Source organism: Bifidobacterium sp. LH_416 (assembly GCF_056357055.1).
The window spans coordinates 115,343-173,013 of sequence record NZ_JBKEVJ010000005.1 but is presented as its reverse complement, the minus strand read 5'-3'; the positions used below and the strand labels follow the sequence as shown (position 1 = coordinate 173,013).

General features: G+C 56.9%; 48 protein-coding genes, 2 tRNA genes and 2 pseudogenes (2 of these 52 running past the window's edge). 25 read left to right on the top strand and 27 right to left on the bottom strand.

The window, feature by feature from the left end; all coding sequences use genetic code 11:
* Both AC1AY0_RS10305 and AC1AY0_RS10300 read left to right on the top strand, forming a co-directional pair.
* Positions 1-5,937, top strand: the 3' portion of a protein-coding gene (locus tag AC1AY0_RS10305) for a Spy0128 family protein (protein ID WP_476526363.1). 2,754 nt of this gene lie to the left of the window's left edge; the window shows 5,937 of its 8,691 coding nt (coding positions 2,755-8,691); the start codon falls outside the window, past its left edge; it ends in the stop codon at positions 5,935-5,937.
* A gap of 122 nt (positions 5,938-6,059) precedes the next feature.
* Positions 6,060-6,926, top strand: a complete 867-nt coding sequence (locus AC1AY0_RS10300; RefSeq protein WP_476524004.1) for an aldo/keto reductase — start codon at positions 6,060-6,062, stop codon at positions 6,924-6,926.
* Positions 6,927-6,971: 45 nt separating this feature from the next.
* Here the strand turns inward: AC1AY0_RS10300 and rimM are convergent, their stop codons facing one another.
* From rimM to ffh, 5 genes are all read right to left on the bottom strand, one after another.
* Positions 6,972-7,586: a ribosome maturation factor RimM gene (gene rimM / locus AC1AY0_RS10295; RefSeq protein ID WP_476524003.1), complete on the bottom strand. Its 615-nt coding sequence runs from the start codon at positions 7,584-7,586 to the stop codon at positions 6,972-6,974.
* Positions 7,587-7,601: 15 nt separating this feature from the next.
* The gene (locus AC1AY0_RS10290; RefSeq protein ID WP_007051427.1) at positions 7,602-7,835 is read right to left on the bottom strand and encodes an RNA-binding protein; all 234 of its coding nucleotides are present in this window, start codon (positions 7,833-7,835) and stop codon (positions 7,602-7,604) included.
* An 18-nt stretch (positions 7,836-7,853) separates the two neighbouring features.
* A complete protein-coding gene (gene rpsP / locus AC1AY0_RS10285; RefSeq protein WP_476503800.1) occupies positions 7,854-8,318 on the bottom strand; it encodes a 30S ribosomal protein S16 in 465 nt (154 codons plus the stop codon).
* Between the two features lie 167 nt (positions 8,319-8,485).
* Positions 8,486-9,532 (bottom strand): endonuclease/exonuclease/phosphatase family protein, encoded by a 1,047-nt coding sequence (locus AC1AY0_RS10280; protein ID WP_476503799.1) that lies wholly within the window; start codon positions 9,530-9,532, stop codon positions 8,486-8,488.
* Between the two features lie 62 nt (positions 9,533-9,594).
* The gene (gene ffh / locus AC1AY0_RS10275; RefSeq protein WP_476524001.1) at positions 9,595-11,262 is read right to left on the bottom strand and encodes a signal recognition particle protein; all 1,668 of its coding nucleotides are present in this window, start codon (positions 11,260-11,262) and stop codon (positions 9,595-9,597) included.
* Between the two features lie 298 nt (positions 11,263-11,560).
* On the opposite strand from ffh, the gene AC1AY0_RS10270 reads away from it, so the two are divergent.
* Entirely contained in the window at positions 11,561-12,469 is a 909-nt protein-coding gene (locus AC1AY0_RS10270; protein WP_476523999.1) for a cation efflux transmembrane domain-containing protein, read from the top strand.
* 210 nt (positions 12,470-12,679) lie between these two features.
* Here AC1AY0_RS10270 and cysS read toward each other — a convergent pair whose 3' ends face one another.
* Positions 12,680-14,329 carry a cysteine--tRNA ligase gene (gene cysS, locus AC1AY0_RS10265; protein ID WP_476523997.1) on the bottom strand — a complete coding sequence of 550 codons (1,650 nt, stop codon included), beginning with the start codon at positions 14,327-14,329 and terminating at the stop codon, positions 12,680-12,682.
* A 102-nt stretch (positions 14,330-14,431) separates the two neighbouring features.
* Between cysS and AC1AY0_RS10260 the strand changes: the two genes are divergently transcribed.
* The 3 genes and pseudogenes from AC1AY0_RS10260 to AC1AY0_RS10250 all read left to right on the top strand — a co-directional run.
* Positions 14,432-15,160, top strand: coding sequence for a type 1 glutamine amidotransferase (locus AC1AY0_RS10260; RefSeq protein WP_476523996.1), 729 nt, complete (start codon positions 14,432-14,434; stop codon positions 15,158-15,160).
* Between the two features lie 170 nt (positions 15,161-15,330).
* Positions 15,331-17,266: pseudogene (locus tag AC1AY0_RS10255) on the top strand (ABC-F family ATP-binding cassette domain-containing protein); the annotation flags it as partial.
* An 89-nt stretch (positions 17,267-17,355) separates the two neighbouring features.
* Positions 17,356-17,586 (top strand): annotated as a pseudogene (locus AC1AY0_RS10250) (ABC transporter C-terminal domain-containing protein); the annotation flags it as partial.
* Position 17,587: 1 nt separating this feature from the next.
* On the opposite strand, the gene AC1AY0_RS10245 reads toward AC1AY0_RS10250, so the two are convergent.
* The gene (locus AC1AY0_RS10245) at positions 17,588-18,799 is read right to left on the bottom strand and encodes an ROK family protein (protein ID WP_476523995.1); all 1,212 of its coding nucleotides are present in this window, start codon (positions 18,797-18,799) and stop codon (positions 17,588-17,590) included.
* A 201-nt stretch (positions 18,800-19,000) separates the two neighbouring features.
* On the opposite strand from AC1AY0_RS10245, the gene AC1AY0_RS10240 reads away from it, so the two are divergent.
* On the top strand, positions 19,001-19,678 hold the full coding sequence (locus tag AC1AY0_RS10240; RefSeq protein WP_476523994.1) for a nucleoside/nucleotide kinase family protein: 678 nt from the start codon (positions 19,001-19,003) through the stop codon (positions 19,676-19,678).
* Positions 19,679-19,805: 127 nt separating this feature from the next.
* Here AC1AY0_RS10240 and AC1AY0_RS10235 read toward each other — a convergent pair whose 3' ends face one another.
* The 9 genes from AC1AY0_RS10235 to coaD form a co-directional block, all read right to left on the bottom strand.
* The gene (locus tag AC1AY0_RS10235) at positions 19,806-20,237 is read right to left on the bottom strand and encodes a PIN domain-containing protein (protein ID WP_476523992.1); all 432 of its coding nucleotides are present in this window, start codon (positions 20,235-20,237) and stop codon (positions 19,806-19,808) included.
* Positions 20,238-20,239: 2 nt separating this feature from the next.
* The gene (locus AC1AY0_RS10230) at positions 20,240-20,518 is read right to left on the bottom strand and encodes a FitA-like ribbon-helix-helix domain-containing protein (protein ID WP_476523991.1); all 279 of its coding nucleotides are present in this window, start codon (positions 20,516-20,518) and stop codon (positions 20,240-20,242) included.
* A 163-nt stretch (positions 20,519-20,681) separates the two neighbouring features.
* On the bottom strand, positions 20,682-21,236 hold the full coding sequence (ilvN, locus tag AC1AY0_RS10225; RefSeq protein WP_033891554.1) for an acetolactate synthase small subunit: 555 nt from the start codon (positions 21,234-21,236) through the stop codon (positions 20,682-20,684).
* Positions 21,237-21,252: 16 nt separating this feature from the next.
* Positions 21,253-23,214: an acetolactate synthase large subunit gene (locus AC1AY0_RS10220; protein WP_476523989.1), complete on the bottom strand. Its 1,962-nt coding sequence runs from the start codon at positions 23,212-23,214 to the stop codon at positions 21,253-21,255.
* A 161-nt stretch (positions 23,215-23,375) separates the two neighbouring features.
* Positions 23,376-24,149 carry a ribonuclease III gene (gene rnc / locus AC1AY0_RS10215; protein WP_476523987.1) on the bottom strand — a complete coding sequence of 258 codons (774 nt, stop codon included), beginning with the start codon at positions 24,147-24,149 and terminating at the stop codon, positions 23,376-23,378.
* Positions 24,150-24,259: 110 nt separating this feature from the next.
* Complete coding sequence (rpmF, locus tag AC1AY0_RS10210; protein WP_101625453.1) at positions 24,260-24,454, bottom strand: 50S ribosomal protein L32; 195 nt, start codon at positions 24,452-24,454, stop codon at positions 24,260-24,262.
* Between the two features lie 102 nt (positions 24,455-24,556).
* On the bottom strand, positions 24,557-25,183 hold the full coding sequence (locus AC1AY0_RS10205; protein WP_476523985.1) for a YceD family protein: 627 nt from the start codon (positions 25,181-25,183) through the stop codon (positions 24,557-24,559).
* Between the two features lie 45 nt (positions 25,184-25,228).
* The gene (locus tag AC1AY0_RS10200) at positions 25,229-26,125 is read right to left on the bottom strand and encodes a DivIVA domain-containing protein (RefSeq protein ID WP_476523984.1); all 897 of its coding nucleotides are present in this window, start codon (positions 26,123-26,125) and stop codon (positions 25,229-25,231) included.
* Positions 26,126-26,130: 5 nt separating this feature from the next.
* Positions 26,131-26,631 carry a pantetheine-phosphate adenylyltransferase gene (gene coaD, locus AC1AY0_RS10195; protein WP_476523983.1) on the bottom strand — a complete coding sequence of 167 codons (501 nt, stop codon included), beginning with the start codon at positions 26,629-26,631 and terminating at the stop codon, positions 26,131-26,133.
* Between the two features lie 94 nt (positions 26,632-26,725).
* On the opposite strand from coaD, the gene AC1AY0_RS10190 reads away from it, so the two are divergent.
* On the top strand, positions 26,726-27,004 hold the full coding sequence (locus AC1AY0_RS10190; protein ID WP_476523982.1) for a DUF3039 domain-containing protein: 279 nt from the start codon (positions 26,726-26,728) through the stop codon (positions 27,002-27,004).
* Positions 27,005-27,201: 197 nt separating this feature from the next.
* Here AC1AY0_RS10190 and AC1AY0_RS10185 read toward each other — a convergent pair whose 3' ends face one another.
* Positions 27,202-28,212: an aldo/keto reductase gene (locus AC1AY0_RS10185; RefSeq protein ID WP_476523980.1), complete on the bottom strand. Its 1,011-nt coding sequence runs from the start codon at positions 28,210-28,212 to the stop codon at positions 27,202-27,204.
* Positions 28,213-28,379: 167 nt separating this feature from the next.
* On the opposite strand from AC1AY0_RS10185, the gene AC1AY0_RS10180 reads away from it, so the two are divergent.
* Positions 28,380-28,808, top strand: a complete 429-nt coding sequence (locus AC1AY0_RS10180; RefSeq protein WP_476523979.1) for a MerR family transcriptional regulator — start codon at positions 28,380-28,382, stop codon at positions 28,806-28,808.
* 6 nt (positions 28,809-28,814) lie between these two features.
* On the opposite strand, the gene AC1AY0_RS10175 is transcribed toward AC1AY0_RS10180, so the two are convergent.
* A complete protein-coding gene (locus tag AC1AY0_RS10175) occupies positions 28,815-30,143 on the bottom strand; it encodes a nicotinate phosphoribosyltransferase (RefSeq protein ID WP_476523977.1) in 1,329 nt (442 codons plus the stop codon).
* Between the two features lie 219 nt (positions 30,144-30,362).
* Between AC1AY0_RS10175 and AC1AY0_RS10170 the strand changes: the two genes are divergently transcribed.
* The 3 genes from AC1AY0_RS10170 (at position 30,363) to AC1AY0_RS10160 (ending at position 32,608) form a co-directional block, all read left to right on the top strand.
* Positions 30,363-30,989: a Pr6Pr family membrane protein gene (locus tag AC1AY0_RS10170; protein WP_476523976.1), complete on the top strand. Its 627-nt coding sequence runs from the start codon at positions 30,363-30,365 to the stop codon at positions 30,987-30,989.
* A 47-nt stretch (positions 30,990-31,036) separates the two neighbouring features.
* Positions 31,037-31,801 carry a ribonuclease PH gene (gene rph, locus AC1AY0_RS10165; protein WP_476523975.1) on the top strand — a complete coding sequence of 255 codons (765 nt, stop codon included), beginning with the start codon at positions 31,037-31,039 and terminating at the stop codon, positions 31,799-31,801.
* A gap of 75 nt (positions 31,802-31,876) precedes the next feature.
* Positions 31,877-32,608, top strand: a complete 732-nt coding sequence (locus AC1AY0_RS10160) for a non-canonical purine NTP pyrophosphatase (protein ID WP_476523973.1) — start codon at positions 31,877-31,879, stop codon at positions 32,606-32,608.
* Positions 32,609-32,696: 88 nt separating this feature from the next.
* Here the strand turns inward: AC1AY0_RS10160 and AC1AY0_RS10155 are convergent, their stop codons facing one another.
* From AC1AY0_RS10155 to AC1AY0_RS10145, 3 genes are all read right to left on the bottom strand, one after another.
* Positions 32,697-33,698: an AEC family transporter gene (locus AC1AY0_RS10155; RefSeq protein ID WP_476523972.1), complete on the bottom strand. Its 1,002-nt coding sequence runs from the start codon at positions 33,696-33,698 to the stop codon at positions 32,697-32,699.
* 465 nt (positions 33,699-34,163) lie between these two features.
* A tRNA-Leu gene (locus AC1AY0_RS10150) sits at positions 34,164-34,244 on the bottom strand.
* A gap of 94 nt (positions 34,245-34,338) precedes the next feature.
* A tRNA-Thr gene (locus AC1AY0_RS10145) sits at positions 34,339-34,411 on the bottom strand.
* A gap of 378 nt (positions 34,412-34,789) precedes the next feature.
* On the opposite strand from AC1AY0_RS10145, the gene pgi reads away from it, so the two are divergent.
* The 4 genes from pgi (at position 34,790) to AC1AY0_RS10125 (ending at position 38,799) form a co-directional block, all read left to right on the top strand.
* Positions 34,790-36,490 carry a glucose-6-phosphate isomerase gene (gene pgi, locus AC1AY0_RS10140; protein WP_476523970.1) on the top strand — a complete coding sequence of 567 codons (1,701 nt, stop codon included), beginning with the start codon at positions 34,790-34,792 and terminating at the stop codon, positions 36,488-36,490.
* A 198-nt stretch (positions 36,491-36,688) separates the two neighbouring features.
* Positions 36,689-37,597: a DUF362 domain-containing protein gene (locus AC1AY0_RS10135; protein WP_207553084.1), complete on the top strand. Its 909-nt coding sequence runs from the start codon at positions 36,689-36,691 to the stop codon at positions 37,595-37,597.
* Positions 37,598-37,709: 112 nt separating this feature from the next.
* Positions 37,710-38,291 carry an ECF transporter S component gene (locus AC1AY0_RS10130; protein WP_101626049.1) on the top strand — a complete coding sequence of 194 codons (582 nt, stop codon included), beginning with the start codon at positions 37,710-37,712 and terminating at the stop codon, positions 38,289-38,291.
* A 79-nt stretch (positions 38,292-38,370) separates the two neighbouring features.
* Positions 38,371-38,799 carry a DUF1893 domain-containing protein gene (locus AC1AY0_RS10125; protein WP_101626050.1) on the top strand — a complete coding sequence of 143 codons (429 nt, stop codon included), beginning with the start codon at positions 38,371-38,373 and terminating at the stop codon, positions 38,797-38,799.
* Between the two features lie 142 nt (positions 38,800-38,941).
* On the opposite strand, the gene AC1AY0_RS10120 is transcribed toward AC1AY0_RS10125, so the two are convergent.
* Both AC1AY0_RS10120 and AC1AY0_RS10115 read right to left on the bottom strand, forming a co-directional pair.
* Positions 38,942-40,504 (bottom strand): alpha-N-arabinofuranosidase, encoded by a 1,563-nt coding sequence (locus AC1AY0_RS10120; protein WP_101626051.1) that lies wholly within the window; start codon positions 40,502-40,504, stop codon positions 38,942-38,944.
* 48 nt (positions 40,505-40,552) lie between these two features.
* Positions 40,553-41,812, bottom strand: coding sequence for an MFS transporter (locus AC1AY0_RS10115; RefSeq protein ID WP_476523969.1), 1,260 nt, complete (start codon positions 41,810-41,812; stop codon positions 40,553-40,555).
* Between the two features lie 311 nt (positions 41,813-42,123).
* Between AC1AY0_RS10115 and AC1AY0_RS10110 the strand changes: the two genes are divergently transcribed.
* From AC1AY0_RS10110 to araA, 8 genes are all read left to right on the top strand, one after another.
* Positions 42,124-43,137, top strand: coding sequence for a LacI family DNA-binding transcriptional regulator (locus AC1AY0_RS10110; RefSeq protein ID WP_476523968.1), 1,014 nt, complete (start codon positions 42,124-42,126; stop codon positions 43,135-43,137).
* Between the two features lie 205 nt (positions 43,138-43,342).
* A complete protein-coding gene (rplS, locus tag AC1AY0_RS10105; RefSeq protein ID WP_476523966.1) occupies positions 43,343-43,708 on the top strand; it encodes a 50S ribosomal protein L19 in 366 nt (121 codons plus the stop codon).
* A gap of 183 nt (positions 43,709-43,891) precedes the next feature.
* On the top strand, positions 43,892-44,788 hold the full coding sequence (lepB, locus tag AC1AY0_RS10100) for a signal peptidase I (RefSeq protein WP_476523964.1): 897 nt from the start codon (positions 43,892-43,894) through the stop codon (positions 44,786-44,788).
* 88 nt (positions 44,789-44,876) lie between these two features.
* Entirely contained in the window at positions 44,877-45,641 is a 765-nt protein-coding gene (locus AC1AY0_RS10095) for a ribonuclease HII (protein WP_476523963.1), read from the top strand.
* Positions 45,642-45,832: 191 nt separating this feature from the next.
* Complete coding sequence (locus AC1AY0_RS10090) at positions 45,833-46,948, top strand: LacI family DNA-binding transcriptional regulator (RefSeq protein ID WP_476523962.1); 1,116 nt, start codon at positions 45,833-45,835, stop codon at positions 46,946-46,948.
* Positions 46,949-47,121: 173 nt separating this feature from the next.
* Positions 47,122-48,768 carry a xylulokinase gene (locus tag AC1AY0_RS10085; protein WP_476523960.1) on the top strand — a complete coding sequence of 549 codons (1,647 nt, stop codon included), beginning with the start codon at positions 47,122-47,124 and terminating at the stop codon, positions 48,766-48,768.
* A 231-nt stretch (positions 48,769-48,999) separates the two neighbouring features.
* Positions 49,000-49,692 (top strand): L-ribulose-5-phosphate 4-epimerase, encoded by a 693-nt coding sequence (locus AC1AY0_RS10080; protein WP_101626057.1) that lies wholly within the window; start codon positions 49,000-49,002, stop codon positions 49,690-49,692.
* A 319-nt stretch (positions 49,693-50,011) separates the two neighbouring features.
* Positions 50,012-51,529 carry an L-arabinose isomerase gene (araA, locus tag AC1AY0_RS10075; RefSeq protein ID WP_101626058.1) on the top strand — a complete coding sequence of 506 codons (1,518 nt, stop codon included), beginning with the start codon at positions 50,012-50,014 and terminating at the stop codon, positions 51,527-51,529.
* A gap of 642 nt (positions 51,530-52,171) precedes the next feature.
* Here araA and AC1AY0_RS10070 read toward each other — a convergent pair.
* The 3 genes from AC1AY0_RS10070 to AC1AY0_RS10060 all read right to left on the bottom strand — a co-directional run bounded on the left by AC1AY0_RS10070 (position 52,172) and on the right by AC1AY0_RS10060 (position 55,219).
* The gene (locus AC1AY0_RS10070; RefSeq protein WP_423220498.1) at positions 52,172-52,957 is read right to left on the bottom strand and encodes a gamma-glutamyl-gamma-aminobutyrate hydrolase family protein; all 786 of its coding nucleotides are present in this window, start codon (positions 52,955-52,957) and stop codon (positions 52,172-52,174) included.
* 136 nt (positions 52,958-53,093) lie between these two features.
* Complete coding sequence (locus AC1AY0_RS10065; protein ID WP_476523958.1) at positions 53,094-54,506, bottom strand: hypothetical protein; 1,413 nt, start codon at positions 54,504-54,506, stop codon at positions 53,094-53,096.
* A gap of 2 nt (positions 54,507-54,508) precedes the next feature.
* A complete protein-coding gene (locus AC1AY0_RS10060; protein ID WP_165781949.1) occupies positions 54,509-55,219 on the bottom strand; it encodes a response regulator transcription factor in 711 nt (236 codons plus the stop codon).
* Positions 55,220-55,358: 139 nt separating this feature from the next.
* On the opposite strand from AC1AY0_RS10060, the gene AC1AY0_RS10055 reads away from it, so the two are divergent.
* Entirely contained in the window at positions 55,359-56,159 is an 801-nt protein-coding gene (locus tag AC1AY0_RS10055) for a hypothetical protein (protein WP_476526360.1), read from the top strand.
* A 105-nt stretch (positions 56,160-56,264) separates the two neighbouring features.
* Here AC1AY0_RS10055 and AC1AY0_RS10050 read toward each other — a convergent pair whose 3' ends face one another.
* Positions 56,265-57,671: the 3' portion of an AMP-dependent synthetase/ligase gene (locus tag AC1AY0_RS10050; RefSeq protein WP_101626062.1), read on the bottom strand. Its footprint extends 417 nt past the window's final position; the window shows 1,407 of its 1,824 coding nt (coding positions 418-1,824); its start codon lies beyond the right edge, outside the window; its stop codon occupies positions 56,265-56,267.

The window sequence follows — 57,671 nt, the reverse complement described above, 5'->3', positions numbered from 1 at the left end:
CGCACCGCCAACGTAACCTTCACCGTAGTGCAGAACGCGGCTGGCAATCTTGAAATCAAGAATGATCAAGCCGATGTTTCCGGCATTACTGAAAACCACGGTAACTGGACGTTCGAGAACACATACAAACCCACCGAAATCACGGTAAGCAACGCCATCAAGGTGAAGAAAACCCTTGAGGGCCGCCAGTGGAGGGACGGCGATTCGTTCGAATTCCGCCTGCAACCGGCAACGCCCACTGAAGATGCTCCGCTTCCTTCTGACGCGGCTGATGGGTACGCCAAACTTACCGTGACTGATGCTAATGAGCATGCGTTCGGCAAGATCACGTACACCAAGGCCGGCGAATACCATTACTCGGTATTCGAGCACACACCAACTGATGGCAGCAAGCAGGCATTGCCTGGCGTGGATTATTCCAACGCGCTATACAACGTGACTGTCACCATCAAGGATGACGGCAAGGGCAAGCTCACCAACGGTGGCGTGACCATGACCAAGGCGCAGAATGATGACGGTTCTGATGCCGGCGATGCTGCGGTCGTCAATAATGTTGCTGCAGTAACCAACACCTTCCAGGCTGAGGAAGCCAACCTTGGTTTGCTCGTTGCTAAGACGTACACGGATAAGACTGGTACGAATCCGCTGACTGATGGCAAGTTCTCCTTCACGCTCACTGCGCAGAATGGTGCTCCGCTGCCTGAGAACACAGTTGGTGATTCCGTAGTCGCCAACGTTACCAAGGCTGGTGTGGCTTCCTTCCCGGAAATCAAGTTCACCAGTGCGCGTGATGATGGTAAGACCTACACGTACACGCTCAAGGAGAACGTACCGGATGGTGCTGTGGTCAGCGCCGATGGTACAACGGCCACGCTCAATGGCATGACCTATGATCTCACCACCTACATGGTGCAAGTTCCAGTGGCTATGACCACCGATCAGGATGGCAAGCAAGTACTGGGATACTCGGTCAAGGTGCTTGATGCGAACGGCAATGAGGTTGACGCGTCCAAGCTGAGAAGTGGACGCCCGGTGTTCTCCAACACCTACAACCTTGCCCCAGTAGACGTGAACATCGCCGGTCAGAAGACACTAACCGGGCGAGACATGGACGCGAACGAGCAGTTCCTGTTCCGCTTGGCTGCCGCTGAAGACGATACTGCTGCAGCCAAGGCCGCACGTGCTGGTCTTAAGGATGATTCCATCATCTTTGGTGAAAACAAGTCCGCCGACAAGATGGAAACCACTGTTACTGGTGCGAAGGCTGATCAGCCTGCCGCATTTGACTTCAATGGTATCCACTTCACTAAGCCGGGAACCTTCAAGTTCGCGGTCACCGAGGTCGGCGAGGTCAAGAACGGCACCACCAAAGATGATCATGTGGGATATGTGACCGTCGAGGTGAAGGATAACGGTGATGGCACGCTTGCTGCGACCGCCACCTATGACAATTCCGCAGCCAAGACTAATTCAGACAAGGCTGCTACGGATAAATCCACCTTCACCAACACCTACGCTCCGACCGGCTACGCATTCTTCCTGCTGCACAAGAAGCTCACGGCCGCTGATGGCGTTGCCGCACCGAAGCTCACTGCTGGCGCGTTCAGCTTCGGACTGTATCAAGGTGATGGCACCACTGGCGCAAAGATTCAGACCAAGAAGAATGCTGCGCCTACTGTGGGCGAAACCGCAGGACATGTCACCTTCGACCGTATTACCTACACTCCTGCTGCACTCGCACAGGCTGTGGCAGACAAGTATGCCACATACAATGCGGCTACCAAGACTTGGCATCTGACCTACACAGTTGCCGAACTCGGCGACGATGGCCAGCCAGTCACTGCGGGATATGCGAAGGATGGCATCACTTACGATGCCACTACGCGCAAGATCGAAGTGACCGTAACCGATACCGGCACGGGCACTTTGCAGACTAGTTACACGGTCAGCGATGGCGACCCGAACACTTCTGACGACGCCAATTCCGATGAAGCCGCGTTCGCCAATGTGTATACGCCAGCTTCTGCAACGGCAAACCTGTATGCGCAGAAAGTGCTCGACGGCCGTGAATGGAATACTGATGGTTCAGATAGCTTCGATTTCAAGCTTGAAGCGGTCAGCGGCAAGCTCACTGCCAACAAGGCGGATGTAGCTAAGGCTGATATTCCAATGCCGGAAGGTTCGGCTAACGGTGAACTCACCAAGACCGTAATCAACGGTGATGAGTTCAGCTTTGGTGACATCACCTACACCAAGGCTGGCACCTACGTATATAACATCAGTGAAGTCACGCCTGAGAATCCGCTTCCCGGCGTCTCGTACTCCACTGATTTGTATCGTGCTACGGTCACGGTGAAGGATAACGGCAAGGGACAGCTGAATTCCGAAGTAGCTATGGAACTGGTTTCCAAGGCCGACCCCAACGCCAAGGAGAGCAAGTCTGTTGTGGCCCAGACCCAGAACGGCGATCCGCTGGCTCAAATCACCAACACTTACGCCAAGCTCTCCCAAAACTGGAGCCTTAAGGTTTACAAGAACTATGCCGATAACAGCGGTGAAAACCCGCTGACTGCCGGCAAGTTTCAGTTCAAGCTCACTCCAGTTGATGGTGCTCCACTGCACGTGCTGACTGCCGACGGTTCCGTAAAGGACGCTACGAGCCTGACTGCCGAAACCGCTGCCAACGCAGAAGGCGCATTCAAGGACGTGCAATTCACAGATGCCGATCTCGCTGAAAACGGTGCTGCCAAGACCTACACCTACGAGGTCTCTGAAGTGAAGGGTAGCGAGCCTGGCATGACCTACGACACCACTGTGTACACGGTTGATGTCACGGTTGCTGTGGATGCGGACGGATATCTCACTGTCACCCCGGTGATAACAGATAAGGATGGCCAGCCGGTCGATGCGTCCAAGCTCAACGCCGGCCGCCCGGTGTTCGCCAACACCTACACGCCAGCCGCAACTGAGGCACAGATCAAGGCCCACAAGACCTTGGACGGCGCCACGCTGAAGGCCAACCAGTTCTCGTTCAACCTGTACGAGGGGCAGAAGTTTGGCGCTACCACCGACCAGCCGCTCCAAACCAAGGCCAATGATGAGAATGGCGACGTAACCTTCGACAAGATTACGTACAGCAAGACCGGCACCTACACCTACTCCATCAACGAAGTGATTCCTGATGATGCTGTGGATGATATGAAGAACGGCATCACATACGATCACACATGGCAGTACGTGCAGGTTGTGGTTGCGCTCGATAAATCCACTGGCAAGCTCAACGCCACGGTTAAGGATTTGAACACTGATTCCGATACCGCACAGTTCACCAACACCTACAGTGCCAATGGTGCTGTCAGTCTGAAGGCTAAGAAGGAATTCAAGAATTCGGATGGTTCTGCTCGTACGATTCCAACGAATACCTTCAAGTTCCAGCTGCATGAAGGTGCAACGGTCAACGGTAAGGTTCTCCAAACCAAGACTGCTGCTGCGGATGGTTCAGTGAACTTTGACTCCATCGCTTACAAGCTGTCTGACTTGGGCGGTGCAAAGTCGAAGACCTTCACCTATACCGTGAACGAAGTCGTACCGGCTGCAAAGGATAGGCTCCCAGGCGTTACCTACAGCACTGATGCCTACACCTACACAGTGACGGTTACCAACAACGGCACCGGTAAGCTCACCACCTCCACCAAGGTAGGCGACAAGACCGGCGTTACCCCGACCTTTACCAACACCTACGATGCAGTCGGCCAGACTGCCATCGCCGGTATCAAGAAGGTCACGGGTGATGACGGTAGTAATCAGACCGCAAACTTTGCGAACGCGTTCACGTTCACGCTTACCGGCAAAGATAGTGCTCCACTGCACATCAGCGATACTGCCGGCGAACTTCAGAACAAGAGCGAACTGACCGCTACGAACACCGCTGATGGCACAGTATCGTTCGGCAGCCTCCACTATACGTTGGCTGATTTGAAGGATGCTGCTGTTGGCGCTCACGGTACCCGCTCCAAGACCTTTACGTACGAGGTTACGGAAAGCGGCACTGCAGACGGCGTTACCAATGATGCCGCCGCTACCAAGAGCTTCACAGTCACTGTGGCAGACAACGGTACCGGAGTGCTCAGCGTAACCACCGAGCCTGCTGATGCAGCACAGTTGTTCTCCTTCGACAACACCTATGCTGCTTCCGCCGAGCTCACGCTCAACGGCACCAAGAAGCTCACGGGTCGTGCGCTGACCGAGAACGACAAGTTCACGTTCAACGTCTACGAGGGCACGAACACCACTGGTACGCCGGTTGCTACCGGAACCAATGATGCCAGCGGCAAGATTGTTTTCGATCAGCCGCTCCGTTACACGCTCGCCAACCTCGGCAACCACACGTACACCGTGGTGGAATCCGAGGATGGTCTGCCGGGCGGTGTGAGTGCCGTGACTCGAACCAGCACGTTCACCGTGAACGTGGAAGACAAGGACCACAATGGCAAGCTCACGCTCACCACGAACGGTCTTGATAGCAATACTGGCCTCACCTTTGAGAACAACTACACCACTACGGACTCCACTCCAATTGAGTTCAAGGGCGTGAAGTTGCTTGATGATGGTGACTACAGCACTACGCTCGGTCAGCTCAAGGGCAAGTTCACCTTCATGCTCACCGGTGTGGACGCTGAGGATTCCGCCAAGGCCGCTCCGCTGCCTAGCAAGACGGAAGCAACCAATGATGAAGCCGGCAATGTGAACTTCGGCAAGGTGACCTACACGTTCGCTGACCTGAACGATCAAACCGAACGTAAGTTCACCTACACCGTTACCGAATCCGGCAAGGTTGCTGGCGTTACCAATGATGCCAACCTCACTCGCACCTTCACCGTAACCATTAAGGACAATGGTGATGGCACGATGAGTGCCACCACCGACCCAGCCTCCGGCGCGCTGTTCGACTTCACGAACACCTACTCGGCAGGCAAGGTAACGGATGCCTTCACCTTTGCGAAGACGCTCGACGGTCGTGCACTCAACGATGGCGAGTTCACCTTCACCCTCACCGGTGGTACTGATTCCGATGGTGTTGCGGTTCCGATGCCAGAAGGCACGAAGGACGGTGTGGCTACCGCCACGAATGATGCGGACAGCAAGATCGCATTTGGCGACATCACCTACAGCAAGCCTGGCATGTACGCCTACACAGTGCGTGAAGGCGCTGGCAAACTGGGTGGTGTAACTTATGACGATACCGTCTACACAGTCACCGTCACTGTGGTGGATAACCATGATGGCACGATGACTGCTACGCATCAGATAGTGCGCACGGCCCCAACCGTGGGCGACGCGGACGGGAACGCGGCAACCGAGCAATACGTCTCCACTCCGGTGGAAGACAAGGATGCGGTATTCGCCAACTCCTATGCTCCAGCGCCTACGGAATTCACGTTCACTGCCACCAAGACGCTCAAGGGACGTGATTTGAAGGACGGCGAATTCACCTTCGAATTGCGCGATGCCAGCGGCAAGACGCTTCAGCAGGTGAAGAATGCAGCCAACGGCAAGATTTCCTTCGCGCCAATCACGTTCGAGAAGGCAGGAGAGTATCAGTACACGATTAGTGAAGTTGCCGGCAATGCACAAGGCATCGCATACGACAGCACTGTGTACACCGCCAAGATCACCGTGGTCGATAATCTCGATGGCACGATGACCGCTACGGCTGCATACTCGTCCGGCGTGCTGGGCCTCAACCATGAGGCTCCCGCCTTCGAGAACACGTACACGCCGCCGCTGTCTGACACTGGTTCCAACACGGCCAGCATCGCAGCCCTTGCACTGATCATGCTGGGAGGCGGGCTGATGCTCGTCGCCATCCGCCGCAAGCGTGAATCCGAAGCCGTGCTTGTCGCAGCTTCCGCCGCCCGCGGCAAGCATCGCAAGTAGCGCTGAATAACACGCGGTTTATATGACTGTGCCTCTTAACTCGATTGTGAGTTAAGAGGCACAGTCATATAAACCGCCTATAGTCGTGTAATAGAACCTGTACATACAGCAAAGGAGCCATCATGGCACTGTTCCGCAATCTTGGTCCGTTCTCCACTACTGCTATTGGCCATGGCGAAATGCCGTTGACCATTGAAAACAATCGTGGCCATGATGTTGGCATCGAAACCCTGCACGCGTCTCTGGATGCCGGATGCCGACATATCGACACAGCATGGGCGTATTACACGCCAGGTGAGGAAGAACAGACCGGTGAAAAGCTGGTGCGTGAAGCATTGGCTACGTGGAAGGGCCCGCGCAACGAAGTCACGGTGGCAACGAAGATTGGTCTGCGCCGCGTCTGGGGCGAGGACGGTCAGCCGTTGTGGCCGCGCGATGGTAAGCCGGAACATCTGATTGAATACGGCAAGCAGTCCGCAATGGCTCTTGGCGTGGACACGATTGATTTGTTGTATTTGCACCGTCACGATCCGGAAGTGCCATACAACGAGTCCATTGAAGCATTGAAACAGCTCGTGGACGAGGGCGTTGCCCGCGTGGCTGGCGTGTCCAATGCATCCATTGAGCAGATTGATATTGCGCGTTCGATTCTGGGCGACAAGCTGGTGGCTGTGCAGAACCAGTATTCTCCGGTTCATTTGGAGACCCAGGACACGTTGGATTACTGCGCGAAGCTCGGTCTTGCATTCGTGTGCTGGAGCCCGCTTGGAGGTTATCGCCACCCGTACGATGAGTCCAAGTTCGATTCGTTCCGCGAGGTTGCCGCCGCACACGGCGTGAGCTACCAGCAGGTGGTACTGGCATGGGAGCTGGCCAAGGGTAATCACATGTTCGTGATTCCAGGTGCGCACCGCCCGGAGACTATTCTGGATTCCCTGAAAGCCGACCAGCTCGAGCTCAGCCCCGAAGAGCTGGCCAAGCTCGGCTGAGCTCAGATACAAAGAGGCTGGAGCGACGCTCCAGCCTCTTAATAATCACAGCCCGGGAATTAGGCCGCCGGGCGGGTCAAGGGTGAGGTATTGCTCGTCCAAGTCAATGTCGGGCACAATCTGTTCGACGAAGGGGACGAGCGCAGTCTTTTCGACGACATCCTCGCCCTTGGAATTCTGGCCGGTCACTACGGGCTCAGTCAAGCGAATCTTTAACAGGGATTGAGCGGGGGAGTCAACCACATCGACTACCTTGCCGACTACCTGACCCTCGGGAAGGCCCAAGCCATTATCTGCGGCCATGCGAGCCTCAAGCCCAATAAGATCTTTCGGATACCATTCGTCGGCTTCCAACATCTCATCTGGGTCGTCAGCCTCACCGTACAATTCCACGCCGTTCAATGCTTCAGCGGCAGTACGGTCATCGGTACCTTCGAATTTAATAATCCAACGATCCTTGAACGTGCGGGAATTCTCCACCACATATTCGGTTTCGCCATCCTGCTCATAGAGCACGGAACCTGGCTCAAACCGCCATTCCGGATCATCGGTGTACAGGCGAACGGTAACTTCACCCTTCAAACCTTGTGCTTTACCAATACGAGCGACCCTCAGCAACTCAAGCTGCTGAGGGTCGTCGTGCATGTCTTGCTGTGCCATGCTGTGAAATATTCCTTATCGACGGACGTCCATGATATCGACGCGCACCTTGTGATCAGACAGAGCCTGAATCACCGTGCGAATCGCATTGGCGGTGCGGCCTCCACGGCCAATCACGCGGCCAATGTCCTCTGGATTCACGCGCACGCGAAGCAGTTCGCCGCGCGCATTTTCATGGGACTTGACAGAAACATCGTCCGGAAAATCAACGATGTTCTTGATGAGGTGTTCCACAGCCTGTGCAAGCATTGCTTAGCCTTTCTCGAATCAGGCTTCAGCCGGAGCTTCTTCAGCAGCGGCGTCCTCGGCCGGGGCCTCTTCAGCGGCGGCAGCGGCTTCAGCCTCGGCCTTAGCCTTGGCTTCAGCTTCGGACTTAGCAGCCTTCAGCTTCTGAGCTTCGTTCTCAACAGCCTCAACGCGAGCAGCAGCATCCGGGCCAGCTTCAACGGTCTTCAGGGTGCCTTCAGCACCTTCGAGGCCCTTGAACTTCTGCCAGTCACCGGTGATGTTCAGCAGCTTGAACACCGGCTCGGACGGCTGAGCGCCAACGCCGAGCCAGTACTGAGCACGATCAGACTTGATCTCGATAGTGGAGGGCTGAGTGTTCGGGTTGTAGGTACCGATCTCCTCGATAACCTTGCCGTCGCGCTTCTTGCGGGAATCAACGACCACCACGCGGTAGAAGGCGTAGAACTTCTTGCCCATTCGCTTCAGACGAATCTTGGTTGCCAAAATGGCTCTCCTTGTAAATGCTAGGTTTGTGGTTTCTCGGTGTGCTGTGTGGGGCACGGCTCGCCGGAACCCACGTGTCCTCGCGGCTCGGGGTGTAGAGGGCGCCACGCGCGCGCGAATAACTGGCTTATTATAGCGCCAAGCCCCGGACGTGAAACACGCGTGAGTTACCGCAGGGTGAGTGTTGCGGTGAGTGCCAGATGATCGGTATCGGCAATTTCGAACGCGCTCACTCCAGATGGCTTAAGACCGGGCGTGAACAGCACGTGGTCCAGTTCGATGCGTGGCCATTTCAGCCAGCGCGGGAATGTGAGATTCGGGCCGGCCGCTTGAGTCAAGCTCGCATCCTTGAAACCGGACTTCAGCAGTGTGCGGAAGCTTGGATGATCGGTGCTGGAGTTGAGGTCGCCCATCACTACAGCAATATTGTGGTCGCCGATAGCTTCTGCCTTGGCAATGGCTCCTAATCCAAGAATGCCGGCAGACCAATCGGCACAGCCGCGCATCGGAGACTTCGGATGCGCCGAACAGAAGGTGATGGTGCGCGAGGAATCATCGGTAGGTTCAGACTCAGCAGAATCATCGGCAATCTTCAGTGTGATTGCCGGCACATCTGCGGCAGGAATAGTGACTACATTCGGCACTGCAACAGCCGGCTCATAGCGGGAGAACAGCACATTGTAGCCACCATTGTCAGTATCTTTGGCTTCGCCGGACTGACGGTAGGGGAGCAGTTCCTCGATTCCTGCAGCATCCAAGCGAGCGATAAGCTTATCGGAGACTTCCTGCAATGCGAGCACCGCAATGTTGCGCTCACGTACCGCAGTAATAATCGCATCAGCATTAGCGCGCCCATAGCGGCAGTTCAATGTCATTACCGCAAACTGCGAAGGCAATGTTTCACGGGCTGTTTCATGGTCAGCAATAGTTGTTTCACGTGATGTTTCACGCTTTTTTCCACGGGCAACACCCGTACCCCAATAACTAATGCGCTGAGAACTGGTCATACAAGCAGCAACAATAAGTAGACACATCGCGCCCCAATTGTGCTGCCATGCCGCTATACCAGCCAAAACAATCAATGGAACCCACAGAAATGGCGTCAGCGCAATCATATACGGCATCGGCATGCGAGCCTCAAGACCTGCCGGCAAAGCAGACAATCCCAGCCAAATCCACGCAATAATAACTGCTACGTAGAACAGCGTTGTCATACAAACTCCTCAAAAAAATAAATCGGCTCTCCCTAGAGAGGAGAGCCGGGAAATCAGCACAATCAGCGACCGAACAGACCGCCGATGCCACCACCGAGGTTCGGCGGCAGTTCCATGCCATCGCTTTCAGCATTGTTCATCATCTGCTCAAGACCTGCGGGCAAAGCCGGATTCTGCGGTTTCTTAGCGAACGCGGAACCACCGGTGGAGCCAGAACCAGAGGACTTGCCGGCCAACTTATCGCGCAATGCTTTCTCCTCAGCCTCGCGCTTCATCGGATTGCCGGACTTACCGCCCTTCTTCTTGTTCTTGCCTTTGCCCTTCTTCTTGCTGCCGCCCATAGCCGGGCCGCCGAAGCCAGGAATGCCGCCGCCCATGCCAGAACGGTTAGCCATACGCTTCATCATCTTCGAGGCCTGCTCGAAACGCTGCAGCAATGCGTTCACCTGGGAGACGGTTACACCGGAACCGTAAGCGATACGAGCACGGCGAGAACCGTTGATAATCGACGGATCGCGGCGTTCAGCCGGAGTCATCGAGCGAATAATAGCCTCAGTACGATCGATTTCCTTCTCGTCGAACTGCTCCAGCTCCTTGCGATGCTGAGCCATGCCCGGAATCATGCCGAGCAGAGACTTCATCGAACCGAGCTTACGCACCTGCTGCAGCTGAGCAAGGAAATCATCCAAGCCGAAGGAGCCCTCGGAAATCTTCTCGGCAGCCTTGCGAGCCTCTTCCTCATCGAACTGCTTCTGAGCCTGCTCGATGAGGGTCATGATATCGCCCATATCGAGGATGCGAGAAGCCATACGGTCCGGGTGGAAGACCTCGAAGTCCTTCAGGTTTTCGCCAGTGGAAGCGAACAGAATCGGCTTGCCGGTCACACTGGCCACGGACAGGGCAGCACCACCGCGGGCGTCGCCATCGAGCTTCGACAGCACCACGCCGGTGAAGTCAACGCCCTCATCAAACGCCTTAGCGGTTTTAACCGCATCCTGACCGATCATCGCATCGATAACGAACAGGATTTCGTTGGGCTGAACGGCATCGCGGATATCGCGAGCCTGCTTCATCAGCTCCTCGTCCACACCCAAACGACCTGCGGTATCGATAATCACCGTGTCATAGAGCTTCTGCTTGGCGAAAGCGATGGAATCGCGGGCCACCTTCACCGGATCGCCAGTGGTAAGGCCCGGAGCTGCCACGGCCTCGCCGCCATCGGACTGCACGCCCTTTTCAGGAGCGTACACCGGCACGCCAGCGCGCTCGCCAACTACCTGCAGCTGCGTCACAGCGTTCGGACGCTGCAAATCAGCGGCCACCAACAGTGGCGTATGGCCGGAATCCTTGAGCCAGTAGCCGAGCTTGCCGGCTAGCGTGGTCTTACCAGCACCCTGAAGACCGGCGAGCATAATAATCGTCGGCGGATTCTTGGCGAAGTTCAGCGGGCGGTCCACACCCTGGCCGAGCACATCGGTGAGCTCTTCGTTAACGATCTTCACCACCTGCTGGGCCGGGTTCAGAGCCTCAGAGACCTCAGTACCCAGCGCGCGTTCGCGCACCTTGCCGGTGAAGGAACGGACCACGTCGAGCGCCACGTCGGCGTCGAGCAGTGCACGGCGGATTTCGCGGATGGTGCCGTCAATATCCGCTTCGGAAAGTTTGCCCTTGCTCTTCAGATGCTTGAACGCATTCGAGAGCCTGTCAGTTAAAGATGAAAAAGCTGCCATAATGGGCAACAGTCTAGCCGTCACGCGGGAAATTATGCCGGTGCGTTGTTGGGGTCGGCATCGTTCGCTGACGGCGTGGGCTCAATCGAAGCCGTTCGCTACAATAGTGAGGGCAATAATCCTGTGATTTTTGGAATGCTTACGCTGTTTTGAATATCCCTGGACACCACCTATACGCAGACTGCCGTGCGCCCTCGCGAATCGAGTTGATGGCTAACTCACTACTAGTGAGCTAGCCATTCGACCAGTGAAGTAGCGGGCCAACGCAGACATGCCGTGCAATACGGAAGGACCACCGATGCCCCAACATAAAACCATCGAACGTAAAGCCTTGATTGTTGGCATTGTCGTCAACATTATTCAGGTTGCAGCCGGTATGGCCGTGTTCTTTATGACCGGCTTAAAGGCTATGTTCCTTGATTTCTCCTTCACCGCCATATCCGTACTTTCTGGACTGGTGGCGGTCTACCTCTCCACGCGCACTGTGCGCACCACTGAACGGTTCCCCAACGGACTGTTCGCGCTTGAACCCATCTATGCGATCTGCAAAGCCATTTTCACCATGTCCTTGCTGGTGTATTCGCTGATTGACGTTTGCCAAGTGGCGTATGACTACTTTGTGCTTGGTGACGGCGAACGCATCGTCACCGGACCAGTGGTGATTTACGAAGTACTGACCGTACTGGTGTGCTTTGGACTGTATGTGTATTATCGCCGCGAAAATCGGGCTATCCGTAATGCCAGCACCATGCTCACCGCCGAATGCAAAAGCACGCTGGTTGATGGTGCAATGTCCTTCGGCATTGGCGCAGTGGCAGTATTCCTGATGATTCTGCCGGCGAATGGTCCGTTGGACTTCCTGCATTACACCGGTGACTTCTTCATCACCGTGGCACTGGTGGCGCTTACCATCAAGGAACCGTTCAGCGTGCTGAAGGAAGCATTCGTAGAGCTGGTCGGTGGCATCCACGATGACGATGAAACCAACGCATTTGTGGAATCCACGGCCCAGCATCATTTGCCGAACAATACCGAATATGAGCAGACGCTGATTTTCAAAACCGGCATGAACTACACGGTCGATGTGTATCTGGCCGGTACGGGAGAGACCATTGATGTGGCCAATCTGGTGGAATGCAAGCGCTCGCTTGAGGCAGCGCTGAAAAAGCGCCTGCACATCGTGGATGTGGATTTTGTATTTGATTAAAGCTGATGGTTGAAGGTAGTGGTGTGCCACGCGGGTGCAAAATCGGTGATTTTGCTCTGGCGTGGCACACCACTATCGGGAAAACCCTCTATACATGCCCCAAAATGTGCCACGCTAGCGCGGAAATGACTGAAATGTGCTGGCGTGGCACAATCTCCTGCCACGCCAGCACAATATTGCCGATTTTGCGCCAGCGTGGCACTGACAGTATTACTTCAGACTCCAAGTGGAGCCCTGCGGACCATCTTCGATGGCGATGCCGGCAGCGCCCAGAGCGTCGCGAATCGCATCAGCCTTGGCGAAGTCACGAGCCTTGCGAGCCTCCTGACGAGCCTGAAGCTGCTCGGTAATCAAAGCTTCAAGAGCCGCATGCTCAGGCGATTCGCCAGCGCCGGTGCCTGCACCGCCGGCAGCTCCATCAGACAGCCACGGTTCAGCCAGCGGGTCAAGACCCAACGTGTCCAGCATGGCGCGCACGGCGAGCAGCGTTTCGCGAACCTCAGCCTTGGCGGCTTCGGAATCCACTCGGTCGGCCAGCTTGGAAAGCAGCGTATTGCCGGAGCGGATAGCAGTGAAGATTGCTGCAGTAGCGCCGGAAACATTGATGTCATCGTTCAATGCGGCCACAAAATCAGCAGGCAGATCATCTGCGGAAACAGCCATAACCTCATCGCGAGACGGCTGCTCGCCAAGTACCACGCCAGCGCGCTCGATGAAGTTCGATACGCGATCATATGCAGCCTGAGCTTCAATCAAAGCCTGATCAGACCACTCCAGCATCGAACGGTACTGCACGGAACCCAGCGCGTAACGCACCACCCAAGCGGAATGCTCGGCCAGCACGGAAGGCACGGACAAGCCAGTGCCCAACGACTTTGACATCTTCTCACCCTTGGCGGTAACCCAAGCGGAGTGCATCCAACGGGCTGCAGATGGGTAGCCGGCAGCGCGAGTCTGAGCCATCTCATTCTCGTGATGCGGGAAGCGCAAGTCTAGGCCGCCGCCGTGGATATCGAAACCGTCACCCAAGTACCGGTGAGACATAGCAGAGCATTCGATATGCCAGCCCGGGCGGCCAACGCCGAACGGCGTGGACCAGCGAGCATCCTCAGGGTCGGTATCCTTCGGAGCCTTCCAAAGCGCGAAATCACGCGGATCATGCTTATCAGGAGAAGCATCGGCCGGATCGACCGGGTTATACTTATCCGCGCCCGTAGCATCCACAGACGGACCCATGCGATCGGCCACAGCCGCAGCCTCATCCACCTCAGCAGTCTGCTTCTGGTGGGTCAGCTCACCGTAATGCGGCCAGGAGGCCACATCAAAGTACACATTGCCGGTGGGCTTGCCATCCGCATCCGTGACCACATAACCGTGACCATTGTCGATAATGCGCTGAATCAGGTCGATTATGTCCGACATATGACCGGTTGCGCGCGGCTCCACAGTAGGCGGCAGTACGCCAAGCGTGTTGTACGCTTCAGTAAATTCGCGCTCATAGTAGTAGGCGCGAGCCCACCAACGCTGACCTGCTGCGGCAGCCTTGTCGAGAATCTTGTCGTCAATATCGGTCACGTTGCGAACGAACGTCACCTTATAGCCAAGCTTCAAGAACCAGCGGCGAATCACATCAAATGCCACGGCCGCACGAATATGGCCAATATGCGGCGAGGATTGCACGGTGGCGCCGCACACATAAATACCCACTTCGCCAGGCTTCAGCGGCACAAAATGGCTGACCTGATGCGAGGCAGTGTCGTACAGATTCAAGCCCTCAGCAGCCTTGGCCACATGTGCGGGCGTAAGGCTGGAAGGCATAACTGAAATGTTGAAATCCTGCGGTTCTTGGCTGTTTCCCATAGCCTCCAAGCGTAGAAAACGAGCCAGACATGGGCCGCAGTTCAAACAGTCAACGCCACAGAATTAACGTAAACGGGGAATGCTCGTGCCACAATGGAGAGCATGGTCACACCACAAGTGCTCATTTTGCAACATGTGTCATGGGAACGCCCCGGGCGTATCCTGTCGAACTTGGAAGATCTTGGCATCCAAACGGTGACGATGAACATCACCAAAAAGAAGAAGCCGGACCTCCCAGATTTCAGCGAACTCGCAGGCGTGGTGATTATGGGCGGACCGATGGGGGCACTCGATTACGATCAGTACCCCGGTCTTAAAGTTGAGGCCAAGCTCGCCAAGGCTGCTGTGGCATCCGGCAAACCAATACTTGGTGTGTGCCTGGGGCATCAGATTATCGCCACGGCACTGGGGGCCCAGCTTCGCCAAGGTGACGCGCCTGAGATTGGTTTCGCACCAATCAAACGCGTGGAAAAGCACGACTATTTCTCCATGTGGGATAAGCAGTTGAATGTGCTGCATTGGCATAACGATGTGGTGGGCTTGCCGGAAGGCGGCCAGCTGCTCGCTCGTTCGGCCGGTACGAAGGTCCAGGCTTTCCGTCTTGGCTCGGCACTAGGCATGCAGTTCCATCTGGAAGTATGCGGCTCGCTGCTCGATGAATGGCTTGACGAGCCGAGCATGGTCAAGGATTTGAAGGCTGCAGGCGGTTCGAAATCCCAGCTTCGCGAGCAGTTCGCGCAATATGATCAGCTTCTGCAGCCGCTTGCCGAGCAAGTATTCTCCGGCTTCGCGGCCCGCTGCAATTCCTACGCGCAAACGCTGGATAAGTAAGTCTTAAGTAAGTCTTCGGCTGGAATGGCTGTTACACCCACCCTCGGCTCCCCTTGTCAGGGGAGCTGGCCTGCGAAGCAGGCCTGAGGGGTAGTCATACCGTAGTGTGAAGAACCACCGTAGGATTATCGAGCGGATTGAGGCCATAGCTGACGCTACATTGGTGAATCATGCCGACTTACGATATTGGACTTGAACACGTTTCGCTCTCCTTCGCTACCAAAACCATCTTCACCGATGTGACGCAGGGTGTATTTGAAGGCGATCGCATCGGCATCGTCGGCCGCAATGGCGACGGCAAATCCACACTGCTGCACCTCTTCCGCGGCACGCAAGAACCGGATTCCGGCCGCGTCACCAAGCGTGGCGGACTCACCTTCGGCATGCTTGACCAGCGTGATCCGCTGGACGATAACGCCACCATCCGCGAAGCTGCCCTCGAAGGCCACGCGGATTACGAGTGGGCGTCTGACAATACTTCCCGTGAAATCGTCGAAGCGCTGCTCGGCGGCATGAGTCTTGACGCCAAAGTCGGCTCCCTGTCCGGCGGCCAGCGTCGCCGTGCTGATTTGGCACGACTGCTGCTCAAGGATTGGGATATTCTCGCTCTCGACGAGCCCACCAACCACCTCGATGTGGTAACTATTCACTGGCTCGCCGAACATCTGAAGAACCGTTGGTCCCGCGGCCAGGGCGCGCTGCTACTCGTCACGCACGATCGTTGGTTCCTGGACGAAGTTTGCGAATCGATGTGGGAAGTTCACGACGGTATTATCGAACCATTCGAAGGCGGCTATTCCGCATACATGTTGCAGCGCGTGGAACGCGACCGCCAGGCTGATGTGCGCGAAACCAAGCGTCGTAATCTAGCTCGCAAGGAGCTCGCATGGCTGTCCCGTGGTGCCCGCGCCCGCTCCACCAAGCAGAAGTTCCATGTCAAGGCTGCGCGCGAACTGATTGCCGATGTGCCACCAATGCGTAACACGCTTGAGCTCAAGCAGATGGCCACCTCACGCCTCGGCAAGCAGGTGGTGGATCTGATCGATGTGACGCAGATCTTCGAGCACGCGCAGGGCACTGTGTCTGAAATCGACCCGGATGTGGCCGCGCTCGCCGACTCCGCATCCCGCGTGGATGTGGTCAACGCCATGTACGCCGAGCCTCAGCTCCACGGTTCCGTTGAGGTTGCAGTCACCGATATGACTGATCCGCGACTCGTGGACGCCGGCGTGCCGGAAGCTGTTGCCGCTGCTGAAGAAGCGCGCAAGAAGGCCGAAGCTGAAGGCGGTAGTAATTCGGCTCTGACTGATGATCGCGAAGTGCGCCGCATGAACACTGGTGGCGAAACCATTGGCGGTGACGTAGCCGCTGATACGGAAGCCGTGAGCACAACATCTGCCGCCCGTAAAGTGACCGTATCTGGCCGCGAAATTCTTGATGATGTGACTTGGCTGATTGGTCCGGGCGATCGTTTCGGCATTGTCGGTGCCAATGGTGCCGGTAAATCCACGCTGTTGAAGCTGATTGATGGTACGTTGACTCCGACTGCAGGCCACGTGAATATTGGCAAGACGGTAAAGTTCGCTGTGCTCTCTCAACGACTCGATGAGCTGGAGAAGCTCGGCAAGTACAAGATTAAGGAAGTACTGTCTCGCTATAAGCCAAGCTATATCGTGGACGGCAAGGAAGTGACGCCCGGCCAGCTGATGGAACGCCTTGGCTTTGAGTCAGCCCAGTTGATGACGCCGATCCGTGATCTCTCCGGTGGTCAGAAGCGCCGTATGCAGCTGCTGCTGATTCTGCTCGATGAGCCGAACGTGCTCATTATGGACGAGCCCGGTAATGATTTGGATACCGATATGCTCGCCGTAATGGAGGATTTGCTGGATACGTGGCCGGGCACGTTGATTGTGGTTTCCCACGATCGTTATCTGCTTGAACGCGTGACCGATCAGCAGTTCGCTCTACTTGGCGGCAAGGTGCGCCATCTGCCCGGTGGCGTGCAGGATTACCTCGATATGGTCGAGGATATTAAGAGCGGCAAGGGTTTGCCAGCTGAAAAGGCTGGTATTGCGGGTACGGGAAGCAGCTCGTCTAAGCGAGGTTCTTCCTCTTCCGCGCAGGTGCAGACGGCTAAGAATCCTGCTGGTGAGCCGCAGTCTTCCGCAGCTCATGAGACAGAGGATAATGGATCGCCAAAGCTGACCGGCAAGGCCTTCCATGAAGCTTCCAAGCGCGTGAACGCCATCGAACGCAAGCTGGCCAAGCTCGAAGATCAGAAGGCTGACCTTGAAGCGCAAATGGCGGCCCATGATCCCTCGGATTATGAAGGCCTCAACAAGCTCAACGAGCAGTTGAACGCCATCATCTCCGAATCCGATGACCTCGAAGCCGAGTGGCTAGACCTCTCCGAACAGCTGGGATAGTTTAGTTGCTGTTCGCGAAATCCTGCAGCAGTTCCACGGACGTCAATCCCTGCTCGATAGCTGCATAAGCTAAGCCGACAATACCGGCTTGCGCTTCATCGGAACAGGATTCAATGCGCAGCGACTTGGTAGCAAGTGGCTGCGCACGCGCCCATACGCGCTCGCGAATGCCGTTCATCAACAGTTCGCCGCAGTGCGAGAGCTCGCCGCCAACCACGATGCACGATGGGTTGAGCATATTCACGCAGGCTGAAATCACATCGCCGATTAGTCGCCCTGCCTGGCGAACAAGTTGCACAGTCTCGATATCGCCGTGCGCGGCAAGATCTACCACATCAGCCAATGCAGAAACCGGTTTGCCCTGGGCCTGCAAGGTCTGCAATACCGCCCATCCGCCTGCGGTAGCCTCCACGCAGCCGGTATTACCGCAGCGGCAGAGGCTGTTTTCGCCAATAGTGCCGAAGACATGAATATGACCAATGTCGCCTGCGGCTCCAAATGCGCCATGCATGATGGATCCAGAGGAGATAATGCCAGCGCCAAGCCCCATGCCGGCGTGCACATACAAGAGATTGGGAACCATGCGTTCGCCATCGGTTGCTAATTGATAGGCCTTGCACAGTGCGCGAGCGTTAGCGTCATTCTCGATAAAAGTCGGTACACGGTATCGATTGGCGAATAATTCACGCAAATGATGGTTTTCCCAATGCTGCATAACCGGAGCTTGAATGAGATTTCCGGTAGCTGTTTCAACGCGCGAGGTCACGGCTACCGATACGGCATATAGACGCGTTGGCTCAGCGTTTGCTGTGTTCGCCAGCATGGCGTCGGCGGTTTCGCAAATCTGCTCCAGTGCATCCTCTGGCTCATTTTCTGCACCAACATTGATGGTTTGTGCAACGACTGGTTGTCCGGAAAGACTACACAAGGCGACGGTGGTGCTTGTGGTGGCAATATCAATGGCAAGAATGTGTGCACACGATGAGTTGAAGGTGAATCCCTGAGCAGGGCGGCCGCCAGTGGCGCTGGGAATGGCAAGTGGCTGCGCGATACCAATGTCAGAGAGCTCATCAATACGCTTATTGACTGTCGGCCGTGCCCAACCGGTTGCTGCTCCGATATCACTGCGCGTCATTGGACCACGCTCCCGTAATAAGGTGAGCAGTTCGACGCTTCCTTCGTTGATGTCGATATCTGTGGCTGCCTTAGTCATACCCCTTAGCATACATCAGCATTGTATTTGACAAAATCTTTACATTTATTTCTTTAGTTTTGTATATAACTATACAAAACTATGGTAAAGTTATGTATACAAGGAAAACGAATAGCAGTGATGCAGACGTTTATTCCAGCTCGCTGAAGAGTGTGGCGGCATGATTCGGCAAGAAGTTAGGTTTCATAGAAGGAGACGACAATGATGGTCAATATCGCAAATCTTGAAGAAGCCAAGGCTCGCGTAGCGCAGCTGCTTGCAGGCAACGAACGAGTGATTCTCGGCATTGTGGGCGCTCCAGGTGCTGGCAAGTCTACGCTGGCCCAGCTGCTCGCTGAGGCTTTTGAAGATGGCAGTGCGGCAGATGTTGAACAGCCGGTAGATCATTTTGCGGCCTGGGTGCCGATGGATGGTTATCATCTGGCGGATGTGGAGCTGAAGCGACTGGGCCGTTTGCAGCGCAAGGGCGCTATTGATACATTCGACGCTCGTGGTTATCGTTCTCTACTGCAGCGCATCCACAATGGCGAAGATGGTGTGATTTACGCGCCAATGTTCGAACGTGACTTGGAGCAGCCTCTGGCCGGCGCTATTCCGGTGTTCCCTTGGACTCGACTGGTAGTGACAGAAGGCAACTACCTGCTTGACGAAGCGGATGCGTGGAAAGATGTGCATGCCGCCATGACCGAAGTCTGGTATGTCGATGTTGACGATGATCTGCGCCGCGAGCGCTTGGTCGAACGCCATATTCGATTCGGCAAGGCTCCGGAGCAAGCGCGAAAGTGGGTTATGGAAGTTGATGAGCTCAATGCGCAGCGCATCGCTGCATGCCGTGACCGCGCTGACGCCACCGTTGAGCTCCCGCCACTGGATCTCTGATTGTGGCGTGCTGTGCAGAGTGTGCGATTCGTGCCCTGCGCGGCTCTAAACTTCGCGTGCATAGTGTTTCTCTGGGAAGAGCCGGTTCATGTCACATTGTTGTGGCACGGACCGGCCCTTTCCGTGCTTATGAGGCAGCCTTCTCGTACTCCCAGGGGTTGATGAGATCCACGCCGGTTCCTTCGAAATCCTTGATGCTGCGTGTGGCCACAGTTGCGCCGTAAGAACGGGCGATTGCTGCGATCATTGCATCCTGTTCGCTGATTGGTTGCCCTATTTTTTGTCGATATGCTTTTATCTGCGCGTAGTATGTTGCGGCGATGTTGTCGAATGGCAGTATTCGTGATGATAAAGGGGTGAGTTGTTTGTCAATCAGTAGTGCGGTCGCATCCTTTCGCTTGCCTTGAGGCATGCGAGCAAGACCAAAAAGTAGTTCGCCGACTGAGATGGCGGTAATGGCAAAATCATCGTCGGTAAACTGCTCATACCAGGCTAGTACATGCTTATCGGCGGTGTCTTTCATGAGTTCGCTGAACAGATTGGTGTCTTGAACGATCATAATTACTCAAATTCAATTGGTGGTCGTTCGTTCCCTATCGTTCGTTCCGGTAAGGGAAACTCTCCCTCGGCAAGCCCTTCGATACCTTCATCTTCCATGAATTGACGAAGTGCGAGTGCAAAATTCGTCTTTTGAGCACTGCGATGCGCTACTGTCTTGGCCAGCCAGTCTTCAAGGATGGACCGCGCTTCTGCTTCCATGGATCGATTGTGTTCCTCGGCAATCTGCTTGAGTTGTTGAATCTGCTCATCAGGAATTTTACGAATAGTCAGTGTGGCCATGGTGGTCTCCTTTCCATTGTTTGCTAGCATAATGCTAGCAAACAATGCTGTCATAATGCATGCATGAGCAGTGTCTCTGCACAAGTTCGACATATACGAATACAGGGCGGGTATACGTACTTCTACGCATACCCGCCCTGTAATTGAAGGCTTAAAGCTGAGCTCAGCGACCGGTCACTTCGGAGCCAATCACCTTTTCGCTCAGTGCGCGCGGACCGCGCGTTACGGCCACAGCACCGGAGCGAACCAGCTCGATAACACCGTAATGCTCAAGCAGACCAAGCAATGCATCGATCTTGCCTTCAGCACCGGTAGCCTCGATAGTCAGCGACTCCGGGTTCACATCCACCACGCGTACACGGAACAGACGAACGATTTCCAACACATCAGAACGGTTGGACTGGTTTGCTGCCACCTTGATAAGCACCAGTTCGCGCTCCACGGTGGAGTTCGGGTCGAGCTCCACAATCTTGAGCACGTGCAGCAGCTTGTTAAGCTGCTTGATGATTTGCTCCAGCGGCACAGCTTCCACATCAGCGGTTACCGTCACGCGGGAGATGTCCGGACGCTCGGTGGGGGAGACGGACAGGGAATTGATGTTGAACGCGCGGCGGGCGAACAAGCCAGCGATGCGGGCCAGCACACCCGGGCGGTTCTCCACCAGCACGGACAGGGTATGACGCTCAGAACCGGGCTGGGATGCAGGATAAATAGCCATCGTAAATCTTCTCCCCTCAGTGCTCGTTCACAGCGGAATCAGCAGAGTCAGCAGAGTCATCGGAATCGGCAGCACCGGTTCCCGGAGCCGGCGTGCCACCAATCAGCGGCTTAATGCCAGGCATATACGTCACCTCATCATTCGAAGCACCAGCGGCAACCATCGGCCAGACCATAGCATCCTTCCACACGCGGAAGTCAATCAGCACCGGACGGTCGTTGATTTCGTTGGCCTTCTTGATGGCGGCAATAGCCTCATCCTTAGTAAAGGCACGGATACCCACGCAGCCGTACGCTTCAGCCAGCTTGATGAAGTCCGGAACTTCAATCGGCGCCTCACCAGAGGTCAGCTGAGCCTCACCGTCGGTACCGTGTGCCTCGCCATCCTTCAGGTTGGTCTGAGAATAGTGGTGATCGTAGAACAGGGTCTGCCATTGGCGAACCATGCCATACACGGAGTTGTTCAAAATAGCGATCTTCACCGGAGCGTGATCCAGGAAAGCGGCGGCCAGTTCTTCGGAAGTCATCTGGAAAGAACCATCGCCATCAATCAGCCACACCGGCTTCTTGCCGTCGAATTCGCGAGCGGAACCCACGGAAGCGCCGATTGCTGCCGGCAGACCATAGCCCATCGTGCCCAGACCGCCGGAAGAGATCCAGGAGTGCTGGTTTTCAAAATCGATGAACTGAGAAGCCCACATCTGGTGCTGGCCCACGCCGGTCACCCAAATCGTAGACGGATCAGCCAGCTCGGAAAGCTGCTTGATCACCCACTGCGGAGCCAAGGAGCCATCGGTCGGCTCATCCCAAGTCATCGGGTACTTTTCGCGCCAGCCATCAATAGCATCCCACCATGGCTTCAGATTCGGCTTGCCTTGGATGGCCTGCGTACGTTCGATTTCCGGAATCAAATCATCCAGAACCGTAGCCACATCGCCCACAATCGGCACATCCGGCTGACGGTTCTTACCGATCTCAGCCGGATCAATATCGATATGAATCACGCGAGCGGTCGGGGCGAATGCCTCAAGCTTGCCGGTCACACGATCATCGAAACGGGCACCGATGGCCACGAGCAGATCAGCGCGCTGCACAGCGCCAGTGGCTGCAATCGTGCCATGCATACCGAGCATACCGAGGTTCTTCGGATCGGTATCCGGAATAATGCCGCGGGCAGGCAGGGTGGTTACCACAGGAGCGCCAGTCACATCAGCCAAAGCCTTAACCTGAGCGCCAGCGTTGGAGCGAGCTGCGCCGCCGCCCACATACAGCACCGGGCGGTACGACTTGGAGAACAGTTTCGCAGCGTCGGACAGCACACGGCCGTGCGCCTTGGTAGTGGGGTTGTAGCCGGGCAGAATCATGCGCTGCGGCCAGGAATAGTACATCTCGCCGGTTTGGGCGGTCTTGGTCAAATCCACCACCACAGGGCCGGGGCGGCCGGTGCTGGCGATGTGATACGCCTCGGAAAGCACGCGCGGAATATCCTGTGCGCGGGTCACCAGGAAGGAATGCTTGGACACCGGGTAGGTGATGCCAACAATATCGGCCTCCTGGAAGGCGTCGGTGCCGATGGCCTGCACGCCCACCTGGCCGGTGATCACCACCATCGGCACGGAATCCATGTTGGCGTCCGCAATGGCAGTGACCACATTGGTGGCACCTGGGCCGGACGTCACGATGCACACGCCCACCTTGCCGGTGGCCAGCGCGTAGCCCTCAGCGGCATGGCCGGCTGCCTGCTCATGACGCATCAGCACGAAACGGAACTTCGTGCTGCCTTCCTTGATCTGGTGATACACCGGCAGAATCGCGCCACCCGGAATACCGAAGACGTCCTCAACGCCCAGGTCTTCCAGTGAACGAACCAGCGCTTCGGCGCCAGTCATCTTCTCGCCGTCGATAATGGTCTGCTTGTCCGTGGCCGCAGTGGTTTTGGGCACACCGCTGAAAGCCTGCAAAGGCGTGGGTAAAGCCATGATTCCTCTCACCTCATAAAGTACCGCGTCGACCCATCCAGCTGTGGGGTAAAGCTAGGGGCGCGCCCGTATGATTCAGCCGATGGGCTGGGCTTGTGGCTCAGCATGCGGCTTACCGCTCATGTTGTGGTATCAGTCTATTCGTTAAACCGACAGAGAGCCTACTTAGTCCGCTTCTTGAGAGTGTTATGCTGCTGATCCAGCGTCTTCCAGCCGGCTTCCGCAGCCGCTAGCTGAGCCTTGCGCTTGCTGGAACCCTTGCCGATACCGATAATCTGGGCATCGTCTCCCAAGGTGACCTTGGCGGTGAAGATCTGCGCGTACTCCGGCCCGGAAACCTCCATGTGGTACACCGGCTCGGGCTTGCCAAGCTCGTGAGCCTTAACGGTCAGCGAGGTTTTCCAATCCAGTGCCGGGCCTTCAGTAGCCACTTCGGCGAGCGTATCGTCGATAAGGCGATGCACTACCTTGCGGGCCTCATCAATGCCGTGCTCCAGGAACGTGGCGCCAATCAGCGATTCCACAATGTCGCACAGAATAGAGTTCTTCTGTGCGCCGCCCTGCTCGGCCTCACCATGGCCCAACAGAATGTAGGGACCAACCTTGAGCTTGGTTTTGGCAATAGCACTCAACGCATCCTCGGACACAGCCTTGGCGCGCATCTTAGCCAGTTGGCCCTCGGTCATATCCGGGTGGATCTTGAACAGGGTTTCGGTAGAAACCAGTTCCAAGACTGCGTCTCCCAGGAATTCGAGACGCTCATAGTTCAATGCCCCCGGATTCTCGTGGGAGAAAGAACGATGGGTAAGAGCCTGCACCAGCAAATCAGGGCTGATAGTGGTGCCCAGTGCTTCCAGAAGTTCGCTGGCTGGAGCGTTGCTGGCGTCGTCTTGTTTACTGACGCGGACGTGATGTTCGGCCGATGATTCAGTCATAGTGAATGCGCAATCCTTCGCTATTAGCTATTAGAGCTATGAGGAGCCGGTATGCGAAGACCCTGCCACCCGTCGATGGCAGGGTCTTCTTTAAGCCGTTATCTCAGGACTCACTTGGTGTGAGCCGGCTGGATGGCGGAGCGGTAGGTGCGGCCGCGGTAGTTGCCGCATGCCGGGCAAGCCATGTGCGGCAGAGCCGGAGCGCCACAGTTCGGGCAGCTCACGGTCGCAGCAGCGGTGGCCTTCCAGTTCGCGCGACGCGAGTGCGTGTTGGCGCGAGAGGTCTTGTACTTAGGCAGTGCCATTTGAGTATCCTCTGTTTCGTTCGAACAATTGAGCTTAAGCGTCCGTTATCTTAACGCAGGGCTCGTACAAACGCCAAACACGCCTTGCCGCTGTGTTGCGTGTCACTCGCCCTGCTGGGCCTCAAGCTGGGCTTTCAACGCGGCCAAACCGGCGAAACGAATATCCGTGGTGTCGTGGTGATGATCCGGCTCTTCGTTCAAATCCACGCCGCACTGCGAGCACAAGCCCTTGCAATCCGGCTTGCACAGCGGCTGCAGCGGAAGGGACTCCACCAGCGTGTCGCGAATCATCGCCTCGATATCGGCAAAAGCACCATTTTCCAGCAGCGGATACGTGTCTTCAGACTCGTCTTCACCGGCGAAAATCTCGACTTCCTCATCCTTGCTGGTCTTGCCGCCTTTGCCATTGCGGCCGGCATGCTTGTCTGCAGCGGATTCATAAGGGAAGAACACGGTGACGTTCACCGGCCAATCCTCATCAATCGGCTTCAAGCAGCGGGTGCATTCGCTTTTGAACGGGGCAACCAGCTTGCCGGTAAAAATCAAACCGTCCACAATCGAATCGAACTGACCGCGGACGTGTACCGGCTCGCCTTCCTTGATGCCGACGATATTGTCTCCAATGCCGCTCGGCGCAGGGAAATCCGCATCAATCGACTTGGATTGGCCTGCTCGGGAGGCGATTTGCGCCACCGGAATAGCCCACGGGGAATCCTCAACTCGTGCCATATACGTATATGCCTTTCGTCTGTTGTGCGCTACGCGTTACTGTGCTTACTGCGCTTCAGGATAATCATTCAGCGTGATGTTCGGCATCTTTTCAGCCGCCGCACGCTGCCGTTCATTGAGCACGTTAAGCCCGGCCTGCACGTCTTGGTTGAGCTTGGTGAGCTGCTGGGACAGGCCTTCCATCACTGTGGTGCAGTACTGATCCGCGCCTTGAGTAAGGTGATCCGACTTGTTTTGCGCCTGATCGAGAATCGCACGCGCCTTCTGGCGAGCCAGTTCGGTCACGTTCTCCTGACCTGCCAGGAACTGTGCCTGCTCGTTGGCTTCCTTGATCATGTCTGCCGCGCGGCTTTGAGCTGAAGCCACCACAGCATTGGCCTGCGTTTGCGCCGATTCCAGGCGGCGCTCGGCCTCGCGCATCAGCGCGGACGCGCGCTCCAACTGCACGGGCAGCAGTTTCTTCAACTCGTTGAGCTGTGCGGTGAACTCATCGCGGTCCACGCGAACTGTGCCGGGCATAAAAATACTGGTTTTGGCTTCAGCGAGCATGGCGTCGAGCTGATCGATGACGTCATACACGGTGGTGAATTCCTCGCGGCTTTTCTCCGTGGGGGAATCCGGGTCCAGTGTGGAACGCAGATCCGGTAATTCATTCATATTGAAGTTACGCGGTTTGCTGCTTGCGGTTGCAGTGTTCGGCGCATCTGCGGCGGCTGTCTTCGCAGCGTAGTTCTCGCGTGGTGCTTGCGAGGTGGCAGAAGGCATCACGACGGATGCGGCTTCGGTCGGTGCAGGCGGCTCGTAATCGCCGGCAGCAGATGCGGCGGTTGCAGCAGGCGCAGCAGACACACCTGCGGTGGGTGCTGGCGGAGTCGGCACGTCGTTGACCGGCGAGGCAGGTTGGGTTAAATCAACATATCCGGTTGGGTGATCGTCACTCATGGTCATTAGTCCTTCTTCTGACTTTCCTTAGCCAAAGCCTCAGCGAGCATAGGAACTACGCAATCGGGCACCATGCCGGTTACGTCGCCGCCATGCCGGGCCACATCTTTGACAATGGAACTGGAGATGTGCTCAAGAATCGGGTCTGCCGGAAGGAACAGGGTCTCAATACCGGCGAGCTTGCGGTTGACCAAGGCCATGCCCAGCTCGGCTTCATAATCACCGTTCTGTCGCAGACCTTTCACGATGACGCTCGCGCCAACCTTTTTGCAATAGTCGGTGATGAGGCCTTCGGTGGAGGAAACAATAACGTTGGTGCAGCCGGCCTGTTCTAAGGCGTGGCGGATCACTTCAACTCTGGTGGCTTCGGGAAACATCGGTGTTTTCGCGGCGTTGACGGCCACCACCACGTGAACCTCGTCAAAAAATCGCGCCGAGCGCTCGATTACATCCAAGTGGCCGGCTGTCACGGGGTCAAACGAGCCGGGGCATACTGCGATAGTCATGACTTCTAGACTACATCGTTTGGCGGGCTTGAGCGTGCCGACTCCAGGCCATCTATGATGGAGTGCAGATAACTACTGCAGAAAGAAGTACGTCATGTATATGGATGATGCTGAACCGTTGAGGAACCCTGATCAGTCTGCCGGAACTTCGGTACTGGAGCGTCCGAAGGTTGAGGAGTCGCCGGTTCGTGACGATGGTGGTGACGCTGATCGATTCGCCCACTATGTTTCCCGCGATCGCATTGCCGAATCTCGCGCTACGGGCCGTCCGGTGGTTGCCCTGTGCGGCAAGGTGTGGGTGCCGAAGCACGACCCATCCAAGTACCCGGTTTGCCCGGATTGCAAGCGCATCTATGACGAAATGATGGCGTAACGCTGCCCTGCTCACGGCAGCATCGGCGCACATTACGGGCTGAAATAGACGTTTTCTGCAATTCGCAGCGCCAAATAGACGTTTTGAGTATCTGATTTGTCCTATTTGGCGCTGCGAATTGTTGTTTTCGTCCATTTCAGCCCGTGTTTTTACCTATGCGTGGGTGCATAGGGGCGTTTGGAGCGAGGGTAGGGGGCTCAGCGGGCCGAAATCTCGTCGATCAGTTTGAGCTCCTCGTCGCTGAAGTGCGTGTTCCTCAGTGCGCCGATGTTGTCCAGGATTTGCTGCGGCTTGGAAGCGCCTGCCAGCACGGAGGTCACCTTGCCATCGTGCAGCAGCCAGGCCAGGCTCATTTCGGCGAGCGTCTGACCGCGCTCGGCTGCCAGATTGTTCAAATCCACCACCTGCTTATGCAGCTTGTCGGTGAGTGCGGCATCGCTGAGGAATCGCGGATCGTGAGCAATGCGGCTGTCTGCGGGAATACCGTTCAGATAGCGGTTGGTCAGCAAGCCTTGCTCCAGTGGGCTGAAGGTGATGAGGCCTTTGCCGAGCTGGTATGCGGTTTCCTTGAGACCGTTGCGCTCCACTGTGCGGTCGAAGATGTTGTACTTGTTCTGATTGATGATGAACGGCACGTGCAGTTCCTTAAGAATTGCGGCGGCCTTCTCCATGGTCGGGCCGTCGTAATTCGACAAGCCGACATACAGCGCCTTGCCGGAGTTCACAGCCTGTGCCAGTGCACCCATCGTCTCTTCGAGCGGGGTTTCCGGATCCGGGTGGTGATGGTAGAAAATGTCCACATAATCCAGACCGAGGCGTTCGAGGCTCTGATCAAGCGATGCGAGCAGATACTTGCGGCTGCCGAGGTCGCCGTACGGGCCCGCCCACATCTCATAGCCGGCTTTGGTGGAAATGACCAGTTCGTCGCGGTGATGCTGGAAATACTTGGCGAGCAGCAGGCCGCAGTTCTTTTCAGCTTGACCGGGTTCCGGGCCGTAATTGTTGGCCAGATCAAAGTGGGTAATGCCGTTGTCGAATGCGGTGAAGACCAGGGACTTCATCTGCTCGAACGGCGTAATATCGCCAAAGTTGTGCCAGAAACCAAGAGAGATGGCCGGCAGTTTCAGGCCGGAATTGCCGGCGCGATTGTAGGTCATCGTGTCATAGCGATGCGGGTTGGGGGAGTAGGTGGCAGTTGGTTCGAACATCGATATCTCCTGTTGTATGGTTCGTGTGCGTCGTTGCGTAGCCCAGACGTTTTGGGCATGCGTTCTGTTGTCGGTTATTATGGTTCCAGTTAAAGTGAACTTGAATGCAAATGCTGGGCGATACGTCGGCGTGTCGCACGGCTGGTGCAATCAGCGAGGGAGATGCAATGTCATACACGATTCGGCAAGTGGCCACACAATTTCATATGCAGCCATCAACACTGCGTTACTATGAAGACCAAGGATTGCTGACGAATGTTGGCCGCACAGAAACTGGGCAACGCATCTATGAACAGTGCCATATCGATCGATTGCGCGCGATCTGCTGCTTTAAGAATGCAGGCATGACCATCGATGACCTCAAGAAATTCTTCGTATACGAATCCAATGAGCCAGAGCATATTGACGAGATTCTGGAATTATTGGAGACGCGCCGCGAAGCATTGGACGAGCAGCGCCGCGCGCTCAATGAGGCAGCCATCCATGTGCAGCGCAAACTTCACTACTACGGCGATATCAAGCGTGCGATAGACGCGGGCGAGTCCTTGCCTGATTGGAAGAACTACAAAACCCGCGTCTACTCAATTGATTGCTGATCTGATTTACAGAACCGTGGTCTCCGTTGGAATCACCGGCTCACCCTTCATCAGGCTCTGTGCGGTAATCGGCAGCTCGGCCAATGCCTTAGCGCGATAATCGTGTGCAGCCATAATGGCGTCGTGCCCCTGCCACTGAGAGTCAATGCTGCCGTGGTCCACGAAGTCCACCAGCAAATCCTTCCATGAATCATCTGGCGTAAATTCGGCGAGCTTGTCTTCGGAGCCAGAAATTACATGCTCGGCCTCAGCCAGCGAGTACTCATACGAGCGGTACGCCAACTTGCGGCCCGGCACGGTGGCCTTATCCTTTGACTTCTTAGCCACCGGCTGCATCGTGCTATCCGCGCCCTCTCGCTCGGTGAGCTTATACACCATCGCGCATGTCGGTGCTCCGGAACCGGTGACGAGCATCGTGCCCACGCCATACGAGTCCACTGGCGCGGTTTGCAAAGCAGCCAGTGCATACTCATCCAAGTCATTGGTCACCGTAATCGTGGTGTTCGTAGCACCCAACGCATCCAGCTGATTACGTACACGCTGAGCCATTGCAGCCAAATCACCAGAATCAATGCGAATGCCGCCCAGCTCAGGGCCGGCCACTTCGACAGCAGTCTTGACAGCCTCCTCAATGTTGTAGGTATCCACCAACAGCGTGGTGTTCTTGCCCAGTGCGGCGATTTGCGATTCAAACGCGTCACGTTCGGAATCATGCACCAGCGTGAAGCAGTGAGCCGCAGTACCGATAGCCTTCAAACCGTACAGTTGAGCGGCGAGCAGGTTTGCAGTGCCCTTGAAACCACCCACTACAGCCGCGCGGGCGGCGGCAACAGCAGCCCATTCATTCGTGCGTCGGCCGCCCATATCCATGCAGGGGCGATCTTTTGCGGCAGACACCATGCGGGAAGCCGCAGAAGCCACCGCGGAATCATAATTAAGAATCGAAAGAATCAACGTTTCCAGCAGCGTGCACTCGCCGAACGTACCCTCAACCTGCAAAATAGGAGAGTTCGGGAAGAACATTTCGCCTTCGCGGTAGCCCTTGATGGAGCCGGAGAAGTGGAAGTTCTCCAGCCATGTGATGGTTTCCGGGCTGACCACATGCCGGTCGGCGAGGAATTTTAGATCCTCGTCGTCGAGATGGAAACGTTCGAGCTCGTCAAGAATGCGGCCGGTTCCAGCCACCACGCCATAGCGGCGGCCTTCGGGCAAATGCCGGGTGAACACTTCGAACACGCACTTGCGATTAGCGGTGCCATCTTTGAGTGAGGCATCGAGCATCGTGTATTCATACATATCGGTCATTAGAGCCGGTGAATAATCGACCATTGCCACGGCCTTTCTTGCGTTTTTCCTACTTATAGTTAATCTGACTATAAGTGTAGTCCTATGCTGCAGGATGCGGCGACGAATTCCGGGAATTGCGGCTTTTGAGGTGGGTGAAGTGGCTCATACCTGTGTGACGGGATTTGTTGATATGCGCTTTATTTCACGCACGGTGTTGAAATCTTGTCTGTCGCTGCGACTGCCAAACATGTGAGTACACTCGTCGATATGAGATTCATTGCGGCATTGTGGCGACTGGCCATTGCAGGATTCTGCTTCGTGGGCACATATGAGGCCTGGTCCAAACCGCAATATTGGGTCTACTTCACGTTCCAAACCGGCTTCGTGCTCGGCATCGTAATGCTCTGGGCAGGGGCGGCCACGTTGCTCAAAGGCATCCAACCGCCGGCCTGGCTCAAAGGATGCGTCACCTTATATGCCATTGTGACCGCGCTGGTGGCGTTCTTCCTCATGCCGCCCGACGATCCGGCGTACGTGCCTCAAGTGATCGGCATTATGACCAACACCATGCTGCACAAAATTGCGCCGATTATGGCCGTGATCGATTTTGTGCTCTTCGACCCACACCGCCGGTTCCGCTGGCACTACATGTTCTCGTGGCTACTGTATTTCCCTCTCTATTTGGCATTCGTGCTGATTCGCGCCGCACTCTGGCCAAATTCCGGCCCAGCCGCAGGCGGAAGTCCATACCCGTACGAGTTCATCAACCTGAATTCGCTCGGCTGGCAAGGATTTGCGGTGAGCTGCGGAAAATTAGCGATTGCATTCGTGGCGCTCGCATTCGTGGTATGGGTGGTGGACCGTGCATTGCCTAAGAAAGCGTTGCTTGGATAGGTGCGGCTCGCATCATTACGTGAACCGCGTGGCGTATGCTGGGCCTCATGGCTGAAATTAAAGATTTGCTTCCTTCCCATCAGATTATTCGTGCCGACGGTCGCGCTGTAGATGAGCTGCGCCCGGTGCGTATCACCCGTCATTTCACCGATGCTCCAGAAGGCTCGGTACTGATTGAATGTGGCAACACTCGCGTGATGTGCACCGCTACGTTCACTCCTGGCGTGCCGCGCTGGCGCAAGGATTCCGGACTCGGCTGGGTCACTGCGGAATACGCAATGCTGCCGCGCGCCACTGCCGAGCGCACTGATCGCGAGTCCGTCAAGGGCAAGCTTGGCGGCCGCACGATGGAAATTAGCCGACTTATCGGCCGCTGCCTGCGTGGCGTTGTGGATATGAAGGCTCTGGGTGAAAACCAGATTCAGCTGGATTGCGATGTGCTCCAGGCTGATGGCGGCACTCGCACCGCTTCCGTGACCGGTGCATACGTGGCTCTGGTGGATGCGGTCAACTGGGCTGAAAAGAACCATCACATCAAGTCCGCAGCCAAGGTGCTGAAGGATACGGTGTCCGCAGTATCCGTGGGCGTGATTAATGGCACGCCGATGCTGGATCTGCCGTACATTGAAGACAGCCAGGCCATGACCGATATGAACGTGGCCATGACTGGTTCCGGTGCATTCATCGAACTGCAGGGCACTGCAGAGCATCGCCCATTCACCCGCGCCGAGCTCGGCACCTTGCTTGACTTGGCTGAAAAGGGCAACAAGGAACTGCAGGCTGCTCAGCGCGCCGCTCTGGCCCTTGACTGAGCCGGGCTGAGCTGAGCTGGAACTGCTGGAACTTAGAACTCTAGGACTCTAGAGCTAAAGAACTAAAGGGGACTTATGAAACTTGTCGTCGCTACTCACAACGAAGGCAAACTCGTGGAAATCCGCCGCATTCTCGAAGAGGATCTTGGCGAAGCGGCAGCAGATATCGAACTGGTGTCTGCCGGCAGCCTGCACCTGCCTGATCCTGTGGAAACCGGCGTGACCTTTGAGGAGAACGCGCTGCTGAAGGCTCGCGATGTAGCCGAGCGCACAGGACTGCCCGCCATCGCAGATGACTCCGGTCTGATTGTGGATGTGATGGGTAATGCTCCTGGCATTCTTTCCGCTCGTTGGGCCGGTGCGCACGGTCACGACAAAGCCAACAATGCTTTGCTGCTCGCCCAGATTGAAGATATTCCGGATGATAAGCGCACTGCTCGGTTCCGCTGTGCAGCCGCACTGGTTGTGCCGGATACTGAAGCTGGCGTGGATGTGACCGGTGGAGCTCAGGCTGATAGCAATCCGGATGTTCCAGTTACCGGCCGTTACGCCATCAAATCTGAAGTAGTCAAACTTGGCGATATGGTCGGTCGCATTATTCGCAAGCCTCGCGGCGAGCATGGCTTTGGCTATGATCCGCTATTCGTGCCGGATGATCAGCCGGTTGGCCGCGCCAGCACCGAGCCTGATTACGAAGGCGAGTCGCTGACCAGCGCCGAAATGACGCCAGCCGAAAAGAACGCAATCTCCCACCGCGGCAAGGCCCTGAAGGCTTTGGTTCCGGACATCGAAGCATTGCTCGGCTGAGATAGCGTAAGAAATAACGTACGAAATAATTAAGGTCGGTATTCCTGCCATTCAGGAATACCGACCTTTTGTAATTAATAGCGATCAATCACACACCCATCAGCGCGTGCGCAATAGCCATTAATACCAGCGAAATCATGGCAGTTAAAGCCAACGAGAAGCCGGCGAGCTTAGCATTGCCGAGCACTTTATCCGTGAACAGCGTGGAGAAGATGGCAATCGGTGCCAGCGAGCAGATGACCGCCACCGCGCGAATCGAAGCGCTGAACGGCAGCAGGAACCAAGCGGCGCAAGCAAATGCGAGGCTAAATGGAATACGCCATGCCACAACGGCCAGCACCTCGCGAACATCATGCTTGGATTGCGGCAAATCCATCAACATACCCACCATCAGCATGGACACCAGTGCATTCGCGCCACTCAGCGGCTGGCAGAACGTGGCAATCCAGTCGGGGATATGCACATTGAAAATGGTGAGCACGATCATCAGAATGTACGTATCAAACGGAACCGAGCCGAGGAAGCTTTTGGCGATGGTGCGCAGCAGAGCGCGGCGGGCCAATCGCTTGGCATCGCGGTCTTTCGGCTTCTCATAGGGGAGTGTTGGGGCGGCGCCGGCGTGCTGCTCGGCGAGCGTTTTGCCGGGCTGAATATGCAGTAATTGTTGGGTGAGCACATTGGTGCCAGCGGCCACCATCACACAGTTACCAATATCGAACATGGCGGCCGGCACCACTGCACCCGCACCCCAGAACGATTGCACCACGGGGAAGCAGAAGCAGCCGAGGTTGAATCCGGCGCCGTTGAGCATCAGGAATGCGCGATCGGTCACATTGCGCTTGCGAGTGGCGATGAAAATACACACCACAGGAATCAGCGAACAGAAGAATGCGAATAAGGAAATCCACAGCAGTGAAATATCGTGCGGATTCGTGGCGAACGAGTAGATGATGGCGCCCGGCAGCACGATATTGAACTCAGCCGTTTGCAGTACGCGGTAATCCTTCTGGCCGAACAAGCCAAAGCGGCGGAACAGATAGCCGGCAAGAATAATCAGTAACAAACCAACTGGCGTAAGTATGGCAGACACAGCGCTCTCTCCCTCGCTTCGCGTACTGTTTCACTATCCTCGCCGTGCCGGACGTCATGCTGCAGCATGTTCGGAATTTCTCACACCGCGGACTGCTGAGTTGGGGTTGTGGGTGTAGTTGCTTGAAGCTGATTGATTTGAGCATCGGCCCTTGCGGACTGCTGGGGTGACCGTTTACGTCGTGGCAGTACTGACTAGGGTTTCTGACGTTGGCTGTAGGGTTTCCAACACTGACTGTCGGTTTTCCGACGTTGACTGTAGGGAATCCAACACCGACTGTAGGGAATCCAACGAAATATGTTGGAAAACCTACAGTCAATGTCAGAAACCCTACAGTTTGCGACAGAAAGCCGACAGTCAGTGTTGGAAACCCGACAGTCAAAGGTAAGACTGGATGGTGGTCTGGGATTGGTTTCGAGGATTGCGAACAGTCAGTTGAAGAAAAACAGGGTCAGAAGTATGAAGTGCGCGAGATGGGACTTGAACCCACACGTCAAAGACACAGGAACCTAAATCCTGCGCGTCTACCAATTCCGCCACTCGCGCATTGCGTACCGCTGGCCGTTTGCGCAACATATTTGCGCAACGCATACCGGCGATATGCAAAACCCTAGGCGGATGAACCGACCTAGGGTATTCGAGCCACTTGTCAGAATCGAACTGACGACCTGCTCATTACGAGTGAGCCGCTCTACCGACTGAGCTAAAGTGGCTTGTCTCGCGGAAAGCATTCGCTAACCGCGCACGAAATAATGAGTATAAGGCATGCTGTGGAAAAATGCCAATCGGTATGTGTCTTCAGTGATGTCGAGTTTATATTGCGGCAATGATGCTGCGGTTGGCTGAGATGGTGCGATGATTGATGTGATGTGCGATGGAGCGGCGCGAAACGCCGAGTCGTATGATTATTATGCGAGTGACCAAATGGTAGTTATGCGTTGATTTACTGCGCGAGCAACGTAGTTATGCTCTACGACACTGACTGTTTTTGTTCTGTTCATGTCCGAATTTGTGAGTATTCTGTTTGATGATACGGAGCACAACCGAACTGTGCGCGAGGATGCTCCAATCAACGAGGAAAGGACAATTCCATGGCAATCAATCCTCCTGTTGACGCCACCAAGACCCCTGCATGGGTTGCGTTGCAGAAGCACTATGACGAGCTTCAGGCCGAAGGCATCGACCTCAAGAAGTGGTTCGCTGAAGATCCCGACCGTGTCAAGGAGCTGAGCTTTGACGCAGGCGACCTGCACTTCGACCTGTCCAAGAACCTGATTAAGCCGGAGACCCTCCGCCTGTTCACCTTCCTCGCCGACGAGGTTAAGCTCGGCGACCGCATCAAGGCTATGTACACCGGCGTGCACATCAACAACACCGAAGACCGCGCTGTGCTGCACACCGCACTGCGTCGCCCGGTTGAGGATGAGGGCAAGTACATCGTTGACGGTCAGGACACCGTCAAGGACGTGCGCGAAGTGCTCGACCGCATCTACAAGTTCGCTGACGACGTTCGTTCAGGCAAGTGGACCGGTGTGACCGGCCGCAAGATTGAGACCGTGGTCAACATCGGCATCGGTGGTTCCGACCTGGGCCCCGTCATGGCATACGAAGCCCTGAAGCCATACGCTGACGCCGGCATCTCCGCACGTTACATCTCCAACATCGACCCGAACGATCTGGCTGAGAAGACCAAGGGCCTCGACCCGGAGACCACCCTGTTCATCATCGTTTCCAAGACCTTCACCACTCTGGAAACCCTGACCAACGCTCGCGAAGCCCGTACTTGGCTGCTCGAAGAGCTCGAGGCCAATGGTGCCATCGCTTCCGGCGACGCCGCTCAGCGCGCCGAAGCCATCAAGAAGCACTTCGTGGCCGTTTCCACCAACCTGGAGAAGGTTGAAGAGTTTGGCATTGATCCGGCCAACGCTTTCGGCTTCTGGAACTGGGTCGGCGGCCGTTACTCCGTCGACTCCGCTGTGGGCACCTCCCTGGCCGTGGTCTTCGGCCCGGCTCGTTTCGAGGAGTTCCTGCACGGCTTCCACGAGATCGACGAGTACTTCGCCAACACCCCGTTCGAGAAGAACGTTGTGGTGCTGCTCGGCATGCTGAACGTTTGGTACCGCAACTTCTTCAAGGCTGCCTCTCACGCTGTGCTGCCGTACGACCAGTACTTGCACCGCTTCCCGGCCTACCTGCAGCAGCTGACCATGGAGTCCAACGGCAAGTCCGTGCGTTGGGACGGCACCCCGGTCACCACCGAAACCGGTGAGATCTTCTGGGGCGAGCCGGGCACCAACGGCCAGCACGCCTTCTACCAGCTGATTCACCAGGGCACCCAGCTCATCCCGGCCGACTTCATCGCGTTCGTGAACACCCCGAACCCGACCAAGGATGGCGACCAGGACGTGCACGAGCTGTTCCTCGGCAACTACCTGGCTCAGACCAAGGCTCTCGCCTTCGGTAAGACCGCCGACGAAGTCCGCGCTGAGGGCACTCCGGAAGAGATCGTTCCGGCCCGTGTGTTCACCGGCAACCGTCCGACCACCTCCATCTTCGGCGTGGCTCTGACCCCGTTCGCACTTGGCGAGCTGATTGCTCTGTACGAGCACATCACCTTCGTTGAAGGCACCGTGTGGGGCCTCGACTCCTACGATCAGTGGGGCGTCGAGCTCGGCAAGCAGCTGGCTAAGCAGATCACCCCGGCCATCTCCAAGGATGACGATGCTCTCGCAGCTCAGGATGCTTCCACCCAGAGCCTGATCGAGTTCTACCGTAAGAACCGCGAGTTCTGATCTCCGCTTGCGCTTTAATCAGAACTCGCGATTCTTGCGACCGCAGCTGTGCTGTTTGGTGAGCAGTCTGGCGACTGCTCACGTCGCGAGTTCTGAGTTGAATTCTGACTAAGGCTTATCAAGCCCGGCAGTGTTATGCTGCCGGGCTTTTTATATGCGAGGTGTACCCTTGAAAGCACGGATGCAAGGAGGCATATTATGGAGGAAACGCATAATCACGACACCGATTACCCAATGGCCGCCAACGTGTATTTCACTCGAGATATCAGCCCGGCCGGCCTCATGCGCGTGTATGAGGCGCTTGGCGCTCGGCCTCAAGGCAAGGTAGCGGTCAAACTCAGCTCCGGCGAAGGCGGCAATACGCATTATCTGCAGCCGGCGCTTATCAAAGATTTGGTGCAGCATTTGAACGGCACCATCGTGGAATGCAACACCGCTTATCCCGGCACGCGAGACGTCAGCGAGCATCATTGGCAAACCATCAAAGACCACGGTTTCCTGGACATCGCCCCGTGCGACATCCAGGATGAGGAAGGCGAAATCACCATTCCTGTGGAAGGTGGTAAGCGAATCACCGGCGATATCGTCGGCTCCCACTTCCCGAACTACGACTACTACGCCGTGCTTTCCCACTTCAAAGGTCATATGATGGGCGGCTTCGGCGGTGCGCTCAAGAACATCTCCATCGGTATGGCTTCCTCAAACGGCAAGAAGCGCCTGCATTCCGGTCAGGATGAGATTCTGCCCAACCCGTTCAGCGGCGATCAGGACTCCTTCCTCGAAGCCATGGCGGAGGCGGCAACCGCCGTGTTCAACGCACTCAAAGGCAATATGCTCTTCATCAACGTGATGAACAACCTGTCCGTGGACTGCGATTGCGACGGCAACCCGCACCCGCCCGTTATGGCGGATATTGGCATCTGCGCCTCGCTCGACCCAGTAGCCGTGGATCAGGCTTGCGTGGACATGGTTTACGTGTCTCATGACAACAAAGAGCCGCTTATCGAACGCATCGAATCCCGCCACGGCATTCACACCATCGAACATGCCGTAGAAATGGGCCTCGGCTCGCGCGACTACCACCTCATCGACCTCGACCATCGTTAGTTGGTTTTCGTTGATTCTCGGCTTCTCTTGTCAGGGGAGCTGTCACCGAAGGTGACTGAGGGGTAGTCAAAGACGACGAACTGATATCGATATTCAACAAGGAGTTTTCATCATGCAAACAACTACCGCAACGCGCACCTACGCGCTGCCATCCGTCAAATTCCAATCCATCGCGGCGGCGCTTGCTGTTATCGCCGCCGTCGCTCTGCCGCAAATCTTCCATCTAGCCGGCGCGGCACTCGGCTTAGGCACTGTAATCGGCCAGACGCTGCTGCCCATGCATCTGCCGGTCCTACTCGTCGGTCTGCTCGCTGGCCCTTATGCCGGTGTGGCAACTGGTGCGCTTGCGCCAATCATCAGTTTTGCGCTGACCGGCATGCCCATGGCTCCGATGGTGCCGTTCATGGTTATCGAACTCGCCGCATACGGCCTGTTTGCTGGCTTGCTGCGCGGTGTGCAGTTGCCCGCGGCAGTGCCAGCACCGCTCGCATGGCTGGGTAAGCTGCTTGGTGCTCAGGTTGCCGGCCGCTTGGTTGATGCTATTGCGATTGCCGTGGCGGTTTCGCTGCTCGGCAATACAGCAATGACAGTTGCCTCGGTATGGGCTGCCGTGATTACTGGACTGCCTGGCTTGGTATTGCAGTGGGTTCTGGTTCCGGTGATTATGACGGCTGTGGATCGCAGACGCGACTAATCAACTGATTCTTGCCCATAGTTGACAGTAATGGCCCCTTGTTCGCAAGGGGCCATTACATAAGAAGAGGGAAGTACTGATGGTCGATCTTGATCGCGCGAAAACATTGCTGCTAGCAGACCCATCACTGGGCTGCGTGGCCTGCAATAGCAACGCCGAAACCCTGACCGGTACTGGTCGAGGAGTGCGTCCGCTACTGCAGTGGCTTGCTGCCGGGCAAAGCCTCAAAGGATATTCCGCCGCCGATCGCGTGGTCGGCAAAGGCGCTGCACTGCTCTATGCCAAGCTCGGAGCCAAGGCGGTTTATGCCGAAACAATGAGCGAGGCAGGGCTGGATACCCTGCAAAAACAAGGCATCGAAGCATCGTATGGCACGCTGGTGCCGATGATTCTCAATCGTGCAGGAACCGGCATGTGCCCGATTGAGCAGTCGGTAGCAAACACTGATACTCCAGACACCGCCGAACCGGCTATTAGGTCTGCCGTAGCAAAGTTGATGCGGCAATAACTCCGCAGCGAATCGTACTTAATTGCATAAGAAAATGGCGGAATCGCAATGATTCCGCCATTATCATACCTGCGCGTTTATATGCATATTCCCTGCACAGTTTGAGCAATGCTGCCAAACTGTGCAGGACTACTCAAATCAATCACGCCGTAAACCGCACTGCCGACCAAGCAATAGACGGCAGCTCATAGCTCACTGCAGCGCCATCGGTCGCCACAGTGAGCTCCTGCGGCGTTACAGCCAGAGGATTTTCAGCAGTGTTTTGGCGGTATGGATCGTCATCATGCAGCACCTCGGCGTGTGTCACGGCAAAGCGAGCCGCATCCGCACCTGGCAGAGAAGCAACATCAATGGTCACCTCATGTGCAGCATCCGGATCGCGATTTACGGCCAGAATCAGGCCTTCGCGCGTGGCTTCATCCCAAGTCACCACGGACTCCAACGCCTGCACATCGCCATAGGTCTCAGTGTGGAATGTCGGGCCGTCGACCGCAGGAACATAGGCAACACCACGAGCATGGTTGGCAACTTCAGCAAACGGGTAATAAATCGTCTGCTTCCAAGCCGGTCCGTTTTCTTCCGCCATAATCGGCGCAATCACATTCACCAGCTGGGCGCGGGATGCAGAACGCACGCGGTCGCAGTGCTTGAGCAGCGTAATCATCAACGATCCCTCAACCACAGCATCGGACGCAGTGTACACATCTTCCAGCAGGTGCGGTGCCTTGGGCCATGGCTCGGTGTGCAGGCCTTCGGTTTCCGCGGCCTTCCACTCGGCTTCCTGCTTCTGCCACACATCCTGATACCACACACCCCATTCGTCGAAGGAGATGGCGATGTCCTTGGTGCCGTGGTTCTGCTCGCGCGCATAATCGGCGCAAGATGCCACGGTGGCAATGAACTGCTTCATGTCTTCGGAAGAAGCCAGGAATTCTCGCATACCTTCGGGCTTGTGGGAATCGTGGTCATGATCGTAGTAATAGGCGTGCGCAGAGACGAAGCTTAAGTACTCGTAAGCGCGGGTGAGCACGGTCTTCTCCCACGTGCCAAAGGTCGGCATCTGAGCGCTGGAGGAGCCGCAGGCCACCATTTCCAAGCCGGATTCAGCCAGCTTCATGGCGTGTGCCACCTTCTCCACGCGGCTGGCATATTCCTCGGCCGTCATGTGACCGACCTGCCAGGGGCCGTCCATTTCGTTGCCGATGCACCACATGGCAATGTTCATCGGCTCGGGGATTCCGTTGGCCACGCGGCGGTCGGCAATGGTGGTGCCGGGAGCGCCGTTCACATACTCCAGTTCGTCCAGTGCCTCCTGAAGTCCGCGGGTGCCCATGTTGACGGCAAGCATGATTTCGGTGCCGGCTTTCTTGCTCCAGCGGTAGAAATCATCAATGCCGACTTCATTGGTTTCGGTTTGGTGCCAGGCCAGTTCGCGGCGTACCGGTCGCAATTCGCGCGGGCCGGTGCCATCCTCCCAGCGATAGTTGGAGACGATATTGCCGCCCGGATAACGCACGCAGGTGACGCCGAGCTCTTTGACGAGGTCCAGCACGTCCTGACGGAAGCCGTTCTCATCCGCAGTGGGGTGAGTGGGCTCGTAAATGCCGCCATACACGCTGCGGCCGAGCTGCTCCACAAACGAGCCGAACAGTCGGCGAGGGATATCTGCAACAGGGGTGAACGAAGAAATGGAAGTGGTGCTCATAATGCTGTCCTTCACAATGATTGCTTCATGATTTCACGGATACTTCGATTACTTCACGCGCTTGATCATCATAATCAGCAGGCCACCGATAACGCAGATGATGGTTTCGGTTGGGAAGATTGCGCGGTAGCCGAGGATGTTGATCACGCCGGCTGCAATCATCGGGCCAAAGACCTGGCCCAAGGTGTTGGCCATATTGATGATGCCCAAGTCCTTCGCGGCAGTCTTCGGATCAGGCAGCACGGCCACGTTCAGAGCCTGATCGACGGCGTTGTAAGCGCCCATGCCGATGCCGGCCACCACAGCGTAAGCAAGCATGGTCCATGGCTCGGCTGCGATGAACGGGAAGAATGCGCCTACGCCGAGCATGATGGTGGTCACGGCAACCGGGGCCTTCAGACGGTGGAACTTATCGGTCAGCGGGCCGGCAATGGCGCAGAACAGAATGCCGGTGATCATCAGAATGATGGACATGATGGAGACGGAATTTGCGGTGGCCTTATCGTCCAGCTTCATGTAATCGGTGAAGATGTAAAGCTGGTATCCCACAATCACATACTGACCGGTGACCATCAGAATCTTGCCGGCGAGGGCCAGATAGTAGTCGCGGCAGTTCTGGGTCGGGAACATGAAGTTCTGCTTCAGAGTGTTGATATCGAACTTAGCGCGCGGCTCGTCAAGATTGCTTGGTTCCTTGGCGATTACAGCGGAAAGAACGCCGCCGATCACCGCGAAGGCGGCCAGCACCTGAATACCGGTGCCAACATTGCCGAGGAACTGGGAGGCGATAATGCCGGAACCATAGTTACCGAATGCCATGCCGATGCCGTAGAAGGAGGAGATGGTGCCGCGCCAACGAGGTGCGACGCGATCAGACAGCTGGGCGATCATCGGGGCAACAACTGCATTCAGTACTGCCTGATAGACGGCCCACACGGCGAGCAGCACGGGGATGTTCGGGGCCATGGAGAGCAGCCAGAGCAGTACGCCGGAAAGAATGGAGCAGATAACGATCCACGGCGTGCGCTTGCCGTACTTGGTGCGGGTGATGTCCGACAGGGCGCCGGCCAGAATGTTGGCGATAGTGGCCACGATCATGGCCACGGCGGAGAAGGTGGCCACCAAAGTGACCTTGTCGTTCGGGGCGAGCTGCTGAATCTTGGCCGGCAGCAGGGTGACTGAGGTGCCGACGTATGGGCCGAGCCAGCAAGCCGGTCCGATAACCAGTGCCCAGCCGATGCGGGTCGGCAGTTTCGGTTGTGATTCATTGGTGACGCCCACCGTGGTGGTCGCTTCATTCGAAGACATGTGAAGTCCTTCCTTCTTTTTTCTTGTGATAACAACGCTGCACTGCATAGTTAAGAAACTTTCTCTCAACGAGAGAAACTTCGTTGTTGTTTGTGACTGTAATACGTAATAAATGCATGGTAAAAATACGGCGTGTTTGTTGAAATATCAATGATTTTAGATGGTTAAGAACTTTTCTTATCTAGAAAGAAAGTTTCTTATAAACTTTTTCTGTATGATAGTACCATTGAGATAGGCAGTATGAGCTGAATAATAAAAACTATGGGAAGCGGGAGGCTGATATGGATTCGCGAGGTAGTACGGTGCGCACTATGACTTCTCAGCCCGGCAGTGCCAAGCTCGCCCAGATTGCTCGCGAGGCTGGGGTGTCGCTCTCCACAGCCTCAAAAGTGCTCAATAATCGCCCGGGCGTCTCCGATGCCACACGCAAGCGTATCGAATCGCTGCTAGAAAAAAATGGCTACCGTCGCCGCCGCCGAACCGAGCAGACCACCACCAATATGATTGAGCTGCTGCTCGATGATTTGGATACCCCATGGTCCGAAGAGATTCTCTCCGGAGTGCTCGCAGGGCTGAATAAGCCATATGTGCCGATTGTCTCCGCGAGAACCAGTGAGGATTGGAGCGTCAGCGCTTGGCTGGAGGAGGTGCTGGCTCGTCGCTCAGCTGGTGTGATTATTCCTCTGTTCGAATTCCCCAAAGAAGCCGAAGAGCGATTGGCTCGTTCTGGCATCCCAGCTGTTCTGGTCGACCCCACAGGCGATGTGCCCAGAGATGTGCCCACCGTTGGCTCCAATGATTATGTCGGCGTGCGCGAAGCCACGGAATATCTGATTGACCAAGGTCATACGCGCATCGCATTCATTGGCGGACCTACCTACTTGCAGACTGCGGCCGCGCGATTGGATGGTTTCCGTGGCGCAATGCGGCAAGCAGGCCTTGCCGTAGATCCAGAATTGGTTACTTCCGGCGAGTTCCGTTATGAGGATGGCCGTGAACATGCACGCGAATTACTCTCGCTGTCCAATCCGCCCACCGCTATTTTTGCCGCCAGCGACATGCAAGCCGCTGGAGTCTATGCCGTAGCGTGGGAGCGCGACCTCAAGATTCCTGAGGATCTTTCAGTCGTCGGATTCGATGATTTGCCCACCAGCCGTATGCTGCTGCCGCCACTGACCACCGTGCACCATGCGGTGCGCGAGATGGCGCAATTTGGCGCCACTACACTGATGCAGCTGCTCGAAGGCAAAGGTGGATCCATGCCCACGCATATTGAGCTCACCACGAACCTTATTGTGCGCCAAAGTGTCCGCAAGCTGCCGTAAACTAAGACGCTGTTGTGCCGAGAAACAGGCCGCCGCATAAGCCGGTTTCTCCCAGGGTCCAGCTGAACTTGACTTTCGGCGGATTGGCAGACTTCCCAAAGGCAAACCTGAGGGATAAACGTGAGCGATCGCACCCGGAAATTGCAACAACGCGGGTGATGATCCCAACCTAGGGCTGGTATGCGGCAGCACTGAAGGAACAACAATGGTTAACGCTATTGAGGCTTTTGACGCCAAGCACATGAAGCCGGCTGAGGAAATCCCGGCCTTCCGTCCCGGCGACACCGTCGACGTGAACGTGAAGATCCAGGAAGGCAACAACTCCCGTATCCAGACCTTCACCGGCGTGGTGATTGCTCGTCAGGGTGCTGGCGTTCGTGAGACCTTCGTGGTCCGCAAGATCAGCTTCGGCACTGGTGTGGAGCGTCGTTTCCCGGTTCACTCCCCGTCCATCGAGTCCATCAAGCTCGTGCGTAAGGGCCGTGTGCGCCGCGCCAAGCTGTACTACCTGCGCGCTCTGCGCGGCAAGGCTGCTCGTATCGTCGAGCGCCGCGACAACTCCGCTAAGTGAGTTCGTCAATAGGTTTGTTACAGCATGCGACCGTATGGTCGCGCAAATAAACCGTGAAATTCAGCCCGGAACTGCTTTTGGTTCCGGGCTGAATTCGTATTGGGTAGGTATGATAGAGCCCGCTTATATGCCCATGCCGGATGCCGATTATGCGGGCAGTAGTGAACCCACGGAGGATATGCAATGCAGGACGATCAGGATAACGAATCACTTCCGATTTCCGTGATTGCCGAGACTCCTGAAGCCGGCTCACAGCAATTCGTTGGTGCTGATGCCCTCGAACTTGCTGCACAGCAAGCTGCCGATGCTGAATCTTCTGCGCGAGATCGCCGCACTGTACAGGTGGCTGATCACGGGGTAGACACGACTCCGGTACCTCCCGCTGCAGTGATTGTTGGCTCGGGCTCAAGAAAAACTGTGGCTCGTCACGCCAAAAGTGCACCTGAACCTGAAAGCGGATTCACACTGCGCGATTTCTTCCTTTGGTGCGGTGTTCCTGTACTCATTGTGCTGCTGATTCGTATTTTCTTGGTGGGATTCTACGAGATTCCTTCCCGCTCCATGATGGATACGATCGTGCCCGGTGACCGAGTAATCACCAATAAATTGACTCCGAAATACTTTAGTTTGCAGCGCGGCGATGTAGTGGTGTTCAAGGATCCGAATAATTGGCTGAGCGCAGAGCAGAGCAACGGCATCGGGGGAGGATTCCTGATCAAGCGATTGATTGGATTGCCTGGCGATGTAGTGGAATGCAAGGGCGCCGGCCAGCCGATTACCATCAATGGCGTGGCGATTAACGAGTCCTCATATATTCGCCCGGGTGTTGACCCCAGTGCCTTCCCGTTCTCGGTGACGGTAACCGAGGGCCATGTATTTGTGATGGGAGACAATCGCGCCAATTCCGCCGATTCCCGCTACCATACCGATGATGGTGATCACGGTTTAGTTCCGATTTCTGATGTGGTGGGCATTGGTGTGGTGACCTATTGGCCGCTGAACCGTATCAGCGTGCTTGATGCTCATCATGACGTATTCGCCAACGTGCCCGACGCTAGCACCAATTCCTCCGCCTCCTGAATCGTTGCTTCTCGGCTCCCTTCTTGTGTTGCCAAGGGAGGTGAGCGTGAGTGAAGTTCATGGCTGAGGATAGTTCTCAAGGAAAAACATGTCTAAAATCACTCCCACACTTGACCTTGAACGAGACCTTGCCTCGCAAGGCTATGACTTGATTGTCGGCTTCGATGAAGTCGGTCGTGGCGCGCTCGCCGGGCCGGTAATGGTCGGTTGCGCCGCCATTTGGGCACGGGATTTGGTTTCGAGCGGTGCCGGTCTTGAAGTGCCGGCTGGCGTAGCCGATTCCAAAATGCTCACCGAGTATCGCCGCGAAGCTATTTACGATGAACTGTGCGACTGGTGCGCCGCTTGGGCGGTAGGCGAAGCCAGCAATACCGAAATCGACGATTGGGGCATTTCCTATGCTCTCGGCATCGCCGCTCTGCGCGCCCTCAATCAAGTCGAACGCCAGCTTGGATTGGAGGATTCTCGGCTCCCCTCTGGAGGGGAGCTGTCGCCGCGGGCGACTGAGGAGAGGCCCCCGCTTCAGCGTCCGCTGCGCGTCGGCGCAATCCTCGATGGCCCAAGTGATTACATCACCAAAGCTCTCGGTACTTTTGATGCTCCAGATGTTCCGGTTTCGGCAACAGTCACCACCAAAGTAAAAGGCGATCAGCATTGTGCCACTGTGGCTACTGCGGCGGTGATCGCCAAAGTCACCCGAGATCGGCTGATGATGGATCTTGCGCGCAGCAATCCGCAATATGCGCCGTATGAATGGGAACACAATAAGGGATATGGTTCCGCAGCCCACCGTGCCGCCATTGCCGAGCATGGTCCGACTCCACTGCATCGCATCAGCTGGCATTTGACCTGATTATTTGCCGCGCGCCTTCTTCCAGAGCTTGGCACGCGGCGAAATCATATCGTCATAAGAATCCTCCAGCGCGCGACACGACGAATGTGAGCGCTAACGCTCGCGAGTGAAAAGCGCTAAAGTCAGTACCATCAATGCCATTCAACGGCTGTGCAATGGGTGCCGGCCGCGAGCGGAAAGGTTCAGGTGGTATGGTGAACAGCCGCAAACAGAGCAAACGTCCCTCCATGTTTGAGGTGGCCAAACTTGCTGGGGTAAGCCATCAGACCGTTTCCCGCGTCATCAATAATTCCCCGGACGTTTCCGATGCCACCCGAGCCAAGGTTCAGGCGGCAGTCAATCAGCTCGGCTACCGTCCATCCAATTCCGCGCGCGCTCTGGCATCTCACCGCTCTCGCACTATCGGTCTTATCGCTGGCGGTATGAAGTTCTTCGGCCCGATTTCCGCCATCGCATCCATTGAATCCATAGCGCGCGAACATGGCCTGTTCATGAGCGTCACCATGGTGCATGAAGCACTGTGTACCCAAGCTGAATTCGATAATCTCTGCGATACCTTTATTGAGCAGAACGTAGACGCTTTTATTTTCCTGACGCCAACAGATGTGATGTTTGCCGCAGCATGTCGCGCCAAAGTCAATCAACCGCGCGTTATCGTAACCTCTACTCATGGTCAGATGACTGTGCGCGAGGGGCTGAGCCTGATTTCTGCGGATAATAAGCGACGTACCGCTCTGGTTGGTATCGATCAGTGGGGCGCGATGGCCAAAGTCGTGGGTTTGATGAGCGAGTATGGTCACAAGTCTGCGTTGTATTTCGCCGGTCCGAACGAATGGCGCGATGCTCATACGCGTTTGGATGCATGGCGAAAGCTTTCGGCTATGCATTCGATCGACTCGCAGATTGTGCGCTGCCACACGTGGAATTCAGACGAATCCTATGCGCAGATGAACCATCTGCTTGACGAATATGGTGTGAAGGGTCTGCCTCTGCCTACCGCAGTGGTGGCCGCAAACGACAGCCAAGCGGTTGGTATTATTCGCTCGTTGCATGAGCATGCCATTAGAATTCCGCAGGATATCAGCGTTGTTGGCTTCGACGATATGCCCGGAATGGATAATCTGTACCCGCCGCTGACCACGGTGAGGCCGGACTTCGAAGCATTGGGCGGCGCAGCCATGCGCGAAACACTGCGTCTGTTGGGGGAGGGCTCCGAGCCTGTATTCCTTACGAATCAGCACAGTGTGGGCTTGATTCCGGCCAAGGTGATGAGTCGTAGTTCGCTAGGGCCAGCGCCGCGCCGGTGAGGTCTGATTGCGCGGCGTAACCCTCTGTTATCGATTCGTTATAAACAGAGCAACGCTATAAGTTGTGTCGAACCTCGGTTATAGGTACAATAATTTTCGGAAATTGTGAGCGCTAACAAAAACGCCCCAAAGAAGGGGAGCAACCCCCGGCGCTCCACAGGGTAAGGAACAATATGGCAGTTATCGACAACGCGGCCGAGCAGGTCGCCAACATCGCCGAGAAGATTCGCGCGGGCAAAACCACGCTGGGTATTGAGTTCGGTTCCACCCGAATCAAGGCCGTTCTGATCGACGATACTTTCCACACCATCGCTTCCGGCGACTACAGCTGGGCCTCCCACCTCGAAGATGGCCTGTGGAGCTACTCCACCGAAGAAATCTGGGGCGGCCTGCAGCACGCCTACGCATCCATGGCCAACGATGTTGAGACCGCTTACGGTGAGAAGCTCACCCATGTGGGTCACATCGGTTTCTCCGCCATGATGCACGGCTACCTCGCCTTCGACGAGAACGGCGAACTGCTGGTGCCGTTCCGCACCTGGCAGAACACCAACACTTCCGAAGCTCACCAGAAGCTCTCCGAACTGTTCCAGTACAACATTCCTGAGCGCTGGTCCATCGCCCACCTGTACCAGGCTGTGCTCAACAAGGAAGAGCACGTCTCCAAGGTTGCATACTTCACCACTCTGGCCGGTTATGTGCACTGGAAGCTCACCGGCAAGAAGGTGCTCGGCGTTGGCGATGCCTCCGGTATGTTCCCGATCGATCCGACCACCCACACGTACGAAACCGAATTCATCGAGAAGTTCGACGCTCTGCCTGAGGTTGCCGCACAGCCGTGGAAGCTGGAGAACCTGCTGCCGACTCCGCTCGTCGCCGGCACTCCGGCTGGTGAGCTGACCGAGGAAGGCGCCAAGCTGCTCGACCCGTCCGGCACGCTGAAGCCTGGCATTGTGCTCGCTCCTCCGGAAGGTGACGCTGGCACCGGTATGGTGGCCACCAACTCCGTGCGCGTGCGCACTGGTAACGTTTCCGCTGGAACCTCTATCTTCGCCATGGTGGTGCTTGAGCACAAGCTCAAGGCTCTGCACCCGGAAGTCGACCTGGTCACCACTCCGGCCGGCGATCTGGCTGGTATGAGCCACGCCAACAACTTCACCTCCGACCTGAACGCTTGGGTTGGTTTGTTCGGTGAGTTCGCCAAGGCTATTGGTCAGCCGGTTGACGCAGGCACCCTGTACGGTACCCTGTTCCGCGCTGCTATCGCCGACGATGTGGACGCCAACTGCGGTGGCCTCCTGAACTACCCGTTCCGCTCCGGCGAATTCCTGGCAGGTCTGCCGGAAGGCCGTCCGCTGTTCGCCCGCAGCCCTGAAGCTCACATGACTCTCGGCAACTTCATGCGTGCCCAGCTGTTTTCCGCATTCTCCCCGGTCAAGATCGGTATGGATGTGATGACCAAGCAGGAGCACGTGCAGATCGATTCTCTCGTGGGCCACGGTGGCATCTTCACCACCCCGAAGGTCGCCCAGAAGATTCTGGCCGCCGCCTTCAACACCCCGATCAAGGTCATGTCCACCGCCGCCGAAGGTGGCGCATGGGGCATGGCAGTGCTCGCCAACTACCTGTGGAACACCAACGAAGACCACTCCAACCTGGCTGATTACCTGGATGGTTGCGTCTTCAAGGATGCCCAGTCCGTTACCGAAACCCCGGTGGCCTCCGACGTAATCGGCTTCGAAGACTTCTTCGCACGCTTCTCCAAGGGCCTGCCGATCGAGCACACCGCCATCGAGTCCATCAACCTCGAAGACAAGTAATTCTCCTTTTCTCTGGCCCCCTCTGACAGGACATTGCCGTTAAGCAAACAACCCGGTGGGTTGTTTGTAGGCAATGTGCGAGACGACAGTCGAGCTGGCCCCCTCTGACGAGGGGGCTGTCAGCCGGAGGCTGACTGGGGGAGAGAAGCGGAAACACAGCCGGCCGCAAGGCCGTCCATATCCCAAAATTTCAACAATCGTTATCCGATCTAGTGGAAAGGAAATCCAACAATGGCTACTTTGGCTGATTACGGCCCCGAGGTTCGTGCCGAGGTCAAGCAGGTTCGTGAGGTCGTCTCCACCCTGCACCAGCAGCTGATCAAGTGGAACCTGGTCGTGTGGACGGCTGGCAACGTGTCCCAGCGCCTGCATACCGCGGACCTGTTCGTCATCAAGCCGTCAGGCGTGCGCTACGAGAACCTGACGCCGAACTCGATGGTCGTGGTGGACCTGGATGGCAACGTGGTCGACGGCACCGAGGCCCCGTCCTCCGACACCGCCTCCCACGCGTACATCTACCGCAACATGCCTGACGTCTACGGTGTTGTGCACACCCACTCCACGTACGCTACCGCCTGGGCTGCTACTGGTCAGAACATTCCTTGCGGCCTGACCATGATGGGCGACGAGTTCGGCGGCCCGGTGCCGGTTGGCCCGTTCCGTCTGATCGGCTCCGAGGCCATCGGCAAGGGTGTTGTCGAAACCCTGAAGAAGTATCCGAAGTCGCCGGCCGTGCTGATGCAGAACCATGGTCCGTTCACGATCGGCAAGGATGCCGAGGGTGCGGTGAAGGCCGCCGCGATGACCGAGGAGGTTGCTCACACGATGTGGGCCGCCAAGCAGCTCGGCGACATCATCGAGATCGACCAGGCCGATATCGATAAGCTCAACGACCGCTACCAGAACGTCTACGGCCAGCACTGAGTTATCGGGCGTGTCTGCGGCGTTGCTCCTCGGTCGACGTACCTTCGTGCGCCTTCCCTCGGTGCGCCTTGCATCCACACCCGCTAACTCAGTGCTCCGCACTGATGCTACTTTCCCTGGCTCCCTCTGATGAGGGAGCTGGCTGCCGAAGGCAGACTGAGGGAGAGAAGCAGAAAACCGCTGACTCCGCTTTCCCTGGCCCCCTCTGACGAGGGGGCTCCCGGCGAAGCCGGGTGGGGGAGAGAAGAAAAAAACAACGGTTCCGCAAGGAACTCAATCTTTACAACTCCACACAACGAAGTAAATAAAAGGAGCCATTATGGCAATGGAAAACCCCTTTGAGGGCAAGGAAATCTGGTTCGGCGTTGGTTCTCAGGACCTGTACGGCGAGGAAGCTCTGCGTCAGGTCGCTGAGCACTCCGCTGAAATGGTCGACTACCTGAACAAGACCGGCAAGATCCCGGCCAAGATCGTTCTCAAGCCGACCCTGAAGTCCTCCGATGGCGTCAAGCAGTTCATGGTTGAAGCCTCCGCTAACCCGGCCGTTATCGGTGTCATCACCTGGTGCCACACCTTCTCCCCGGCCAAGATGTGGATCCGTGGCCTCGAAGTGCTGACCAAGCCGCTGCTGCAGCTGGCCACTCAGCACCACAAGGAGATTCCGTGGGAGACCATCGACATGGACTTCATGAACCTGAACCAGGCCGCCCACGGCGACCGTGAGTTCGGTTACATCGTCTCCCGCCTTGGCATTCCGCGCAAGATCGTCGTCGGCCACTACACCGATCCGGAAGTCGCCGAGAAGGTCGGCACCTGGGCTCGCGCTTGCGCCGGCTGGGATGCTTCCAACAACATGAAGGTCATGCGCTGGGGCGACAACATGCGTAACGTTGCCGTCACCGAAGGCGACAAGACCGAAGCCGAGCGCGTGTTCGGCGCTTCCATCAACACCTGGGCCGTCAACGAGCTCGTCGCCGCATACGACGCCGTCAAGGACGATCAGGTCAAGGAAATCATCGAAGATTACAAGGCCAAGTACGACGTTGACCCAGCTCTGCTGGACGCCAAGTACGACTCCCTGTTCATCGCAGCCAAGGAAGAGGCTGCTATGGTCAACATGATGCGCGCCAACGGCTGCACCGCCGGCGTCGACAACTTCGAAGACCTTGGCGCTCTGCCGCAGCTGCCGGGCGTTGGCCCGCAGCGCTTCCCGTCCGAGTACGGCTGGGGCTTCTCCGCTGAAGGCGACTGGAAGACTGCTGTGCTGGTCCGCATCGGTGCCGTGATGGGCTACGGCCTTGAAGGTGGCGCCTCCCTCATGGAGGACTACTCCTACAACTTCACCGAGGGCAACGAGCTCGACATGGGCTCCCACATGCTCGAGGTCTCCCCGGCCATTGGCACCATCGCCAAGCCGAAGCTGGAGATTCACCCGCTGGGCATCGGTGGCAAGGCCGACCCGGTCCGCTTGGTCTTCTCCGGCGCTCCGAAGAAGGATGCAGTCGTGGTCTCCATGGCCGACGAGCGCGAACGCTTCCGCCTGCTCATGGACGTCGTCGACGTTGTCGAACCGCAGGGCTCCCTCAAGGAACTGCCGTGCGCTCGCGCCGTCTGGAAGCCGCAGCCGGATCTGAAGACCGCTGTTCAGTGCTGGATCACCGCTGGCGGCTCTCACCACACCTGCATGACCACCTCCGTTGGTCGCGAGGCTTGGGAAGACTTCGCTCGCATCGCCGGCGTTGAGCTCGCCGTCATCGACGACAAGACCACCGCTCGCCAGTTCGAGAAGGAACTGCAGCTGTCCGAGATGTATCACCGCCTCGACAACCGTCACTGATTGATGGAGTGTCCTCGTCGTTGTTCCTCGGTCGACGTACCTTCGTACGCCTTCCCTCGGTACGCCTAGAGGGCACACGCATCAATCAGCGCCGGCAGGCCGTCACTGATTCTTAACTTGAGAACTGCCCAAGGGCCGCTTCGGGAAACCGTAAGCGGCCCTTTTTCGTTTGGTTTTGCGCATTATTGTGTGTATTCTTCTGCGCTTCCCCTCCATCTTTCGAACGTCTTGCCCATTTTTCCATACACATTTTGTCCCGGTAGCCAAATCAATCGATTGATGCGATTATCGGGACAAATCTGAGTGTCCCGGTAGCGCATTTCAGCCATTTTTCGGGAACCGTGGCAGAGAATCGCCCTGTAATAGGGTTACACATACAACTTGTACCGCGTAAAACCGCATAATTCCGCCATTTTTTGTTTTGCGATGATTGAGACTTCGGGAAGAATCTGTCCCGGTAGCTCAAAAATAACGAAAAAGAGCTACCGGGACAACGAAATTTGTCTCGGTGGAAGAATCAATCGATTGATGTAACTACCGAGACGCAAAACGCCGCAATATACCGCAAGATGAGACGCGGAGCTGCGCAACCTTTTGCAATATCACTGCTTAAACGTGTGTCTTCTGCGTTGCAGTTGCCGTTCAACGGTGGCAACTCTTAACAAACGCATTAAAAATTGCCTGTGATCGCGCATCAACCTTGTACAAAAATTCAGGATGCCACTGCACCGCCCACAGGAACCGGCTCGCGGGCCTGTATAACGCCTCAATTACTCCATCGGGCGCAACGGCCATAACATTAAGGCCAGGTGCCGCTTCACGAACCGCTTGGTGATGGTAACTATTCACTGCAATCTCGGATTGCCCCGCAAATAAAGAAGCCAGAGGGGTGCCCGGAATCAAGGAAACGCTATGCCCGAAAGTGTCGTACGGCGGATTCATGTGGTGCTCCACCGCGCTTGGATGCTCGCTGGGCAGATCTTGCCAAAGTGTTCCGCCCAAATACTTGTTGATGAACTGAATACCGCGGCAGATGCCGAGAATTGGTTTATCGAGTGCCATCGCAGCTGGAAGCAATAGCGACTCCATGCGGTCACGTTCAGGGGAGAGTACTTCGCTGCGGCCTCTGGCTGAGGAGTTCGCAATGTCAGCAGCGTCCGCAGCATCCGCAGCGCCAGCTTCCCTACAGCCGATATCGGCCGAAATGCCATCCTTGGCATCTAAGCCCGCCATATGGCTGGCATCAAATCCGACTTTTGGCCCCACATCCGGCCCGCCCGTGAACAGGAACGCGTCAAACTGTTCGGCGCATTGCGCCACCGCATCGGTATTATCAGTCAGCGGCAGCATTACCGGTGTGCCGCCGGCCCGCATCACCGCGTCCATATATCCGGGCAACATCCACAAACTATCCCGCCCATAATCCATCAACGGAGTCACCGCAACCATCGGACGGCCAACGCCCATAACCGCCTCCTTATAGTCATACGTTCGCATTGCTTCGGCGGGGCACAAGCCCCAACCAGCACCTATTTGCCGCCACTGTACTGGACCGTTATAACCGTCAGACCAACGGCAGTTTGAGGAGAACGGTCCAGGTGGAGGAGTTGGGGGAGAGCGTGAATTCACCGCCAAGGGCTTCGGCGGTCTGCCGGCAACGATCGAGACCGGTGCCGCTGCTGAGGACGAAGTCCGACGGTGCAACATCCGATGGGGCATCCATTCGCACGACGCCCGCCGATACTCCATCCGTACCACATGCGACGGCATGGTCTCCGGATTCGCCGCCCGACGTACCGGCGACATGGCCATGGTTCCGCACGGCCCGCGGTATGCCGTTCGACGCGGACAATGTCGCCAGTCCCGGTGCGAGGGCAACGACGACGCAGTAGCCGGCGTCCGGGTCTGCATACTTCATGATGTTGCCGACGACCTCATGCAGGATATCCAGCAACGCCGCCTTCCGCTCGTCCGTGCATGCATACGTTGTCTCTCCGGTGGTCAGGATCTCGCCGGTGAGCCTGTTCGCATGCAGCCGTTCGTCATAGGATTGTGCGATGGCTCGCAGTTCGTCGTCCGATATCGTTGTCAGCGGTCCCGCCGACGATGCGTCTGGCTCGATGAACTGCGCAAGTCGTGCGCAGGCCGATTCGATTGGTTGCATCCGATCATCGCCTATGCCATCACGGTCCGCCGCGATTTCCGAGGCTTTGGGCGATGCGCCGCCATCCCGGCCATCCAATCCCGCAATCAAAGTGCGTACCTTGGCAAGCGATTCGGTTGCGGTCCGCTCGATAAGCGCCACGGTGTCGCAACCGTTCGCATCCAAAGCCCCATTTGAGTCGGCGTCACCTGGCGTTGACTGGCTGCCGCCGTTCGCCCCCGACCGCAATTGCCGGGCCAGCAGAAGTATCGTGGTCAGGTCATTGGCCACGGAATGATGCAGCTGCGTGGCAAGCTCCTGATCGGCGAGACGATGCAGCAGCTCGGCGCGCTCCCGTGCCTCGATTTCCTGCCGTTCGCGCCAACCCATCATCGAGCCGAGCCACAACGCCACCATCAGGAACGCCGCCGTGGCGCATACGATGGCCACCACCGACGAATCCCACGGATACAGCCAGATACGGGTCGCGGTGACCGCCTCGGCCACCACCGCCGCGAACACCGCCATACTGATGTCCAGATACGCCATGATCGTCACTGCCATCAATAGGCAGAACAGCAGGGAAAACGGCGTGGCCGCCGGCACGATGCAACGCGCCGCCCACAACGCCACGATCGCCCATCCGCCGATGCGCGGCAGCAAAGCCATCAGCAGACTGCCGACCGTCGCCAGTAAGGCGAACAGCAGCGTGACATCGTTGGCGTCGCCGATCGTATGCAGATAGGCGGTTTCGATGATCGCCGGGATCGCCGCGCACGCCAGCAGTATGCGGGTGCGCGCGTCCCAGAGCAGACGCTTGTCGTCAACGCGCATGATCACATCCTTAGGTAGCGGCGGCACAGGGCGACCGCTTCGTCACGGTCGCGCGCGTGCAGCTTCTCCCGAACCCGTGCGACCTGCGAGAAGATGGTGCCCTTGGAGATGCCGAGCTTTGCCGCAATCTGCTCGGTCGATTGCCCATCCGCATACAATCGCATAATGGCCGATTGCTGCGCGGACAGTGCGAACGATCGCGCAGGCTCGGCGGCGTCCGGTGGAAGCGCCGGTTCGGTTGCGCTGACGGTATTGGTTGATTGCGATGGTGCCAGGAACGACCGGGCGGCTGATTGCTCGCTGCCGGGATGTGCCGGCGAGCACTGCCCGGCAAGCTTACGTATGCACCGTGCAATCGCGGCGATGTCGTCCTTGCTGATGACCGCGGCGGCTCCGGCCGCGAGCGCGGCACCGGCGTACACGGCCGGCTCGTAGGCGGTCATGCCCAGCAGCGGCAGATGCGGCGCCCATCTGCGCACGGCCCGGCACACGTCGACGCCGGTCATGTCGGTCAGCGCCATGTCCACCAGCAGCACGTCCGGGCGGTCCTGCTCACGTATGCATCGCTGGATTGCGGCGGCGCCCAGCTGTGCGGCCCATATCACCGTGAACCCCGCCCGGTCCAGCAGCGAGCGCAACGCCATCAGTGCCATGGCATCGTTGTCCACCAGCGCGATGGCGATGGCGCCATGCCGGGTCGAATCATTCTCCATGCCATACAAGTCTAGGAAGACGACATGCTGACCGGTAATCCATGTCATGCGCCGCATGTCACCGGCTATCCTAAGGCAGGGGAGCGGCCATAGTCTGAAATCGTCACCAACGAACGGACTGAAAGCAAGGAGGCCCACGATGAACAAGGCAATGCGGGCATTGCGCAACCATACGGCCGTGCCGCAGGACGGACGGCCGCAGCAGGGTCCACGAGAGCATACGCTGACAAGCGAAACCGGCACCCGCCCCGCACGGCCGTTGTGGTGGTGGCTGCTGGCGGCATTCCTGGCGTTCGCGGTGATCGTGACCGGTGCGTTCGTCTGGCAGCGCTCCACGCGTGTCACCGCGCAGAAAATCACCGACGAACTGGTGGCGCTCGACCCGAACATCAGCGAATCCCAACTGGAAAATCTCGGTTACGTATACGGTGGCGAGGCCGTGAGTGGATACCGCGGATACTCCACCGGCGAGGACTACCCGTGGTACCAGAACCCGGATACCAAGCGCATCGACGCGTTCCTGGGCGACGTGCGCGCCGGCCGGGAGTCCGTATTGCGGCTGGTGGTGCGTGGTACGGGTCCTTACAGCATCACCACGGATGCCGGCTCTCAGGAATCAAGCGCGTCGGGTGGCGTCTCGGTGCGCATCCTCTGGTTCGACCCGAATGCCGACGCCGACTGGGCCGAGAAGGATTCGAGCGTCGAGCCGGCCACCATCCACCATGACGGCAAAGGGCAGATTCGCGAATGGTGGTGGCGGGGCGGCGAGATCGTCACGTCGGACAAACGCTTCTCGCGCGCCATCTCCGCCAACGGCGGGGCTGTGGGCGGCGGGGTCGAATACGTGCTCAAACACCAGCCCGCCATCCCGTCCGACCCGGATTCGGCCGACACCGTCATCATCGGATACGACGAGGTGCTGTACTCGCTGAGCGAGTGACGGAGGCGGGCGGAGGCGGGTGAAGGCCACGCCGGCGCAGACGAAATTGGGGTGGTTCCGGTGAAAAGGAACCGGAACCACCCCACATTATTGAACGAGATGAAGTCAGTGCTTGCCGTTGTAGATTTCGCGGTCGATGACGTCAGCGAACACACGGTTCACAGCCGGGCGCACCACCTTGAGGGACGGCGTCAGGCACTTGTTTTCCTGTGTGAACTGCGTGTCCAGCACAGCGAACTTACGCACGGATTCCGCGCGAGACACCGTCGCATTTGCCTTATCCACATACTGTTGAATCTCTTCGCGCACAGCCGCGTTCGTAGCCAAACGATCCACCGGAGTATCCACGGACAGGCCATGAGCGGGCAGCCATGCGGCCAACGATTCAGGATCCAAAGTCACCAGAGCGCCAATGAACGGGCGACGGTCGCCCACCACCACGCAATGCTCCACAATCGGGCACTTGGCAATCTCCTCCTCCAGCGGAATGGGGGAGACGTTCTTACCGCCAGCGGTGATGATGATGTCCTTGATACGGCCGGTGATAGTGATGCGGCCCTCATCATCGATTTCAGCCAAATCGCCGGTTCGCAGCCAGCCGTCAGCAGTGAACGCTTCGGCGGTCTTCTCCGGCAGATTATGGTAGCCGCGGAACACGTTCGGGCCCTTGACCTGCAGCTCGCCTTCATCGGAAATACGCACGGAAGAGCCCGGAGCCGGTTGGCCAACCGTACCGATCACATTGTCGGTCACACGAGTGGCGGCAAATGGGGCAGCGGTTTCGGTCATGCCATAACCCTGAATCATCGGCAGGCCAATGCCATTGTAGAAGTGAGCCAAATCCAGAGACAGCGGAGCGCCGCCGCAAGCCACGTACTTGATCTTCGGTCCCAAAGCGCCGCGAACCGTGCGGTACACTAGCGTCTCATACTTAGCGTGATCAGCGATTTCGGCCAGTGTATGCTTCTCGCCGGCTTGCTCCTTGCGGCTCCACACGCGAGCAGCTTCGGCAGCTTTCAGGAACAGGCGGCCCTTCCAGCCGGTGCCGGCCTTACGGGAGGCAGCGTTATACACCTTCTCGAACACACGCGGCACACCCAGCAGGTAGGTCGGTTCGAAGGAACGCAGGTCCGGAAGCAGGGACTTGGTATCCGGCAAGTAGCCGACCACGCCATCATCGGAGGCGATGGACGCATACTGGATGAAGCGTGCGAAGCAGTGGGCGAGCGGCAGGAACAGCAGCAGACGCGGATGATCGTCAAGAATCATCTCATGCAATGCTTCAGATGCGGCAATAGTAATGGAAACAAAGTTCTTATGCGTCAGCTCGGCACCCTTGGGGTTGCCGGTGGAGCCAGACGTGTACACAATCGTGGCCAAATCATCGACGTGCACTGAAGCCACGCGCTCGTCGAACTCTTCATCGGATACGGTAACGCCCAAGCCTTCCAGAGCACCAAGCGCGTTGCCGTCGAACATCAGAATCTGGCGCAGCGTGGGGCAGTGGTCTTT

What these genes read in the sequence shown, in the direction of transcription:
- AC1AY0_RS10300 (WP_476524004.1), top strand. Translation starts at nt 6,060, where the DNA reads ATGGCACTGTTCCGCAATCTTGGTCCGTTCTCCACTACTGCTATTGGC.
- rimM (WP_476524003.1), bottom strand. Translation starts at nt 7,586, where the DNA reads ATGGCACAGCAAGACATGCACGACGACCCTCAGCAGCTTGAGTTGCTG.
- AC1AY0_RS10290 (WP_007051427.1), bottom strand. Translation starts at nt 7,835, where the DNA reads ATGCTTGCACAGGCTGTGGAACACCTCATCAAGAACATCGTTGATTTT.
- AC1AY0_RS10280 (WP_476503799.1), bottom strand. Translation starts at nt 9,532, where the DNA reads ATGACAACGCTGTTCTACGTAGCAGTTATTATTGCGTGGATTTGGCTG.
- ffh (WP_476524001.1), bottom strand. Translation starts at nt 11,262, where the DNA reads ATGGCAGCTTTTTCATCTTTAACTGACAGGCTCTCGAATGCGTTCAAG.
- AC1AY0_RS10270 (WP_476523999.1), top strand. Translation starts at nt 11,561, where the DNA reads ATGCCCCAACATAAAACCATCGAACGTAAAGCCTTGATTGTTGGCATT.
- cysS (WP_476523997.1), bottom strand. Translation starts at nt 14,329, where the DNA reads ATGGGAAACAGCCAAGAACCGCAGGATTTCAACATTTCAGTTATGCCT.
- AC1AY0_RS10260 (WP_476523996.1), top strand. Translation starts at nt 14,432, where the DNA reads ATGGTCACACCACAAGTGCTCATTTTGCAACATGTGTCATGGGAACGC.
- AC1AY0_RS10245 (WP_476523995.1), bottom strand. Translation starts at nt 18,799, where the DNA reads ATGACTAAGGCAGCCACAGATATCGACATCAACGAAGGAAGCGTCGAA.
- AC1AY0_RS10240 (WP_476523994.1), top strand. Translation starts at nt 19,001, where the DNA reads ATGATGGTCAATATCGCAAATCTTGAAGAAGCCAAGGCTCGCGTAGCG.
- AC1AY0_RS10235 (WP_476523992.1), bottom strand. Translation starts at nt 20,237, where the DNA reads ATGATCGTTCAAGACACCAATCTGTTCAGCGAACTCATGAAAGACACC.
- AC1AY0_RS10230 (WP_476523991.1), bottom strand. Translation starts at nt 20,518, where the DNA reads ATGGCCACACTGACTATTCGTAAAATTCCTGATGAGCAGATTCAACAA.
- ilvN (WP_033891554.1), bottom strand. Translation starts at nt 21,236, where the DNA reads ATGGCTATTTATCCTGCATCCCAGCCCGGTTCTGAGCGTCATACCCTG.
- AC1AY0_RS10220 (WP_476523989.1), bottom strand. Translation starts at nt 23,214, where the DNA reads ATGGCTTTACCCACGCCTTTGCAGGCTTTCAGCGGTGTGCCCAAAACC.
- rnc (WP_476523987.1), bottom strand. Translation starts at nt 24,149, where the DNA reads ATGACTGAATCATCGGCCGAACATCACGTCCGCGTCAGTAAACAAGAC.
- rpmF (WP_101625453.1), bottom strand. Translation starts at nt 24,454, where the DNA reads ATGGCACTGCCTAAGTACAAGACCTCTCGCGCCAACACGCACTCGCGT.
- AC1AY0_RS10205 (WP_476523985.1), bottom strand. Translation starts at nt 25,183, where the DNA reads ATGGCACGAGTTGAGGATTCCCCGTGGGCTATTCCGGTGGCGCAAATC.
- AC1AY0_RS10200 (WP_476523984.1), bottom strand. Translation starts at nt 26,125, where the DNA reads ATGAGTGACGATCACCCAACCGGATATGTTGATTTAACCCAACCTGCC.
- coaD (WP_476523983.1), bottom strand. Translation starts at nt 26,631, where the DNA reads ATGACTATCGCAGTATGCCCCGGCTCGTTTGACCCCGTGACAGCCGGC.
- AC1AY0_RS10190 (WP_476523982.1), top strand. Translation starts at nt 26,726, where the DNA reads ATGTATATGGATGATGCTGAACCGTTGAGGAACCCTGATCAGTCTGCC.
- AC1AY0_RS10185 (WP_476523980.1), bottom strand. Translation starts at nt 28,212, where the DNA reads ATGTTCGAACCAACTGCCACCTACTCCCCCAACCCGCATCGCTATGAC.
- AC1AY0_RS10180 (WP_476523979.1), top strand. Translation starts at nt 28,380, where the DNA reads ATGTCATACACGATTCGGCAAGTGGCCACACAATTTCATATGCAGCCA.
- AC1AY0_RS10170 (WP_476523976.1), top strand. Translation starts at nt 30,363, where the DNA reads ATGAGATTCATTGCGGCATTGTGGCGACTGGCCATTGCAGGATTCTGC.
- rph (WP_476523975.1), top strand. Translation starts at nt 31,037, where the DNA reads ATGGCTGAAATTAAAGATTTGCTTCCTTCCCATCAGATTATTCGTGCC.
- AC1AY0_RS10160 (WP_476523973.1), top strand. Translation starts at nt 31,877, where the DNA reads ATGAAACTTGTCGTCGCTACTCACAACGAAGGCAAACTCGTGGAAATC.
- pgi (WP_476523970.1), top strand. Translation starts at nt 34,790, where the DNA reads ATGGCAATCAATCCTCCTGTTGACGCCACCAAGACCCCTGCATGGGTT.
- AC1AY0_RS10135 (WP_207553084.1), top strand. Translation starts at nt 36,689, where the DNA reads ATGGAGGAAACGCATAATCACGACACCGATTACCCAATGGCCGCCAAC.
- AC1AY0_RS10130 (WP_101626049.1), top strand. Translation starts at nt 37,710, where the DNA reads ATGCAAACAACTACCGCAACGCGCACCTACGCGCTGCCATCCGTCAAA.
- AC1AY0_RS10125 (WP_101626050.1), top strand. Translation starts at nt 38,371, where the DNA reads ATGGTCGATCTTGATCGCGCGAAAACATTGCTGCTAGCAGACCCATCA.
- AC1AY0_RS10120 (WP_101626051.1), bottom strand. Translation starts at nt 40,504, where the DNA reads ATGAGCACCACTTCCATTTCTTCGTTCACCCCTGTTGCAGATATCCCT.
- AC1AY0_RS10115 (WP_476523969.1), bottom strand. Translation starts at nt 41,812, where the DNA reads ATGTCTTCGAATGAAGCGACCACCACGGTGGGCGTCACCAATGAATCA.
- AC1AY0_RS10110 (WP_476523968.1), top strand. Translation starts at nt 42,124, where the DNA reads ATGACTTCTCAGCCCGGCAGTGCCAAGCTCGCCCAGATTGCTCGCGAG.
- rplS (WP_476523966.1), top strand. Translation starts at nt 43,343, where the DNA reads ATGGTTAACGCTATTGAGGCTTTTGACGCCAAGCACATGAAGCCGGCT.
- lepB (WP_476523964.1), top strand. Translation starts at nt 43,892, where the DNA reads ATGCAGGACGATCAGGATAACGAATCACTTCCGATTTCCGTGATTGCC.
- AC1AY0_RS10095 (WP_476523963.1), top strand. Translation starts at nt 44,877, where the DNA reads ATGTCTAAAATCACTCCCACACTTGACCTTGAACGAGACCTTGCCTCG.
- AC1AY0_RS10090 (WP_476523962.1), top strand. Translation starts at nt 45,833, where the DNA reads ATGGTGAACAGCCGCAAACAGAGCAAACGTCCCTCCATGTTTGAGGTG.
- AC1AY0_RS10085 (WP_476523960.1), top strand. Translation starts at nt 47,122, where the DNA reads ATGGCAGTTATCGACAACGCGGCCGAGCAGGTCGCCAACATCGCCGAG.
- AC1AY0_RS10080 (WP_101626057.1), top strand. Translation starts at nt 49,000, where the DNA reads ATGGCTACTTTGGCTGATTACGGCCCCGAGGTTCGTGCCGAGGTCAAG.
- araA (WP_101626058.1), top strand. Translation starts at nt 50,012, where the DNA reads ATGGCAATGGAAAACCCCTTTGAGGGCAAGGAAATCTGGTTCGGCGTT.
- AC1AY0_RS10070 (WP_423220498.1), bottom strand. Translation starts at nt 52,957, where the DNA reads ATGGATTATGGGCGGGATAGTTTGTGGATGTTGCCCGGATATATGGAC.
- AC1AY0_RS10065 (WP_476523958.1), bottom strand. Translation starts at nt 54,506, where the DNA reads ATGCGCGTTGACGACAAGCGTCTGCTCTGGGACGCGCGCACCCGCATA.
- AC1AY0_RS10060 (WP_165781949.1), bottom strand. Translation starts at nt 55,219, where the DNA reads ATGGAGAATGATTCGACCCGGCATGGCGCCATCGCCATCGCGCTGGTG.
- AC1AY0_RS10055 (WP_476526360.1), top strand. Translation starts at nt 55,359, where the DNA reads ATGAACAAGGCAATGCGGGCATTGCGCAACCATACGGCCGTGCCGCAG.